Raw genomic sequence first — 54,985 nt, forward strand, 5'->3', positions numbered from 1 at the left:
CCAGCCGGCGATCTGTGCGTCGCTGTGCAGCCCGGGGGTGCTGGGGTAGCCCTGTCCGACGGCGGAGGGCTGGACGCCCTCGGTGATGACGAGCCCGGCCGAGGCGCGCTGGGCGTAGTACTCGGCGGTCAGCTCCGTCGGTATGCCGCCCTCGCCCGCCCGGCTGCGGGTCATCGGGGCCAGGGCGATGCGGTTGGCGAGCCGCGTGCCGGCCAGGTCGAGCGGGTCGAATGCGGTGGTCATGGAGAGCCCCCAAGATTTATGTGGTCGGCCAAGCATCTGCGACGCGTGCCACTGTAACGCATTACTTGGCCGACCAAGGTAATGTTGCCGGGAAGTCTCCGGCACTCGCGGCGCGACCGCCCCGGGGCCCGCCGCGCACCACCCCGAGGAGTCCCGATGACGTCCGATCCCGCCTGTACCGAGCTGCCGAGCGCCGCCCGGGGCGGCCCGGTCAGCCATGCCGTCTCGCGGCTCGCGCGGCTCCACCGGATCGCGGCGGGGAAGCTGCTCAAGAGCGCGGGCCTCTACCCCGGCCAGGAGTTCCTGATGATGTACCTCTGGGACTCGGGTGCGGTGCGCCAGTCGGAGGTGATCAAGGCCGTCGACCTCGATCCGTCCACGGTCACCAAGATGCTTCAGCGCCTGGAGCAGTCCGGACACGTCCGCCGCAGCCCCGACCCGGCCGACCGCAGGGCCGTCCTGGTCGAGGCCACCGACAACAGCTGCGCCCTGCTCTCCGACGTGGAGCGGGCCTGGACGAATCTGGAGGAGCACACCCTCGCGGGCCTGGACAGGGGCGAGCGCGAGGAGCTGGCCCGGCTGCTGGCCCGGGTCGAGGAGAACCTCTGCCGGGAGACGGCGGACTGCCCGGAGAACCGCTGACCGCGCCCGCCCGCGCCGGGGGTCAGCCGGACAGCACGTCCAGCGCGCGGTCCACGTCGGCCTCGGTGTTGTACAGGTGGAAGGACGCCCGCAGATTTCCGGCCCGGTCGGAGACCATCACCCCGGCGCGCTCCAGGTCCGCCGCCCGGTCGCCGAGTCCGGGCGCCGCGACGACGGCCGTCGTCCCCGGCACCGGCTTGTGCCCCAGCCCGGTCAGCCCCGCCCGGAACCGGGCCGCGAGCCCGGTGGCGTGGTCATGGAGGGCGTCGACGCCGATCTCGTTCAGCAGCGCGAGGGAGTGCTCGGCGCCGTGGTACGGAAGGAACGCGGGCGCTTCGTCGTAGCGGCGGGCGCCGGGGGCGAGGGTCCGGACCGGTTCGTAGAGGCTGTTCCACGAGTCCGCCGCCGCGACCCAGCCGGGGAAGACCGGCGCCAGCGACCGCTGCGCCTCCTCGGTGACGGTGAGGAACGACGTGCCCCGGGGGCAGAGCAGGAATTTGAAACCGCCGGTGACCGTGTAGTCGTACGTCCCCGCGTCCAGGGGCAGCCAGCCCGCGGACTGGGTGGCGTCCAGCAGCGTACGGGCGCCGTGGGCGGCCGCAGCGGCCCGCACGGCGTCCAGGTCGGCGAGCCGGCCGTCGGCGGACTGCACCGAGGAGAAGGCGACGAGAGCGGTCTCCGCGCGCACCGCGTCGGCGAGGTCCGCCAGTGGGACGTACCGCGTCCTGAGGTCGCCGCGGACCGCGAACGGACTGGTGACCGAGCTGAACTCCCCCTCGGGCGCGAGCACTTCGGACCCGGCCGGCAGGGAGCAGGCGATCAGCCCCACATGGACGGCGACGGAGCTGCCGACCGCGACCCTTCCGGGGCCGACACCGGCGATCCGGGCGAATCCGTCCCTGGCCCGCTCCACCGCCTCCGCGTCACCCGCGCCGGCCCTGCGTCCGGTGGCGTTCTCCTCGGCGAGGGCCTTCACCGCGTCGACGGTCCGGCGGGGCAGCAGCCCGCAGCTGGAGGTGTTGAGGTAGGCGGTCTCCGGCGCGAACTCGGCGTCGACCGCACGGCTGAGCGAAGAGATCATCATGCGCCCAGCCTGAAGCCCCCTTGACTCATAGTCAATCACCAAGAGTTAAGGGGTGACCCCAAGCGATGCTTATGTATGCGGGTGACCGGAGGTCAGCCGTTGCCGCCGGCAGCCGGAACCTCGCACGCGCCGTCGGCGTCGCACGCCGCCGCGTCCCCGCCGATCGCGGTCAGCGGGCGGTCCTGCCACGCCTGTTCCAGCGCCTGTGCGAAGACCTCGGCGGGCTGGCCGCCGGAGATCCCGTACCGCCGGTCCAGCACGAAGAACGGCACCCCGTTGGCACCCAGTTCGGACGCCTCCCGCTCGTCGGCCCGCACCTCGGCCGCGTACGCCTGCGGGTCGGCGAGCACCGCACGCGCCTCGTCGGCGTCCAGACCGGCCTCGACGGCGAGCTCGATCAGCACGTCGCCGTCGAACACGGACCGCTCCTCGGCGAAGTTCGCCCGGTAGGCGAGGTCCAGCAGCTCGTCCTGCCGGCCGCGGGCCTTGGCCAGGTGCAGCAGCCGGTGGATGTCGAAGGTGCTGCCGTGGTCACGCCCCTCGGTGCGGTAGCCGAGCCCTTCGGCGTGCGCGTTGGCCGCGACGTTCGCCTCCATGGACCGGGCTTCCTCGGGGGTACGGCCGTACTTCTGCGCCAGCATGTCGATGACCTGCGCGGTGTCGCCCTTGGCGCGCCCGGGGTCGAGCTCGAAGGAGCGGTGCACCACCTCGACCTCGTCGCGGTGGGCGAACCCTGCCAGGCCCTTCTCGAAACGGGCCTTGCCGATGTAGCACCACGGGCAGGCGATGTCGCTCCAGATCTCGACGCGCATGACTCTTCTTCTCTCCAGGCTCTCGGGCGGCCGCTCACGCGGCACGGAGGGACCCTCCGCTCTCTCTGAACGCGTGTCCGGGCCCCGGTCATTCCCCGGGCTCGCCTCCGGCGCCCGGCACCGTCAGGCGCAGCACCAGATGGGTGCCCGCGCGGGGGTGCGCCGGGTCGGGGGTCCAGCCGTGGGCCACGTAGAACGACTGGGCGCGGCTGTTGTGGACGAAGACCTCCAGGCGGGCCTCCGCCACGCCGTCCCGCTGCCAGGCCGCCACACACGCGTCGTGCAGTTCCGTCCCGATGCCCCGGCGCCAGTGGGCCGGGGCGACATGGAGCTGGGTGAGGTGCATGACGCCGTCGCGCACGGCGTGGGCCGCGATGCCCGCGAGGACACCGTCCCGTTCGGCGCAGAGCACGGTGGACTCGGCCCGGCCGATGGCGCGCGCCCAGCCCTCCCGGCTGCGGCCGACCTCCTCGGAGCCCTGGTACTCCTCCTCCGGGAGGTGGCCCCGGTAGTAGGTGGCGCGTGCCTCGGTGTGCAGGTGGACTATCGCGTCGAGATCGGCGGGGGCCGCGGTTCTGATCATGGTGAAGGGGACGCGTCCGGCCGTCCGGAGGTTGCGGTCGTGTCCGCCCCTGACGAACGGGACGGCCGAGGCGGCGGAGGGTGTCCCGGCGGGGCGGGGCACCCTCCGCCGCTGATCGTCTAGATCTTGCCGGCGCCGGCCCCGCCGGTCACCGAGGAGACGACGGACGAGGCCGGTTCCGCGGTGTACGAGTACGGCACCTGGGTCAACGTGCCGACCTGCGAGATCTCGGTGGCCGCTCCGCCGAGGTCGTTGCCGCGCTCCACGACGTAGCCGTCCTTGTCGCTGTCACGGATGGTGGTGATGGCGACGCCGGTGCCGCGGAAGACGTTGTTCTCCACCAGCATCTGCGCGCCCATCCGGGAGTGCACGGCTGTCGAGGCGCCCACGACGTAGTTGTCGTAGAAGTGCCCGGTGCCGAAACGGAGGCTGGGGATACGGGAGTTGACGTTGTTGAAGTAGTTGTGGTGGTAGGTCACACGGAGGTGGCCGGTGTCCTCGCTCGCGTTGCTGTCGCTGTGGCCGACCAGGCTGCCCTTGTAGTGGTCCTTGAAGGTGTTCCAGGAGACGGTGACCTGGTCGGAGGCGTGGGTGATGTCGAGCAGGCCGTCGTAGTAGTCCTTGTCGTGGTCACGGTCGGCGGAGAAGGTGTTGTGGTCGATCCACACCTTGGTGGACTTCTGCACGGTGATCCCGTCGGCGGGGGCCACCGGCTTGCTGATGTTGAGATTGCGGATCACGATGTTCGTCGAGTTCTTCAGCCGCAGCCCGCCGCCGGTGAACCCGGAGGCCGAACCGACGCCGAGCACCGTGGTGTTGGACCCGACGTCGACCTGGCCGCTCAGCGAGATGATGCCGCTGACCTTGACCGTCTTGGCGGCGGTGCCGGTCACGGCCGTCTTGAACGCGGCGAGGCCGGTAACGGTCACGGCGGCGGAGCTGCCGCCGCCGGTCGTGCCGGCGCCGTAGCCCACGGGGGAGGATTCGGCGGCGCCGGCGGCGCCCGGAAGCAGGGCGACGGAGACGACGGCGACTGTCGCGGCGGCGAGGGCCGTGAGACTGCGGCTACGGGTGCGGAGGTGGGTGCGCATGATGTCCCTTCGGTACGACGACGTGCGGGAGGGTGCGGTGCTGGGCGGCTCGCGAGCGGTGCGGTGTCTGCGCTCGCGAGCCGCTGTCTCCCTGTTGTCGTCGCCGGGGAGCCGGGGGTTGCCGGGTCGGGGACGCAATTTCGCGGAGGGGCCGGCGGACGGGTCAGCGGAAGGCGTCGGCGTTCTCCGAGGCCCACTGCCGGAACGGGCGGGCCGGCGTTCCGGTGACCTGGGCGACCGTGTCGCGCACCCTGAGCAGCTCGTCGTTCACGTCTCCGCCGGTGACGTCCAGTACCGCGTCCGCGGCTTCGGCCCCGAACACGGCGGCCATCCGCGCGTGGGCCTCCTCGCGGCTGATCTCGGCGAAGGGCACCTCCCGGCCCAGTACGGCCGCGATGGCCTCGGCCTGCCCGCGGGCGCTCACCGGCTCCGGACCGGTCAGGGCGTACGCGCGGCCGCGGTGACCGGGCTCGGTCAGCGCCACCCGTGCCACCGACGCGATGTCCGCGGGGTGGATGGTCGGCAGCGCGGTCTGCGCGTACGGCGCGCGGACGGTCTCGTGGCCGCGGATGGAGGCGGCCCACATGAGGGCGTTGGAGGCGAACTGCGTCGGCCGCAGGATCGTCCAGGCCATGCCGCTCGCTCCGAGCAGTTCCTCCACCGCCAGGTTCTCACCGGCGGGACCGAGGCGGGGGTGGGTCAGGACGGTGATCGACGACACCAGCACGACGTGCTCCACACCCGCCCGCCGGGCGGCTTCGAGGATGTCGGCGTCCGGGCCGAGGCGCGACACGAGGAACATCGAGCGCACCCCTTCCAGCGCGGGCTTCAGGGACGCCGGCTCCGCGAAGTCGCCCTCCACGGCCTGGACCCCGTCGGGGAAGGTCACCCGTGAGGCGTCACGGGTGAGCCCCCTGAGCGGACCGGCGCCGGTTGCGTGCAGTTCCTTCAACAGCGCGGTGCCGATGTTTCCGGTGGCTCCGGTCACGAGGATCATGAGCGTGTCTCCCGTCGTCAGGTGATGAACCGGACCACACGCTAGAACCCCAAGCGGACTTCAGGTCAAGGCGCCGTTCGCGCCCGCCCCGTCGGCCCCACGCGTACGCGCCGTGACGACGGGCGTCACGGCGCGTACGCGCGGCGGGGCTTCGGTCAGCTGCCGTCGCGGAGGTCGGCGAGGCCCGTCGGGCGGAACACGATCCGGTCGAAGGAGGCCTCGCAGCCCTCCCCCGTGGGTGACTGGACCAGGAAGCCGACGGCCGCGGCCGCCGCCTGCTCCGGGGTGCCCAGGGCGAAGACGCGGACGAAGGTCCACTTCTCGCCGTCGGCGGAGGCGTGGCAGGCGAAGACGTTGCCGGTACGGCTCAGCCGCAGCCAGTGGCTGTCGCCGTCCACGACGGAGGAGTTGACGTCGTCGGAGTGGCCCCGGGTGACGACGGTGCAGATGGTGGGGTGGTCCGGGGAGAGTTCCAGGCAGAGCTTGGCCCACTCGCGGTCGCCGACGTGGAGGTAGAGGACCCCCGCGTCGAAGGCGGCGGCGAAACCGACCTTCACCCGGGCGATCAGCTGGAAGTCGCCCTCCGGGGCGGTGCCCAGCAGCCGGGGCGCGTCGCTCTCGGAGTCGAGGGCGGCGCCGCCCGGCGGGACGAAGCGGTCCTGCCGGGCGCCCGCGCGGGCGGTCAGGGTGCCGTCCTCGTAGTTCCACCCGGTGGCCGGGCCGAACGCTTCGAGGCCGAAGGGGAGTTCGGGGAGTCGCAGAGTCATGAGCGGCGTCCGTCCACCCGGCGGGGCAGGCCCTGCGGGTTGTCCTCGCGGAGCTCCGGCGGGAGCAGCGCATCGGGAGTGGTCTGGTAGCTGACCGGTCGCAGCCAGCGTTCGATCGCGGTGGCGCCGACCGAGGTGGAGGTGGAGGTGGTGGCGGGGTAGGGGCCGCCGTGGTGCTGGGCGGGGGCGACGGCGACGCCGGTCGGCCAGCCGTTGACCAGGACGCGTCCGGCCAGCGGGGTGAGCGCGGCGAGGAGGGCGGCGGCGCTGCCGTCGGCCTCCTCGGTGGCGATCTGGAGGGTGGCGGTGAGGTTGCCGGGCAGCCGGGAGAGGACCGCGGCGATCTCGTCCTCGGAGGTGTAACGGGCCACGACGGTGACCGGGCCGAAGCACTCCTCCAGGAGGGCGTCGTGCGGGCCCTCGGTGGTGAGGAGGCGGGCCGGTACGGTCAGGAAGCCGGCCGCGACGGTGTGTTCGCCGCCCGCGCCGGGGGTCACCGGGGCGTCCACGTCCGGGAGTTCGGCGCGCTCGCGCACTCCGGCGAGGAAGGCGTCGCGCATCCGGTGGTCGAGCAGGACGCCCGCCTCGGTGTCGCTGACCGCCTCGGTGAGCGCCTTCAGCAGCCGGTCGCCGGTCGGGCCTGCGGGGGCCAGGACGAACCCGGGCTTGGTGCAGAACTGGCCCGCGCCCATGGTCATCGAGCCCGCCAGTCCGGCACCGATCTGCTCGCCGCGCTCGGCGGCGGCCGCCTCGGTGACGACGACGGGGTTGAGGGAGCCGAGCTCGCCGTGGAACGGAATGGGAGCGGGCCGGGCCGCCGCCGCGTCGAAGAGGGCGCGGCCGCCGCGCACAGAGCCGGTGAAGCCGGCCGCGCTGACGAGCGGGTGGCGGACGAGCTCGACGCCCGCGTCGAAGCCGTGCACCAGGGTCAGGACGTCCTCGGGGAGTCCGACCTGGGCGGCGGCCCTGCGCAGCACGGAGGCGCAGAGTTCGGAGGTCGCCGGGTGGTCGGGGTGCGCCTTGACGACGACCGGGCAGCCGGCCGCGAGGGCGCTGGCGGTGTCGCCGCCGGGGACGGAGAACGCGAGCGGGAAGTTGCTGGCCGCGTAGACGGCGACGACGCCGAGCGGGATCTTGTAGCGCCGCAGGTCGGGCCACGGCGGGGTGCGGGTGGCGTCCTCGTGGTCGATGTGGATGTCGAGGAACGCACCCTCGTCCACGACCTCCGCGAAGGCCCTCAACTGGGCTGCGGTACGCGCGAGTTCGCCGGTGAGCCGGGCCGGGCCGAGTGCCGTCTCGGCGTCGGCGGCCTCGATGACGTGCTCACCGGCCTCGGCGAGCAGATCGGCCGCCGTGCGCAGGAACGCGGCGCGCACGGTGCGGTCGGCGAGCGAGGCGCGTACGGCGTGGGCGGCCCGCACCGCCCGGTCGACCTCCTCCGCTGTAGCCTCCACCGCAACCTGCTCACGCGGGTTCCCGGTGCGGGGGTCGACGCTCCAGACTGGTGCTGCTGCCACCGTGTTTCCTTCCGCTCCACTGCCACACATCAGAAGTTGTTCGGTATTCTGAACAGAGTTCCTGATCGTGAATATGAAGCGACTCTATTTCCGGGCGTTCGGTGTTGGCAAGAAGTCGCAGGTTTCGTAAGTGGGCTGGAAGGGGCGTAGGGCGATGTCGGTTGCCGAGTCTGGTGGGGCACAGGTCAAGTCCGCGGTACGGACGGTGGAACTGCTGGAGTACTTCGCCGGGCGGCCGGGCATGCACTCGCTCGCCGCGGTGCAGGAGGCTGTCGGATACCCCAAGTCCAGCCTCTACATGCTGTTGCGCACCCTGGTCGAGCTGGGCTGGGTGGAGACGGACGCGACGGGGACCCGGTACGGGATCGGCGTACGGGCGCTGCTGGTCGGCACCTCGTACATCGACGGCGACGAGGTGGTCGCGGCGTCCCGCCCCACCCTGGACCGGCTCTCGGACGACACCACGGAGACCATCCACCTGGCCCGTCTCGACGGGACGAACGTGGTGTACCTCGCCACCCGCCAGTCCCAGCACTATCTGCGCCCCTTCACCCGCGTCGGCCGCCGGCTGCCCGCGCACTCCACCTCGCTCGGCAAGGCGCTGCTGGCCACCCACAGCGACGAGCAGGTGCGCAAGATGCTGCCCGCGACGCTGCCCGCGCTGACCGAGCACACCCTGACCGACCGGGAGAAGCTCATCGAGGAGCTGCGCCTGATCCGCGAGCAGGGCTACGCGGTGGACCGCGAGGAGAACACCCTGGGACTGCGCTGCTTCGGTGTCGCGATCCCGTACCGCACCCCGGCCCGTGACGCCATCAGCTGCTCGGTGCCGGTCGCCCGGCTCACGCCCGCGCACGAACAGATGGTCAAGGACGCGCTGTTCGACGCGCGCGACCGGCTGACCCTCGCGACCCGGAGGCTCTGACCCGTGAATGTCTCGCTGCGACCGGTACAGGACGGCGACCTGCCGCTGTTCTTCGCGTGGATGGCCGACCCCGAGTCGGTCCGCGCGGCCGCCTTCACCGCCGAGGACCCCACCGACCGGCACGCGTTCGACGCCCACTGGACGCGCATCCTGGCCGACGGGTCGGTCGTGATGCGGACCGTGCTCGCCGACGGGGTGGCGGTCGGCAACGCCGGCGTCTACGGACCGCCGGACGACCGCGAGGTCACCTTCTGGATCGACCGCGCGCACTGGGGCCGCGGGCTGGCCACGGCTGCGCTGCGGGCGCTGCTCGGCTCCGTACCGGAGCGCCCGCTGTACGCGCGTGCCGCGACCGACAACGCGGGGTCCCGGCGGGTGCTGGAGAAGTGCGGGTTCACCGTGACGGGCAAGGACCACGGCTGGGCGCACGCCCGCGGCGAGGAGACGGACGAGCTGCTGTTCACCCTGCCCGGGTGAACCCGCGCGGCCGGCCGGTCATCCGTCCGGTGGTGTGCCTCCGCCGCGCGGCGGAGGCGGATCGTCGTCCGGCATGACGTGCGCGCGCGGGCCGCGCGGAAGCGTGGGCGGCATGACACCGACACCGCTCGCACCGGCCCCGGTCACCGGCCGCCTCCGCACCGGGCTCCGTACCCTCGCGATCCTCTCCTGCCTGCCCTACATCGCGATCAAGGCGGCCTGGATCTGCGGCAGTCGCCTCGGCATCCCCGCCGGCAGCTCGCTCCTCGACCACCGCACGACGATGATCGTCGCCAACAGCACATCGGTCCTGATGGACGGCGCGGTCGTGGTCATCGCCCTGCTGCTCACCCGGCCGCGGGGCCGGCGCCTGCCCGCCTGGCTGCTCGTGCCGCCGATCTGGGTGGCGACCGGTCTGCTGCTGCCGATCATGACCGGCTATCCCCTGCAACTGCTGGTCAGGGCCGGGGGCGGGAAGACCCTGGCCCACGACGCCGCCCGCCCCTTCCTCGACGCGTGGGTGTTCGGCGTCGTCTACACCGGATTCATCCTCCAGGGAGTGGCTCTGGGCACCCTGTTCGTCCTGTACGCCAAGGACCGCTGGGGCCACCTCTGGGCGGGCACGCTGCGCGGGCTGCCGGACACCCCCACCACGCCCGCCCTGCGCGCGGGCGCCGTCGCCGCCTCGCTCGCCGCCCTGGTGCCGGGCACCACGCACCTGCTCTGGGCCACGGGCTCGACCGCCGGGTTGAACGCGTCCCGGACCGCGGAACGGTCCAGCGACTTCTACGCCCTGGAGGCGGTCGATGTCCTCTTCGTCGTCCTCATGGTCGCGGGCGTCCTGCTCCTCGCCTTCCGCCGCGGCTCCGCGACTCCGCTGCGGGTGCCGCTCGCCCTGGCCTGGGCCGGCTCCGGCGCGACGGGCTGCTGGGGCGGCTGGCTGTGCCTCGCCTCGCTGGGCTCCGTCGCCGACATCGCCGATCGGCCCACCCCCGCCATGGTGCTGACCTACGCTGTGCAGATGCTGGCCGGGACACTGGTGGTGACCCTGGGCGCGTACTTCCTGGCGGAGCGCGCGGCCGGTGCGCGGCCGCCGTCCGGCCTCCGGGCGTGACGCCGCCGCTCGGGCGGCGGGCCCGGCTGCGCTGGCTGCATCTGATCCTCGGCGGCGCCCTGTTGATGCCGTACTTCCTGGTGGGCACGGTGATCGTCGGCTCCTACCGTACGGACACCACCGTCTTCGGCTCGCTCGTCAGCCAGTTGGCCGCCTTCGGCCTCGCCCTGCCGATGGCCGCCGTGACCGCGCTCTTCCCGCTCGCCCGGCCGCTGTCGGTGGCCGCCGCCCGCGCCCTGTGCGGCCTGCCGCCGGAGCGGCCCCTCGCGGACGGCCCGGCCAGGACCCGGCAGGCGCGGGTCCGCGCGGCGCTCTGGTACACCCTGCACGTGGCCCTCGGCGGCATCGTCAGCGGCATGACGCTGGCGCTGATCCCGTTCGCGGTGGGCGTGACGGTGCTGCCGTTCTTCGCGGACGCGCGCCACTCCCCGGTGATCGACGTGCCGGAGGCACTGGACCGGCCGTCGCTCCTGGCCCTCGCGCCGCTCGCCGGGATCGCGATGCTGGCGGCACTGGCCGGCTGCGCGGCGGCGGCCGGGGCGCTGCTGGCGGACCGGGCGCCGGTGCTGCTGGGGCCGACCCCCGACGACCGGCTCGCCGCCGCCGAACGCCGGGCGGCCGCTCTGGCGGTACGCAACCGGCTGGCCCGGGACCTGCACGACTCGGTCGGCCACGCGCTCAGCGCCGTCACCCTCCAGGCCGGCGCCGCCCGCAGGGTGCTGGACAGCGACCCGGAGTTCGTCCGCGAGGCGCTGGCCGCGATCGAGGAGACGACGCGGCGCACGGTCGGCGAGCTCGACTCGGTGCTCGGGCTGCTGCGGCGGGACGCCGAGGACGCAGCGGGCGGCGACGGCCCGGCGGGACCGGGGCTCGACGCGCTGGACGGACTGCTGGCCCACTGCGGGGTGCCCGTCGCCTACACCGCGGAGGGCGACCGGGGCACGGTGCCGGAGGCCGTGGCGCGCGAGGCGTACCGGATCGCGCAGGAGGGCCTGAGCAACGCGCTGCGGCACGGCGGGCGCGGTGCGCCGGTCCGGTTGCGGATCACCGTGCGCACGGAGGAACTGGAGATCGTCATGGACAGTCCGCTGCCCGAACGCCCGCCCGCGGTCCGCCCCGGTGGCGGCCACGGGCTGCGCGGCATCACCGAGCGCGCCGTACTCCTCGGCGGCCGTACCGGGGCCGGACCGCACGACGGAGGGTGGCGGCTGACCGCCTGCCTCCCCCTGCACACGCCCGGCGGGGCGCGGCCGTGAGCGCGACGGGTCGGATCGTCGTCGCGGACGACGAGCGCATGGTCCGTACCGCCCTGCGGGCCATCCTGGACGCCGAGACCGGGCTGGAGGTCGTCGGTGAGGCCTCGACCGGCGCGGAGGCCGTCTCCGTGGTGCGCGCGCTGCGCCCCGACGTGGTGCTGATGGATGTGCGGATGCCGGAGACCGACGGCATCCGGGCCACCGAGCGGATCCTGGCCGCCCTCGACCCGGCTCCGCGCGTCATCGTCGTCACCACCTTCGAGCACGACTCCTACGTGTACGAGGCGCTGCGCGCCGGGGCAGCCGGCTTCCTCCTCAAGCGGGCTGCGGCCGAGGACCTGGTGCAGGCGGTGCGGCTGGTGGCCCGGAGCGACTCGCTGCTCTTCCCCGCGGCGGTACGGGGCCTGGCGGCCGGGTACGGGAGGCGGCCGTCCGCCGCACCCGCCTGGGTGGCCCGGCTCACCGACCGGGAGGCGGACGTCCTGCGCCTGATGGCGGCCGGGCTCACCAACGCGGAGATCGCCGCCCGGCTGCGGGTGGGCGCGGCGACGGCGAAGACCCATGTGGCGGGCGTCCTCGCGAAGACCGGTTCCCGGGACCGCGCCCAGGCGGTCATCGCGGCCTACGAGTCGGGGTTCGTCACACCGGGCCGAGCCATGGGCACGGCGTGACGATGAGTAATGGGTGAGAAGCCGCACACCCGGGAACGACGCGCCGCGCCCCGCACGTCCCTTGTACGGGATGAACAAGACCATAAGGCGCGCCTCGGTCTTCTGCCTGCTGCTGGTCCTCGCCCTGCTGGGGCGGGCGACCTGGGTGCAGGCGTACCAGGCGAAGGCGCTCGCAGACAACGACCACAACCGGCGGAACACCATCGCGCAGTACGCGCGCCCGCTCGGGGACATCATCGTGGCCGGCTCGCCGGTCACCGGATCGAAGAGGACGGAGGGCAGCGATCTCGCGTACAAGCGCACCTACAAGCAGGGCGGCCTCTACACCGCCGTCACCGGATACAGCTCGCAGGCCTACGGCACCACCCAGCTCGAAGGGATCTACAGCCATGTGCTCGACGGCACCGACGACCGGCTGAAGAACCCCCTCGACGTGGTCACCGGCAAGAAGACCGCTCCCGGCAGTGTGCTCACCACGATCGACCCGGACGTGCAGAAGGCCGCGGCCGAGGCGCTCGGCGACGACAAGGGCGCGGCCGTGGCGATCGACCCGAAGAGCGGGCAGATCCTGGGGATGGTGTCCTCGCCGTCCTACGACCCGTCGGACACCAGCGGGACGGCGGACGGCGACACCTGGAAGAAGCTGCTCACCGACCCGGACAAGCCGCTGATCAACCGTGCGCTGCGGCAGCCGCTGGCGCCCGGTTCGACGTTCAAGCTGGTGGTGGCGTCCGCCGCGCTGGAGAACGGGCTGTACAGCTCGGTCGACGAGGCCACCAGGAGCCCGGTGCCGTACACCCTGCCCGGCACCAGCACCCCCCTGCCGAACGAGAGCGCCTCCGCCCCCTGCGAGAACGCGACGCTGCGGGTGGCGCTCCAGTACTCGTGCAACAACGTATTCGGCAAGGTCGCCGCCGACCTCGGCCAGGACAAGGTGCGGGCGATGGCCGAGAAGTTCGGCTTCAACACGAAGGACCTCGATGTGCCGGTCAGGGCCTACGAGAGCGTCTACCCGACCGGGATGGACAAGGCCCAGACGGCGCTGACGGGCATCGGCCAGTTCGAGGTCACCGCGACCCCGCTCCAGATGGCGATGGTCTCCGCGGCCCTCGCCAACGGCGGTGAACTGGCCGCACCGCACATGGTGTCCAAGGTGACGGACTCCGAGGGCGGCACGCTGGAGGACTTCGCGGACGGCGACATGAAGCGCGTCGTCTCCTCGTCCACGGCCAAGCAGCTGCGCAGCGCGATGGTGACCGTCGTGGAGCAGGGCACCGGCACCAACGCCAGGATCGGCGGGGCCGAGGTGGGCGGCAAGACGGGGACCGCCGAGAACGGTGTGGACAACAGCAACACCCCGTACGCCTGGTTCACCTCGTACGCGAAGGACAGCTCGAACGGCCGGGAGGTCGCGGTCGCCGTGATCGTGGAGGACTCGGGTTCGGCGGCGTCGGAGGTCAGCGGCAACGGCCTCGCGGCCCCGATCGCCCAGAAGATGATGAAGGCCGCGCTCCAGCGGTAACCGGAGGAACACGACGCCCCGGCACCCCGTTCCCGGGTGCCGGGGCGTTCGCCGTGTCCCGGCCCCTTCAGGTTTTCGCCGTGTTACGCCTTACTTGGTTACGCACCCGTGTCGAAGCGCTTCCGGGGTGCGCTGGTACGCTCTCGCCCCGCCCGCACACCGTGAGCGGGGTCCGGGAACGTACACAGCGGGGAACGTGCGCGGCCGGGGACCGGCACGCGCACCGGCCATCCGAGCGCAGGGACGAGGTAGCTGTGGGCACATCCACCGACGCCGACGATGCCGCCGCCGCGGAGTTCCACGCGTTCTTCGAGGCCCACTACGCCGAACTCGCCCGGCTCGCGCACCTGCTGACCGGTGAGGCCGATGCCGCCGACGATCTGGCCGCCGACGCCCTGCTGGCGCTCTGGCACCGCTGGGACCGGGTCAGGAACGCCGACCACCCGGTGGCGTACGCGCGCGGTGTGGTGGCCAACCTGGCCAGGACCCGGATCCGCAGCGCGGTGCGCGAGCGCCGCCGGATCGCCCTGTTCTGGGCGCCGCGCGGCGGCGGGGACGGGTACGCGGTCGACGATCCGGACGTGTCCGCGGTGGTCGACGTCCAGGGTGCGCTGCGCAGGCTGCCGTTCCGCAAGCGCGCCTGTGTGGTGCTGCGGCACGCCTTCGACCTCTCGGAGCGGGACACCTCGCTGGTGCTCGGGATCTCGGTGGGTACGGTGAAGAGCCAGACCTCGCGCGCCGTCGCGGAACTGCAACGGCTGCTCGGTCCCGATACGCCCGCCGCGCACGTACACGTGGCCGTCGCGGCGCAGCGCACCGGAGGAAGCCAGTGATGGACGAGGAGTTGCCCCGGCGGCTGCGGGACGCCGCCGGGGCGCACCGCCCCGACCGGGAGCGGATGCGGGCCCGGGTCGAGCGCGGGATGGCCGGGGGCCGCCCCTCGGCGCGGGCCGTGCGCCCGCCGCGCGCCGCGACGCCGTGGCTGCGGGTCGCGGGGGCGACGGCGGCGGTCTGCGGGGTGCTGGCGGTCGGCGCGTTCGCCGTCACCTCCGCGGGCGGCGACGAGCCGCGCGGGAAGCGGGTGGCGGCCCCGCCGTCCGCCACCGGGGCGCCGGCCGCGCCCGGCGGTGCGCCGCGCACCGAGGACGGCCCGCTGTGGACGGACGGCGCCGTCGACCCGCACAGCAACGCGTACTGGGCCCAGAGCAATGTGACGCTGCGGACGGCCGAGCCGCTCGCCTCGCTCACCGTCGAGCTGCGGATCGCGCTCACCGGCGGGGTGACCAGCACCGGTTCCTGGCGCTCGCTGCCCGAGCGGGACTTCACCGTGTCGGCGACCGAGGACGGCGGCTTCCTCGTCTACCGGTGGGTCCTGAGGCCGGGGCGCACCGTCCCGGCCGGCACGCACACGTTCGCCGGGCAGTACAACCACGCGGAGGGCGAACGGGACGCCTCGGGCGACTCCCTGACCGCGCACGCCGTCCGTTCCTCCGGTCAACGGGCAGCGGTGGGCGACTCCTTCGGCCGGGACCACTGACCGGCCCGGACGGGTCCGAAGGGCGAGAGCTCCTGGCCGCGGTGCCGGTCCTCACGCGTACGGGCACCAGTCCCCGAGGTAGGCGGCCGGGGTGTGCAGCCGCGCCTGGGCAGCGGTCAGCCGGGGGCGGTTGGCGGGCACGGTGGCCCGCGCTCCGGGTCCCGAGTTGCGGTACTCGGCGAAGCGCTGCTCCTGCCACGGGAAGCCCGCGGACATGGTCCCGTAGGGCTCGTCCGTGTCGATGCCCGCGCCGAGCCGGGTGTCGCGCACGGTCAGCATCGGGTGTGCGGTGAGGTCGGAGGAGGGCACCCAGGGGCGGGCCAGTTTGAAGTAGCCGTCCGGTGCGGTGCCGGTGACGCGGGAGCGCAGCACCAGATAGCCGTGCGGGTTGGCTCCGGCGGTGCTGGGCGCGAAGACGAAACCGTACGGGGCGGTGTCCAGGTCGGTGCGGGTCAGGGTGCGGAAGTGGCAGCGGTCCAGGACCGCTGTGGCGCGGCCGAAGACGAAGTCGACGTCTCCCTGAACGAAGCAGTCGCGGTAGTACTGGCGGGCGAAGTCGGTGAGAGCGGGGGAATCGGCGTACAGGGTGTCCTGGTGGCCCAGGAAGCGGCAGCCGTGGAACGCGGAACGGTCGCCCGTCACCTTGATGGCGACGGCCTGGGTGCCGGTGTACTCGGGGTGGTCGGCGCGCAGCCAGTCGTTGGCGAAGGTCAGCGCGTGCGCCGTGAGGCCGGCGGGCCGGGAGGTGACGGTGGCGGATCCGCTGGTGCCGTAGGTGCCCGAACCGTCGGGCAGGGGCGTGCCGTTGGCGTTGTCGTACACGATGGCGGTGTCGTGCGGGTCGCCGCTCGCCCCGATGAGGGTGAGGCCGGTCCGGGCGGCCGGGATGTCGACCGTCTCGCGGTAGGTGCCCGGGGCGATCACCAGGGTGCGGCCGGTGCCGGTCGCGGCGTCGACGGCGGCCTGGACGCCGGTGTGGTCGCCCCTTCCGTGCGCGTCGACGTACAGCGTCCCGCTGTCGAGGCGCCGGGACGGGGAGCCGTGGCGTCCGAAGGGGCGGTCGTGGGCGTGGGCCGCGGGGGCCGCGCCGAGGGCGAGGGCGGCGCCGCCCGCGAACAGGGTCAGGGCGCTGCGTCTGCTGGGCAGGGGTACGGGCATGGGCCGGCTTCCTTCTGCGGAGGGGCGCGGAGAGGGTGACGGGTCCGGGGGCTGCCCGGACCCGTCAGGCAGCGGTCAGTGTCAGGCGCCGGGAATCCGGCCGGCGCCCGCGCCGAGGCCGACGAGCAGCGGCACGAGCAGCGGGTGGTCGACCCTGCCGCGCAGGGCCGGGGTCCAGCCGGCGCCCGAGGTGAGCTGTTCCTCGGGAACGCCCGCGTTGTGGACGGCGATCAGGTCGGTCCGGCGGCCGTTGACGTAGTTGTCGGCGGCCGTCAGCGAGGACTCGGACCACTTCTTGAGGATCTTGGCCTTGTCGAACTCGCCGCTGAGGGTGAAGGCGTTGTGCTCGGCGACGAGGTGCGACTCGGCGCCGACCCCGTAGGAGTAGCCGTAGACGCTGCCCTTGGTGGCGACGAAGTGGTTGTTGTACGAGTCGACCTGGCCGAAGCGGACCCGGGGCGCGCGCTCGTTGACGTCCTTGAAGAGGTTGTGGTGCAGGGTGACGCGGAGCTTGCCGCGGTCGGTGGCCGCGGCGCCGTCGCTGTTGCCCAGGAGCATCGTCTTGTCGTGGTCCTTGAGGACGTTCCAGGACACGGTGACCAGGTCGGCGCCCTTGACGATGTCGAAGAGCCCGTCGTGCTGCTGGTACAGCTCGTCGAAGTAGCGGGGCTGGGCGGCGTCGGGGCGGTCCCCGTCGCTGAAGGTGTTGTGGTCGACCCAGACGTGGTCGGAGCCGTGGACGACGAGGTTGTCGTACTCGGAGTTCCAGTGGCCCGTCTCCCCGTCGGTGGGGTCCCACTGGGGGAAGCAGTCGTAGGTGTCCTCGAAGCCGATGTTGCGGACGATGACGTTGGAGACGCCCTGGATCTGGATGCTGGCGCCGATGACGGTGGCGTCCCTGCCGACGCCGATCAGTGTGGTGTTGGACGGGACGTAGACGTTCACCGCGGCCTTCTGGAGCTTCGCGGAGGCCAGCCGGGCGTCCTCCATGGGGCCGGACGGGACCTCGGTCCGGCCCCAGGTGGCCGGGTCGTAGGCGGCGAGGTAGCCGTCCAGGGTGTACCCGTCGGTCCGGTACGCGTCGCAGCCGATCGGGGTGCCCTCGGCGTCGGCGTTGCCGTGGACGGTGCCGTCGATCCTGACGATCTTCGGGGCGTCGCCCGCGTCCTCGAAGGCGGCGATGAGCTCGGCCCGGTCGCTCACGGTGTAGATGTGGTCGGGGGTGGCGGCGGCGCCCCCGGTGGTGGAGCCCTCCGCGGAGGCCCAGCCGTCGCCTGCGGGAAGCACCGAGCGCTCGGCTCCCTTCCCGCCGGGGTGCGTGGAGGCCTGGGCGGGGACGCCCAGGGCCAGGGCCAGCGAGGCGCAGCCCATCGCGACGGCGATGGCGCGGGTGCGGGATCTGCGTGCGGACATGACGAATCCTCAGCTCTCGTTCGGGTGTGCGGGATGCGGGGCGTGCGGCGGTGGGGCGGGCCGTGTCAGGCCTGCGGCCAGCTGATCCACGTCTCGGGGACGGGTTCGTCGGCGCGGCGGATGTCGCGCGCGGTGAGGACCCGGGTGTCCAGCAGGGCGCGGGCCGTCATGCGGGCGACCTCGATGGCGCCCCTGGGCCGGAAGTGGGTGTTGTCCTGCTGCCCGTCCGGGTAGTTCGGGAACTCCCCCGGCTCCAGCCGGTTGAAGTACGCCTCGGTCCCGTCGGGGCCGAGTTCCTGCCAGCGGGCGAGGGACAGTGCCTGTAGGTCGAGCAGCGGGACCCGTTCCCGGGCGGCCAGGGCGCGCATGGCGGCCGGGTAGTCGCCGTGGGTGGGCTTCGCGGTGCCGTCCTCGGCGAACCGGCGGCGTTCGACCGGGGTCATCAGCACGGGCCGGGCGCGGCGGGCCCGCGCCGCGGCGATGTACCGGCCCAGGCAGTCCTGGTAGGTGGTGTACGGATCGGTGCCGCGGGCCGGGTCTTCGGTCTTCTCGTCGTTGTGCCCGAACTGGATCAGCAGGAGGTCTCCGGCGCGGACGTCCTCCAGCAGGGCGTCGAGCAGGCCCTCGTCGATGAAGCTCTTCGAACTGCGGCCGTTCATCGCGTGGTTGGCGACGGCGAGGGGGTGGCTCAGGAAGAACGGCAGGGCCATGCCCCAGCCGGTCTCCGGGGCCGCGTCGGCGTACTTCCGGGCGGCCGTCGAATCGCCCGCGATGTGCACGGTGCGCGGGTGGCGGGCGGCGCCGCCGTGCGCGGCGGCGGGGGTGGTGGTCGCGAGGGCCAGTGGCAGCGCGGCGAGGGCGGCCGCGGTCTGCCTGCGGGTGAGTGACACGGTGGGACTTCCTCTCTCATGGATGCGTACGAGGCCGTACGGATGTGCGGGAGGAGAGGGGCCGGCGGCGGGACGCGGCACGTCCGCCGGCCCCCGGTCGCCGGGGCGTCGGCCTTGCGGGGGGCCGGATCAGCCGTTGCCGATCTCCTTCCACTCCGCCTGGGCCTTGTTCAGCTCTTCGGCGATCTTGTCCAGGAAGGCCTTGGCCGTGACCTTGCCGAGCAGCAGCTTCTGGAACTCCGGCTCGTTGTCGGCCTTGCTGATGTTGTTCCAGTCGGGCAGGTAGTACGGCAGCTGCACGATCTTGGTGGAGCCGTCGGTGAGGGCCTTCGCGGCGAGCTCGGTCGGCTCGGCCGCGCTGATCCACGGGTCCTTGGCGGCCTCGGTGTTGGCCGGGATGGCGCCCGCGGACTCGTTCCACTTGCTGTTCGACGCGTGCGAAGCGGCGAACTCGATGAACTTCCAGGCCGCGGTCTTGTTCTTGCTCGACCGGAACAGACCGAGGCCGTCGACCGGGTTGGAGACCTGGACCCGGGTGCCGCCGTCACCGATCGGGTTGGGGATACCGGCGAACTTCTCCTTGCCCAGCGCCTTCAGGTGGTCCTGGTAGGAGCCCAGGTTGTGGCTGAGCATTCCGATGGTGCCGGTGTCCCACTGGGCGACCATCTTGGTGAAGTCGTTGTTGACGTCGGCGGCGGGCGTCGACTTCTTGTAGAGCGCGGCGTACTTCTCCAGCGCGGCGACGTTCTTCGGGTCGTTGAGGGTCGTCCGGTCGCCGTTCCAGAACTCCGTGATGCCGGACTGGCCGTACGCCGCGTCCATGGCCTGGGCGATGGAGCCGGCGCCGCCGCGGATGGTGTAGCCGAACTTGTTCTTCTTGCTGTCGGTGAGCTTGTCGGCCGCCTTGTAGAAGTTGGCCCAGGTGGTGGGTGCTTCGAGGCCGGCGGACTTGAACAGGTCGGTGCGGTACCAGATCGCGCCGTTGTTCGCGGAGGTCGGCACGGCGAACATGTCGTCGCCCCGGCCGCCGGCGTCCTTGACGCTCTCGGCCATGCCCTCGACGAGCCTGCCCTTGAGGGCGGAGTCCTCGATCCGGTCGGTGAGCGGTTCGAGTGCCTCCTGCGAGACCATGTTGGCCAGGTAGGCCGTGCCCACGCCGCCCACGTCCGGCAGTCCGCCGCCCGCGATGGCCGTGTCGTACTTGGACTGCACGTCGGCGATCGGGATCGGCACGTACTTGACCTTGATGTCCGGGTTCGCCTTCTCGAAATCCTTGATGATCTCGGTCCAGACGGCGGTGCGCGGACCGCCGTTGTTGTCCCAGAAGGTGATGTCGCCCTTGCCGCTGCCCTCGGTGCCGCTCCCGCTGCCGTCGTCACCGCAGGCGGTGGCGGTCAGGGCGAGTACCGCCGCGACGGACACCGCTGCCGCGGCACGCCCCCGCTGCGTCTTCGAGATCTTCATGGTCGGCTCTTCTCTGTCGGTTGTCCGTGTGAAGGGGTGCTCTGCGTGGGGGGGGGCTTCGTGCGGTCAGGCGGTGGTGCGGAATCCGGTGAAGCAGGCCGTCCCGGCCGGCCCCGTCCCGGTGGGTGCGGTGGCGAACAGTCCGAGCAGGGCGCCGACCCAGCGCCACGGCTCCGCCGCGAAGACCTGGCCCGAGGGCCTGAACCCGGTCCCGTCCCCGGTGTCGGCGTGGAAGCGGCAGCGGGCCCCGGCCCCGACCTCGATCCGCAGCCGGGCCCGCCCCTCGGGGGCCGGTCTGCTGTGCTCGGCGTCCCGTTCGTGCTCGGCGACCGTCTCCGCGTACCGGTGCACGAGCCGTACGCCCCCGCCGTCCGACCGCTCCAGGCCGATCCAGCCGAACGCGTCCCCGAGCACGGCCAGCCCCGCCTTGGCGCCCGCCACCTCACTGCCGAGGCGGACCTCAACCTCGGCCGTGAACGTCTCGGCGGGCAGCCGCTGGACCAGCACATGGGGCAGGGCCCGCAGGTCGTGCGCGTAAGCGGTCCGTACGCAGCTGAGCCGCAGCCCGTCCCCGCCGTGCTCGACGGTCCAGCCGGGGCGGGGGTTGGCGGTCCACTGCCACTGCCGGCCGTACCGGCCGCCGGGGAAGCTGTCGCTGCTCGCCGGTGCCTCGGCGGGCTGGCGGGGCACGGCCGGCTTCGGGTGCACGGACACGGGTTCGCCCGCGTCACCGATGACCGGCCACCCGCCGTCGTCCCAGCGCATCGGCTGGAGGTGGACGACCCGCCCGTACGCGCCGCGCTCCTGGAAGTGCAGGAACCAGTCCTCGCCCGCCGCCGTGCGGACCCAGCCGCCCTGGTGCGGTCCGTTGACCCCGGTACGGCCCTGGGCGAGGACGACGCGTTCCTCGTACGGTCCGAAGAAGTCGCGGGAGCGGAAGGCGCCCTGCCAGCCCGTCGTCACCCCGCCGGCCGGGGCGAGGATCCAGAACTCGCCGTCGTGCCGGTAGAGCTTGGGGCCCTCCAGGGTGAACCAGCCGAGGATCGTGTCGGCGTCGACCAGGGTCCTGCCCTCGTCGAGCAGCTCCCGGCCGTCGGGGCTCATCCGGTGGCCGGTGAGCCGGTTCTTGATCCCGGAGCGGGACTTGGCCCAGGCGTGCACGAGATAGGCCTCGCCGGTCTCCTCGTCCCACAGCGGGCAGGCGTCGATCAGGCCCCTGCCCGCCTTCAGCAGATGGGGAGGGGTCCACGGGCCCCGGATGTCCACGGCGCTGATCTGCTGGATGCCGTGGTCGGGGTCGCCCCAGAAGATCCAGAACCGTCCGGCGTGGTGCCGCAGCGACGGCGCCCAGACCCCGCGGTCGTGGCGCGGCACCGCGAAGTCCGCGGCGGGTTCGAGGCGGTCCAGGGCGTGGCCGACGAGCGACCAGTTCACCAGGTCGCGCGAGTGCAGCAGCGGCAGTCCGGGGACCCGGCCGAAGCTGGAGGCGGTGAGGTAGAAGTCCTCGCCGACGCGCACCACGTCGGGGTCGGACCAGTCGGCGTTCAGCACCGGGTTGCGGTAGGTGCCGTCACCGAGGTCGGCGGTCCAGGGCCGTCCGCCGGAGGTGCTCACGCGGTCACCGCCCGGCGGACGTGGGCGGCGGCCGCCGCCCGGTCGAGCCGGCCGTCGGCGATGACGGTGACGACCCGGCGCACGACGGTGGCGCCCGCGGGGACGGGGAGCCGGTGGGCGGCGGCGAGGGACGAGCCGACGCCCGGGTACTCGGTGGTCCGCACGAACCACGGGTCCCGCCGGGTCTCCTCGGTCGCCCCCGCGAACACCAGCGTCCAGCCGTCGCCGCTCATCGCGATCCAGTCGGCGGGGCGTCCGTGTACCGCCTCCTCGCCGTCCCCGAGGCCGCTGAACACGGCGGGCGCGGAGGGCTCCTTGGGCGCCCGCCAGAAGAAGCCGCCGTATCCGGCGCCCGGCCGGCCGTTGGTGGCGGGGCTGCCGATGGAGAGGTCAGAGGCGCCGCGGTTGGTGAGGGAGAAGGAGAAGTCCAGCGCCCAGGCGGTGTCGGAGAGTGCGGCGGTGGCGACCGTGCGGTGTTCCCGCAGGAGTTCGGTGTCGCCGGCCTCCCAGCTCAGCTCCTCGACGAAGCCGTCCGGGTCGCGGAGCTTCCAGCCGAGGTGGCGCTGGACGCCGTGGTTGTCGAGCGCGGTGGGGCCCTGGTCGCGGACGAAGGTGCGGCCGCCCCAGAAGTTGTGCCCCGCCACGTCGGGCACGGCGACGGAGGTGCCGAGGTGGTGGAGGTGGTCGGCCGGGTGCTCCTCGGTGACCGGGGTGCCGCCGAGGGTGGTGACGGGGTGGAGGTAGGGGCGGCCGTCGGGGGCGGGGAGATAGGTGTAGCGGCCGACGGGGCGGCCGGCGCAGCTCAGGAGTGCGGTGGTCGTCACGGTGAACTCACCTCGGTGGGGAGCGCCCAGGGGACGCCGAGTTCGGAGAAGAGCGTGAGGGTGTCGGCGCCCGCCGCGACGGCCGCGTCGATGCCGCGCACCACCCGGCGGGTGCCGCCGCCGGTGAGGGCGGGGGCGGTGTGCCAGGCGCCGGGCGGCAGGGCGAGCGGTTCGGGGGCGGTCCGGACGGCTTCGACGACCTCCATGAACGCCCCGGTGCGGTGCGGCGGCACGAGCAGCGCCGTGCCGTGCGTCAGGTGGTCGACGAGGTTCTCCAGGAGGTCGGTCCGTCCGTGGACGGTCTCCTGCGGGCCGTGTCCGGCGCGCTGGACGAGGACCCGGTCCTGCTTGTACCAGAAGGTGATCCGGCCGCGGTCGCCGTGGACGATCACATAGGGTTCGCCGGCCTGTTCGGCGCAGAGGGTGACGGCGACGGTGACCGGCAGCCCGGACGTGGTGGTGACGCGTACGCAGGAGGTGTCGTCGGCCTCGATGTCGTGGGCGCGGAAGAGTTCGGTCTCGATCGATGCGATGTCCCGCGCCGTGGCACTGCCGGCGAGTTCGAGGGCGGTGGCGACGGCGTGCGCGAGCGGGTTGGTCAGCACCCCGTCGACCACGTCGGTGCCGCCGATCCGCCGCCGCCCGGCCCAGGACGCCCGCCGGTAGTAGGTGTCGTCGCGGACCCAGGCGCCCGCGGCCCCGTAGCCCCGCACGGTGCCGACGGCGCCGGTGCGGACGAGTTCCCGGACGGCGGGTACGGCGTGCGAGCCGAAGGACTGGAAGCCCACCTGGCAGGCGATGCCGGCGTCCCGTACCCCGGTCAGGATCCGCTCGAAGTCGGCCCGGGTCGCGGCGGGCGGCTTCTCCAGCAGGAGGTGGACGCCGCGTCCGGCGGCGGTGAGCGCCAGCTCCGTGTGGGTCTGGATGGGGGTGCAGATGATGGCGGCGCGGGCCCCGGTGGAGTCCAGGAGCGCCCCGAAGTCGGCTGACTGCTCGGGGAGTTCGGCGGCGAAGGCGGCGAGTTCGTCCGCGCGGAGCGGGTTGAGTTCGCAGACTCCGGCGAGCCGGACGAGGCCCTGGTCCTGGAGGCGGCGGATGTTGGCGAGGTGCCGGCGCCCGTGGCCGCGGGCGCCCGCGAGGACGATCGGCAGCGGGACGGGACGGGTGGGTGTGGGGCTCATGCGCGTCAGCCCTTCACGGCGCCGGCGCTGAAGCCGGTGATCAGCCACTTCTGGATGAAGGCGAAGACGATCACCACGGGGACCGCGGCGATCACACCGCCCGCGGCGAGCGCGCCCAGATCGACGCTGTCCGCGCCGATGAGGGTGTTCAGGCCGACCGGGATCGTCTGCTTGTCCTGCTCGCTGAGGAACATCAGGGCGAACAGGAAGTGGTTCCAGCTGTGCACGAAGGCGAACGAGCCGACCGCGATCAGCCCCGGCCGCAGCAGCGGCAGCACCACCGCGCAGAAGGCGCGGAAGCGCGAGCAGCCGTCCACCCAGGCGGCCTCCTCCAGCGAGACGGGCACGTTCTTGATGAATCCGCTGATCAGGATGATCGACAGCGGCAGCTGGAAGACGGTCTCCGCGATGACCACGCTCCCCAGGGAGTTGATCATCTGGAGGTTCTTGAAGATCTCGAAGAGCGGTACGAGCATCAGCGCGCCCGGGATGAACTGCGAGCAGAGCAGCGCCAGCATGAAGGCGTTCTTGATCTTGAAGTTGAACCGGGCGAGGGCGTAGCCGCCGGCCAGGGCGACGAGCGTGGTGGTGATCAGGGTGCAGACCCCGACGATCATGCTGTTCTGGAAGAAGACGGCGAAGCTGCGCTCGTTCCAGACCTTGTCGAAGTGCTCCCCGGTCATCGGCCACGGCACCAGCGAGGTGGACCCGGCGGGGCGCACCGCGAACAGGAACATCCAGTAGAACGGGATGAGGGTGAAGACCAGGTAGATGCCGAGCGGTACGTAGATCTGCCAGCGCGGCACCTCGTCGAAGGCGCGCTCGCGTCCGGGCTTGCGGCGCAGGTGCGCGGCGGCCGGCCGGCTGCTCGGGGCGGGCGGGTGTGCGGAGCCGGTGCCGTTCTTCTCGGCCAGTGCGGCAGTCACTTGTGGTCGCCTCCGAACTTGCTCAGGCGCAGATAGACGATCGAGCAGAAGAGGAGGATCACGAAGGCGACGGTGGTGAGCGCGGAGGCGTATCCGAAGTCGTGGCCCTCGATGCCGGTGTTGGCGACGTAGAGCGGGAGGGTGGTGGTCTCGCCCGCCGGTCCGCCCCCGGTGAGGGTGTAGAGCAGGTCGACGTTGTTGAACTCCCAGACGCCGCGCAGCAGGGTGGCGAGGATGATCGCGTCCCTCAGGTGCGGCAGCGTGATGTGGAAGAACTGGCGCATCCGCCCGGCCCCGTCGACGGACGCCGCCTCGTACAGCTCCTTGGAGACGGACTGGAGGTCGGCGAGGATGAGGATGGCGAAGAAGGGGACCCCGCGCCAGAGTTCGGCGACGGTCGCGGCCCAGAAGACGGTGCCGGTGTCGGAGAGCACGGAGGTGCCGTAGTCGCCGATGCCGGCGTCCGCGAGGTAACGGCTGAAGCCGGTCGAGGAGTTGTAGAGCAGGATCCAGATGGTGCTGGTCAGCACGCCGGAGACGGCCCAGGGCGAGAAGACCATGGCGCGGGAGATGCCGCGGCCGATGAAGGTCTGGTTGACGATCAGGGCGAGGGCGAGGCCCAGGGTGAGCTGGAGCGCGACCTGAGTGACCACCCACTGGGCGCTGAAGCCCAGGGTGGTCCAGAACTGGTCGTCCTCGGTGAAGATCCGGGTGAAGTTGTCGAGGCCCGCGAAGCCGTTCCGCCACGGCTTGGTGACGTTGTAGTTCTGCAGGCTGTAGTAGAAGACGCTGATCACCGGGTAGGCGATGAAGCCCAGCATCAGCAGCCCCGCGGGGGCGATCAGCAGGTACGGCAGTCGGCGGGGGCTCGCGGAGCGGCGCCTGGGCACCTTGGGCGGTGTGGCCACAGCGGCGGCTTGGGCCATGACACGTCTCCGTTCTCTGAGGTACTGGGGGTGCGGGCTGGTGCCGGGGCACTCGGCGGGGCCCGGTGATGCGTGTAGTGCGCAAGCGCTTCCCGCATGGTGTTCGGTGGGCCGGACATGCGGTGCGCGGAATTCCGGTGGGGCCGTTCAGCCGGCGTACGGGTCGGGCACTTCTCCCGGCCGGGCCAGGAAGGCGAAGTCGCAGCCGGTGTCGGCCTGGGTGATCTGGTCCTGGTAGAGCGCCCCGTAACCGCGCTCGTACCGGTTGGCCGGCGGCGTCCACTCGGCCGCGCGCCGCGTCAACTCCTCCTCGGTCACGTCGAGATGGAGCAGGCGCGCCTCGACGTCCAGGGTGATGAGGTCACCGCTGCGGACGAGGGCGAGGGGCCCGCCGACATAGGACTCGGGTGCGATGTGCAGCACGCAGGCCCCGTAGCTGGTGCCGCTCATCCGGGCGTCGGAGAGCCGCACCATGTCGCGTACGCCCTGCTTCAGCAGGTAGTCGGGGATCGGCAGCATGCCGTACTCGGGCATCCCGGGGCCGCCCTTGGGTCCGGCGTTGCGGAGCACCAGCACATGGTCCGGGGTGAGTGCCAGGGCCGGGTCGTTGATGGTGCGCTGCATCTCCCTGTAGTCGTCGAAGACGACCGCGGGACCGGTGTGGCGCAGCAGGTGCGGTTCTGCGGCGATGTGCTTGATGACGGCGCCGTCCGGGCAGAGGTTGCCGCGCAGCACCGCCACGCCGCCCTCGTCGGCGAGGGGGTTGTCGCGTTCCCGGATGACGTCGCTGTTGTGCACGAGCGCGCCGTCGAGCTGTGCGCGCAGGGTGTCGTGCGCGACGGTGGGCCGGTCCAGGTGGAGTACGTCGGTGAGCCGGGCCAGGAAGCCGGGGAGCCCGCCGGCGAAGTGGAAGTCCTCCATGAGGTACTTCCCGCCGGGGCGCAGATTGGCCAGGACCGGGACGGTGCGGGCGATGCGGTCGAAGTCGTCGAGGGTGAGCCTGATCCCGGAGCGGCCCGCCATCGCGATGAGGTGGATGACGGCGTTGGTGGAGCCGCCGAGCGCGAGGACCGTGGCGACGGCGTCCTCGTACGCGTCCGCCGTGAGGATGTCCGACAGTTTCCGCTGCTGCCAGACCAGTTCGACGATCGCGAGCCCGGACCGCGCGGCCATCCTGTCGTGGCCCGAGTCGACGGCCGGGATGGAGGAGGCGCCGGGGACGGTGACGCCGAGCGCCTCGGCCGCGGCCGTCAGGGTGGAGGCGGTGCCCATCGTCATGCAGTGGCCGGGCGAGCGGGCGAGCCCGTTCTCCAGTTCGGCCATCTCGCAGTCGCCGATGAGTCCGGCCCGCTTGTCGTCCCAGTACTTCCACATGTCGGTGCCGGAGCCGAGGACTTCGTCGCGCCAGTGCCCCGGCAGCATCGGCCCGGCCGGTACGAAGACGGCCGGCAGGTCGACGGAGGCGGCGCCCATCAGCAGCGCGGGCGTCGACTTGTCGCAGCCGCCGAGCAGCACCGCACCGTCGACGGGGTAGGAGCGCAGCAGCTCCTCCGTCTCCATCGCCAGCATGTTGCGGTAGAGCATCGGGGTCGGCTTCTGGAACGTCTCCGAGAGGGTGGAGACCGGGAACTCGAGCGGGAAGCCGCCGGCCTGCCAGACGCCCCGCTTGACCGCCTGGGCGCGGTCGCGCAGGTGGACGTGGCAGGGGTTGATGTCGGACCAGGTGTTGAGGATCGCGATGACGGGCTTGCCGAGGTGCTCCTCGGGGAGGTAGCCGAGCTGGCGGGTGCGGGCGCGGTGGCTGAAGGAGCGCAGCCCGTCCGTTCCGTACCACTGGTGGCTGCGCAGCTCCTCCGAGCTGATGCGGCCGGCCCCGGGGGTCATATGGACCACCTCGCGACCTGGTCGGCGACCTCGGCGCGCTGCGCCTCCGGCAGCACCCGGCTGGGCGGGCGGACGTCGCGGCCGCACAGGCCGAGCGAGGCCAGGGCCTCCTTGACGACCGTCACGTTGTTGGCGGACTGCCGGTCGGCGCGCAGTTCCTCGAAGCGGCGGATCTGCTCCCAGACCTTCATCGCGGCCGGGTGGTCGCCGGCCCGCAGCGCCTCCAGCATGGCGATCGAGACACCGGGGGCGACGTTGACGAGACCGGAGGTGAACCCGGTGGCGCCCGCGGAGAAGTAGGAGGGGGCGTACAGCTCGGCGAGGCCGGCGATCCAGACGAACCGGTCGAGACCCGCGTCCCGTGCGAACGCGGCGAAGCGGGCGGCGTCCGGGACGGCGTACTTGACGCCGATGACGTTGGGGCAGGCGTCCGCGAGCGCGGCCAGGGCATCGCCGTCCAGGTGCGGGTTGCGGATGTAGGGCACGACGCCGAGTCCGGGGACGGCCTCCGCGATGGCCCGGTGGTAGTCGATCCAGCCGTCCTGCGAGACGTACGGGTGGACGGGCTGGTGCACCATCACCATCTCGGCGCCGGTGTCCCCGGCGTGCTCGGCCGCGGCGACGGCGGTCGGCACGTCGTGCCCGACCCCGACCAGGATCGCGGCACGGCTGCCCGCCTCGTCGATGGTCAGCTCGGTGACGGCGCGCCGCTCCTCGGGGGTGAGCGCGTAGAACTCGCCGGTGTTGCCGTTCGGGGTGAGGATGCGTACGCCGCCGTCGAGGAGCCTGCGCAGCAGGGCGCGGTGCGCCGCCGTGTCGATGGTGCCGTCCGCGGCGAACGGGGTCACCGGGATCGCCACGACGTCTGCGAGGGCCGCCTTCAGCGGTGTGAGGTCCATACGGACAGGCCTTTCTTCGGTGTGCCGGTGGTTCACGCCGCACCGCCCCCGTCTTCGTCGTCGGGGAACGCGCGGCGGACGAACGACGCGATGTGGTCGTGCAGGGCCCCGGCCGCGGCGTCCGCGTCGTCGGCGAGCGCGAGCCGCAGGATCTCGCGGTGCTCGGCCGCCTCCCGCTCCCAGGACGGGATCGTCGCCCAGGCGACGGTCGAGACGAGGGCCGCCTGGTCGCGCACCTCGTCGAGCATCCGGGCCAGCAGCGGGTTGCCGCAGGGCAGGTAGAGCGCCCGGTGGAAGTCCCGGTTGGCGAGCGACCTGTCCGCCTTGTCGCCGGCCGAGTCGGCCCGCTCCAGGGCCTCCTGGGCCTCGTCGAGCGAGGCCTTGCGGGTGATGGAGCGGCGCAGCGCCTCCGGTTCGAGGAGCAGCCGCACGTCGTACACCTCCCGGGCCATCGTCGCGTCGACCAGGCGCACGATCGCGCCCTTGTACTGGCTCATGACGACGAGTCCGGTACCGGCGAGGGTCTTGAGCGCCTCGCGGACGGGGGTCTTGGAGACCCCGAACTGTGCGGCGAGCTCGGTCTCGACGAGCGCCTGCCCTGGTCTCAGCTGCGCCGTGAGGATCGCGTGCTTGATCGCCTCCAGCACGTACTGGGTGCGGGACGGAATCGGGGTGGGCGCAAAGGTCATGGGTGAAGGGCTCTCGCATCTCGCGTATCGCGTCTCATATATGACGTACGAAGTACGACGCGATGAAGCTAGAGGCGCCAGGAATGTTTCGTCAACGCTTCTGACAGAAGAACTTCACCGGACTACGACGTGTGCCGTACACGGACCGTGGCACCGGACCGTCCCGCCGAACGGCGTACGGCATCTTCCCGATGCCCCGCGAGGGCCTTAGCGGACAGCCTGGCCGCACAACACAGGCGCAGGTCAGGGAGGTTCGGTGGGCACGATGGCGGGGTCTGCGGCGGGGCGGGTACTGAGGGACCGGACGGCGGGGCAATTCCTGGCGGCGGTCGTCGTCTCCGGGTTCGGCAGCTCGGCGATGTCGCTGGCGGCCGGGATCTGGGTCAAGTCGCTGACGGGCTCGGACAGTCTGGCGGCGCTCGCCCTGTTCAGCGTCTGGATGCCGGTGCTCTTCGGTCCGGCCCTCGGGGCGGTGGCCGACCGGTTGCCCAGGAAGCCGCTGCTGGTCTGGTCGAACATCGTGACGGCCCTGCTGCTGACCACCCTGACCGCGGTGGATTCCGCGGGACGGATCTGGATCCTGTTCGCGGTGCTCCTGCTGTACGGGACGAGCTCCGTGCTGATGGACTCGGCGGAGTCGGCGCTGGTCGGGCGGGCGGTGGACGCACGGCTGCTGGGGGACTTCAACGGGCTGCGGATGACGGCGAACGAGGGCATGAAGCTGGTGGCGCCGCTCACCGGCGCGGCACTGTACGCGCGCTTCGGCGGCGTCTCCGTGGCCCTGCTGGACGCGGCCTCCTTCGCGCTGGCCGCCGGGCTCTACGGACTGCTGCGGGTACGGCGGCCCGCCCCGGCGGCGACCGGGGACACCGGGGACGGGGCGGGCGGCTGGACCGTGGGAATGCGGCAGGTGTGGGGGTCCCCGGTGCTGCGTCCGCTGGTGCTCGCCGGATCGGTCACGATGCTGTGCGCCGGGCTCAACGGGGCGACGCGGTACGCCGTCGTGGACAGGACACTGGGTCACTCCCCGGCGTACGCGGGAGTGCTCTCCGCGGTGCAGGGCGTCGGGTCCGTCGCCATCGGGCTGCTGGCCGGGCCGCTGCTGCGGCGGCTGCCGGAGCGGGTGTTCACGGCGGTGGGCATCGCCGTGTTCGGGCTGGCGGTGGGGCTGCGCGCGGTGCCGAACGACGCGGTGGCGCTGGTGGCGTGCGGGCTGATCGGGGCCGGGCTGCCGTGCGTGCTGATCGCCGCGATGACGGCGGTGCAGCGGGAGACGCCGGACGCGCTGCTGGGCCGGACGGCGGCGACCGCCAACACGCTGATGTTCGCGCCGAACGCGGTGGCGCTGGCGCTGGGCGCGGGGCTGGTGGCGGTGGTGGACGTCCAGGTGCTGCTGCCGTTGGTGGGCGCGGCGGCGCTGGCGGCCGCGCTGGTCCCGGTCACGGGCCGGCGGGGGCGGCTGACGGGCGCCCCCACCGGCCCGCTTCCGTCATCGACCGAGGCGTGAGAGCGCTCCGGCGACGGCTTCGAGGTCCGGGCCGGAGGCCAGCCCCGCGTGGTAGAGCCGCAGTTGGCCGGCGCCGAGCGAGGCCGCGTGCCGGGCGTCGCGCTCCAGGGTGTCCGGGCTTCCGCCCATCCCCCGCACCACGGTGAGGTTGGCCGCGAGCACGCCCTCGCGGCCGGCGAACGGGCCGAGCACGGCCTCGCGCGCCGCATCGGTGCCGGTGCACGGCAGCACCACCCCGTCCGCCACGGACAGGATGTGCTCCGGGTCGACGCCCACGTTCGCACCGGAGCGGTACGGCGCGGGGTCGGCGTGCAGCAGCACCTGGAAGTCCGGCGCCGCGGCCGCCCGCACCGCGGCGACCACCGACTCCTGGAGCCCGCGGGACACTTGGGCGCGCCACTGGAGGGTGGCGGCGGCGAGGCCCGCGCCGAGGAGCTTCCCGACGCCGGTCCAGCCGGTCTCCGGGGAGCCGGCACCGGCCCAGGCCGGCTCCAGCGCCCGGCGCACCGCTCGGCCCAGCTCGTCGGCGTCCAGCCCCTGGCCCGCGTACCCGGTCCGGCAGTCGGGGCAGAAGCAGAGCGACATCAGGTACTGCGCCGCGTCGCCGAGGCCGACGCCCGCGATCTTGTCGTGGGCGTGCAGATGTGCGAAGCCGTACCAGCCGCAGGACTCCAGCTCGGTGCCGTGCGTACCGCCGCGCACCGCCGCCTCCGCCGCCAGGTCCACCAGATGGGCGCGGACGCCGGGCTGCGCGATGCAGGGGGCCCACGGGTAGCGGTCGCCGTAGGCGTTGACCACGGCGATGTCCGGGTGCTCGGCGCCCAGCCGGGAGTTGTGCGCGAGGACCACCCAGCTGTGCACCTGGAGACCCGCGCCCGTCAGGGCCTCCGCGGCCTCCGCGTAGGGGTCGTCCGAGGCCACCCAGGACTGCGCGCGGGGCCGCAGCCCGTGCTCCGCCCACCGCACGGGGTCCGGCGGGTAGAGCACCGCGGCGTGCTCGGCCGTGACGATGCGGTGGCCGGGGTGGCGCGGGGTCAGTGCCCGGGTGGAGTGGTAGGCGGAGGCGAGCGTCACCTGCTGGACGCCGAGGTCCGCGACACGGGCGGCCGCGTCCGGGTCGCCGACGATGTCCCAGGGGTACAGGAAGGCGGAGGTCCTCACCCGCGCTCCCCGGTGTCGCCGCCGGCGCTCCGCTCCAGCAGCGCGCGGCCGCTGTCGATGATCGCGGTCAGCTCCTCGATGTGCGCGGCCGGCGGCTCGGTGAGCGGGCTGCGCACCTCGCCGACCTCCAGGCCCTGGAGCCGGACGGCCGCCTTGACCAGCGAGACCGCGTAGCCGCGGCCCTTGGCCCGCAGTTCGACCAGCGGCCGGTAGAAGTGGTCGAGCAGCGCGTTGACGAGGGCGTCGTCGCCCGCTTCGAGGGCCCGGTAGAAAGCCAGCGCGATATCGGGCGCGAAGGCGAAGACGGCGGAGGAGTAGAGCGTGACGCCGATCCCCCGGTAGGCGAGGCCGGTGAGCTCGGCGGTGGGCAGCCCGTTGAAGTACAGGAAGTCCCGGCCGGGCAGCCCGGTGCGGACGGCGCTGACGATGCGCTGCATCAGGTCGAGGTCGCCGTAGCCGTCCTTGAGGCCGATGATGCCCGGCGTCTGCGCCAGGGCGACCACGGTCTGCGGGGTGAAGACGGCGTTGTCGCGCTGGTAGACGATCGTCTCCAGGCCGGTGGCCGCGGCGAGTGCCGTGTAGTGGGCCAGCAGCCCCTCCTGGTCGGCCACGACCAGGTACGGCGGCATGGCGAGGAGCCCGTCCGCGCCCGCCTCCTCCGCGAGCTTCGCAAACTGGACGGCGAGGGCGGTGCCGTATCCGGCGCCCGCCACGACGGGCACCCGGCCGGCGGTCTCCTCGACGGCCGCGGCGACGACGAGACGGAACTCCTCGGGTGTCAGGGCGTGGAACTCGCCCGTCCCGCAGCAGGCGAAGACGGCCGCCGCACCGGCGTCGATGCCCTTGCGCACATGCGCGCGGAAGACATCGAGGTCGACGGAGCCGTCGGGTCCGTAGGCGGTGACGGGGAAGAAGAGCGGCCCGGCGACAGCGGTGAGTCGGGCGGCGAGTGGGGCTGAGGTCACGGGCGCTCCCTGAGCGGATTCAGGCGTGCACAATTCTGATCGACGTCCATACTTATGAACGGTGCTTACGCTAAGGCAGTGGCTCGGCGCGGGTCAAGGCGGGTTCGCACCCCGGTCCTGGGCGAGGGGTTCCGTCCTCAATCGCCGGACGGGCTTGAGAAGTGCGGGTGCCCCGCGGGGGCGCTCTGCCCGGTGGGTGGGGGTCCAGGGCCCCTCCGGGGCGTCTCCTCGAACGACGAACGTTCGGCGGGTACGCGAACGGACCCGGGTATCCGTTCGCCGTCCTGCGGGGACTCCCCTGCACGGCCCCGAACCCGGCCGCCCCACGTCTGCGGCAGTCGCAAAGCCGGCGTGCAGACGCGCACGATGCAGGGGTGGGGACGTGCAGGGGAGTCCCCGCAGGAAATGGCGTACGACCCGGGTCCCCCACGTACCCGGGTGAACACGCCATTTCTGAGGAGACGCCCCGGAGGGCCCCCCACCCACCGGACATGGCGCACCCTGCGGGGGCACCCGCACAATCAAGCCCGTCCGGCGATTGAGGACAAAGACCCGCACCCCGGAACCCCTCTTGACGCAACCCCACACCGCTCCATAACTTGTCCACGGATGTGAACCCCACCCAAGGACCCGGCGAGCGCAGCCGCCCCCGTACCGAGGAGATCCCGCGTATGCCCGCCCCCCGTACCGTCCTGCTCACCGGCGCCGCCGGCGGCCTCGGCACCCTGATGCGCGGACTGCTGCCCGCCCACGGCTACGAGCTCCGCCTCCTCGACATGGTCCCCGTCGAGGGCGAGCCGGACGCGATCACCGCCGACCTCGGCGACAAGGAGGCGCTGCGCGAGGCCGTACGGGGTGTCGACGCGATCATCCACCTCGCGGGGATCTCCCTGGAAGCCTCTTTCGACAAGATTCTCCGGGCGAACATCGAGGGCACGTACAACCTCTACGAGGCCGCGCTCGCGGAGGGCGTGCGGCGGATCGTCTTCGCCTCCTCCAACCATGCCGTCGGGTTCACCCCTCGCCCGCTCCCCGGCGACCCGCTGATTCCGATCGGGACCCCGCGCCGCCCTGACACGTTCTACGGTCTCTCCAAGTGCTTCGGTGAGGATCTCGCGCAGCTCTACTGGGACCGGCACGGGCTGGAGACCGTCTCCGTGCGCATCGGCTCCTGCTTCCCGGAGCCGACGTCCGTACGGATGCTCTCGGTCTGGATGAGCCCCGGCGACGGAGCCCGGCTCTTCGACGCCGCGCTCACCGCCGAGAACGTGGGGCACACCGTCGTCCACGGCTCCTCCGACAACACCCGGCTGTGGTGGGACCTCACGTCCGCGCGGGCCCTCGGCTACGAGCCGAGGGACGACTCGGAGCCGTACGCGGCGAAGCTCATCGCCGAGCAGGGCGAACTCGACCCGGCCAACCCGGACCACGCCCACCTCGGCGGCCACTTCTGTACCAACCCGCCCATCTGGCCGCACTGAGCAGGGAAAACACCCGCACTCGCACCGGCCGAGGTCGGGCGGGAGCGGGGGCGGACGGCCCTGCCGCCGTACGGGCGAAGCCGCCCAAAGGTAAGGGAACGGCAAAGCCGGGTCATTCGTTACCCCGTGCATGACCGCTATGACACCCGGCTCGAACATCCCTCTCTCCGCCCTCCGCGTGGCGGTGGACGTCGCCGCTCCGGTGCGGCTCGACGTGTCGGGCCTGCTGCTCACCGCCGACGGCAAGGTGCGCTCCGACGACGACTTCATCTTCTACAACCAGCCCACGGGCCCCGGTGTGACCTACCGCTCCGGCGGCGGCACCGCACCCGACGCGATCGTGGTCGACACCGCGGCCGTGCCGCCCGGCATCGAGAAGATCGTCGTCACCGCGAGCCCGGACGGAGCGGGTCAGACCTTCCAGGGCGTCGAGCCCACCGCCACCGTGCGCAACGCGGACGACGGCAGTGCGCTCGCCACCTTCACCCCGCCCCAGCTGGGCGCCGAGACCGCGCTCGTGGTCATCGAGGTCTACCGGCGGGGCGGCGCCTGGAAGGCCCGCGCGGTCGGCCAGGGCTATGCCGACGGGCTGGCGGGCATCGCCACCGACTTCGGCGTCTCGGTCGAGGACGAGCCCGCCGCCGCGCCGGCGCCGGTGGCGCCCCCGGTGACCGCCGCCGCCCCGGTGACCCCTCCCGCGCCCGCTGCTCCGCCGGCCCCGCCCGTCGCCCCTCCGACCGCCCAGGCCCCCGGCCGGATCAACCTGGACAAGGGCCGGGTCAGCCTGCGGAAGAACCAGACGGTGTCGCTGGTCAAGGGCGGCCGGCCGCTGCTCTCCCAGGTCAAGATGGGCCTCGGCTGGGAGCCCGCGTTCCGCGGCAAGGACATCGACCTGGACGCGTCGGTGATCGCCTACGGCCCGAACCGCAACCACCTGGACAGCTGCTACTTCGGCAAGCTCTCCATCCTGAACGGCGCCATCAAGCACTCGGGCGACAACCTCACGGGCGAGGGCGCCGGGGACGACGAGGTGATCGTCGTCGATCTGGGCCGGATTCCGGCGGAGGCGACCGGCCTGGTCTTCACGGTCAACTCGTTCACCGGCCAGAAGTTCACCGAGGTGGCGAAGGCCTACTGCCGGCTGATCGACGCGGCCACCGGCGACGAGCTGGTCCGTTTCGACCTGACGGGCGCCGAGCCGCAGACGGGCGTGATCATGGCCAAGCTGATCAAGCAGTTCTCCGGCGAGTGGGAGATGACCGCGGTGGGCGACTTCGTGAAGTCACGCACGGTCCGGGGCATGGTCAAGCCCGCCGCCCAGTCGCTGTAGGCCGTGTCCCCGGCCCGGGTCGCCCCGGACGCCGGTGAACGGCTTCAGGGGCACCCGGCTGGTGGCGGGTGCCCCTGAAGGCCGTCTGCGAGAGGAACAAGGCGGACACGTCGGACGCGGCGCGTGCTCGTCGCTTCTCTCAGAGCTTGGTCAGCTTGGAGTACGGGCTCAGAATCCTCCCCTGTCGCCCAGAGAAGTCGATGAGCACTGCGTCGTTGTCGCCCTCGACAGCAAGGACTCGCCCGAGTCCGAACTGGTCGTGCGACACCCTGTCGCCCACATCGAACAATTCGACCGGTGGGGCCGCCTGGGCCGGGCGGTTGAAGGGACTGGAAGGCAGGTGACGCCGGGATCCGGCTGACTGTTTCATTACCTTGAGTATGCGCCCTGGAAACGCCCGACGCCATGCCCGACCGCTCCTGGGGCCCCACTGATGCCGGATTCGTAATCAGCGATTCCGCCGCCGGCCGGCCTCCCGGCCCGCTTCCGACAAGGGCACCGCCCCGAAGCGCGGCGCCCGGCGGACCCCCGAGGTGTGGCGGTTATCGCTTTCCGACGGGGCGTGCCCGCCGCGTCGGCACGGGCCCGTGCCGACGCGGCGCGCCGGGCCGTCCCCCGGTCCGGCGTCCCCGGCCCGGCCGCACCATCACGCCCCCCTTTCGGGTGACATGCGTGCGACCGACCCGAACCACTCGTACGAGTTACTGACCCCGTCGCGGCTGACGCTTCCACGGGCCGGTGATGGCCACCATGATTCCCGGCGTCTGGATGTTGGCGAACAGCGTCTTCCCGTCGGGCGAGAAGGTGACTCCGGTGAACTCGCTGTACTCCGGCTCCTCCTCGGTCCCGGCGTTCAGCTCGTTGCGCGCGATGGGGTAGGTGCGGCCGCTCTCGGTGGCCCCGAACAGGTGCTGGACGCCCTCGCCGTCCTCGGCGATCACGAGGCCGCCGTACGGCGAGACGGTGATGTTGTCCGGGCCGTCGAAGGCACCGTCCACGGAGGGGTCGGCGTTGACGCCGAGAAGCACCTTCAGCGTCAGTGTGCGGCGCTTCGGGTCGTAGAACCAGACCTGGCCGTCGTGGTGGACCGGGCTCTCGTCACGGGCGAACGAGGAGACGATGTAGGCGCCGCCGTCTCCCCACCACATGCCTTCGAGCTTGCGGGCCCGGGTGACGGCCTTGTCGCCGAACTGCTTGCGCACCGAGACGGTCCTGGCGTCGCGGTCGGGGACGTCGACCCAGTCCACGCCGTAGACCGTGCCGATCTCCGTGGCGCGCGAGAGGTCGTCGACGAACGTGCCGCTGTGGTCGAAGCACTTGGTGGCCTGGAGGACACCGGCGTCGGCGGCGAGCGTGCGCAGCTTGCCCCGGCCGTGCCGGAAGCCGTGCGGCGGGACCCAGCGGTAGAGCAGCCCGTTGGGGCCGGACGCGTCCTCGGTGAGGTAGGCGTGGCCCTGCTTGGGGTCGATGACGACGGCCTCGTGGGCGTACCGGCCGAACGCCTTGACCGGGCGCGGGTCGCGGTTGGCGCGCTTGTCGTACGGGTCGACCTCGAAGACGTAGCCGTGGTCCTTGAGCAGCCCGTTCTTGCCGGCCTTGTCCTCGGTCTCCTCGCAGGTGAGCCAGGTGCCCCACGGGGTGGCTCCACCGGCGCAGTTGGTGGACGTGCCGGCGATGCCGACCCATTCGGCGGTGCGGCCGTCGCGGCGGGTCTCCACGACGGTGCAGCCGCCGCCCGCGACCGCGTCGTAGACGAGGCCCTCGGTGAGCGGGACCGGGTGCTCCCAGTCGGTGCGGACGCCGGCCAGCTCGTGGTTGTTCACCAGTAGGGTGACGCCGCGGGCGCCCTCGAAGGCGGCCGTGCCGTCGTGGTTGGAGGGGGTGTACTCGCCGCTCTCCAGCTTGGTGACACCACTGTGGGTGATGACCTTGTACGAGAATCCGGCGGGCAGCGCGAGTATGCCCTTCGGGTCGGGGAGCAGCGCGCCGTAGCCGGGCTCGTGGCTGTGCCCGTGGCCGTGTCCGTCGTGACCGTGGTCGTCGTGGCCGTGCTTCGGGTCACCGGCGGCGAGGGCGCCGGGCGCGGTGGCCAGCGCGGCTACGGTTCCGGTGAGGGCGATGCCTGCACCGGTGAGGGCGGACTGCCTGCTGAATTCCCTGCGCGTGAAGGCCATCACGTACTCCTGATGCGGCTGGGTCGGTTGTTGGCGGGATCACCGTCCCGCGCCGACGCCAACACCAGTTGAACTGAGGGCGACTTCCGGGGAATGCGTTCCGTGAACTTCCCCGGCGGCGGGGGCGGCCCGCCCCCGCCGCACCGCCCCCGCCCGGCTCAGCCGGCCGAGCCGCTCCGGGACCGGGCCTTGAACGCCGCCTTGCGGGCGTCCTTCGCCAGCTTCTTGTCGCTGTGCAGCCGGCCCATCGCCTCAAGGACGTCCGCCGTGGCCGGGTGGTCCACCCGCCACACCTCGTCGAAGAAGCCGCTGTGCTGGCCGGACAGCCCCTCGACCAGACCCTGGAGCTCGTCCAGGTCGCCGTCCGCCTCCAGTTGCGCCGCGATCGTGTCGACGGCGAGCCAGAAGATCATCGACTCCGGCGGTGCGGGCACACCGGCGGCGCCCAGCTCCGCGAGCCAGACCCGGGCGAGGCCGCCCAGCTCCGCGTCGTCGAGCACCGCGCGCACGGCGGGCTCCGCCTCCGCGCCGACCAGGGCGAGCGCCTGCTGGCAGTGCAGCCGGCGCAACGGTGCCTGCGGGTCCTCGCCGCGGGCCGCGTCCAGGAGCTCGGCGGCCGCTCCGCCCTCGCCGCGCCGGGCGAGCCACAGCTCGACCTCGCTGCGGGCCGCGTCCTCGGGGTAGTAGGCGATGCCGCCGAGGAGCGCGTCGGCGCCCTTGTCGAGGAGGTCCCCGATGGCGGGGGCCTCCACGCCCGCGTCCAGCATCCTGGCGCGGATGCCGTACAGGCCGAGCGGGGTCAGCTTCACCATCCCGTACCGGGTGACGTCGTCGTCGTCGGCGGGCGGGGTGGCGTCCTCGCCCTCCTCGGCGAGCAGCGCCTCGTCCACCGGCTGGTACTCGACGATGCCGATGGGCTCCAGGACCCGGAACTGGTCGTCGAGGCGCATCATCGCGTCCGACACCTGCTCCAGGATGTCGTCGGTGGGCTCGCCCATGTCGTCGGGCACGATCATCGACGCGGCGAGCGCGGGCAGCGGTACGGGTGCGTCGCCCGCGGCGCTGTCGGAGACGGTGAGCAGGTAGAGGTTGCCGAGCACGCCGTCGAGGAATTCGGCCTCGGTCTCCGGGTCCCAGTCCAGGGCGTCGAAGTCGATCGACCCGTCCTCGTTGACGAGGTCGGCGAAGTCGTCGAAAAAGGGGGCGGTGGCATCGGCGTGGGCGGCCTCCAGACCGTCGAGCCAGATCGCCAGGACGTCCTGCGGTGAGCCGCCGGTCAGCAGGGCCAGGTTCTCGCCCGCGGTGACGGTGCCCTCCGGCTCCTCACCGAAGCCGTCCTCCTCCCCAGGCTCCGTTCCAGGCTCCGCCTCTCCGTCCGCCGGGTCCTCGACCTCGACGAGCCCGGTGTCGACCGCGAGCCGCCAGGCCTCGCTGGCCTCCGCCGCGCCGTCCTCGTCCGCGGTGAGGCCGAGGTGCTCGGCCGCCGCGGGCAGTTGCGCTTCGACGAGCTCGCCGCCGGCGCCCACCCTGGTGCCGGGTCCGGCCCAGCGGGCGAGCCGGACGGCGCGGGCGAGCAGCGGCGCGGCAAGCGCGTCCCGTGCCAGCTCGGCCTCGGTGTGCAGCCGTACCGGCGGCAGGGTGGGGCGCTCTGCGGACATCAGGGGGGTCTCCTAGGAACGTACGGGGCGCACGCGTCGCCGGGGCCGTGGCTCCGGGCGCGTACGGGGACAGGCGGCCCAAGCGTAGACGCATTTCGCCGCACGCCGCCCGGGACCCGGGCAGGTCCACCGCCGCCCGCCCGCCGGGCCCCGGCGACGGGCGGCCGCACCCGCGCGATCACCGCCCGTGAACCACCGGTCGCAGGCTGAGCGCGGGGGTGTAGCGGCGCACACCGCCGCCGGTCACCCCGGGGTAGTCCTGCACCCGTTCCCACTGCGGTGTCCGCGACCCGACCCCGTTGCCGGGAGCGGCCAGCGCGTCGATGTGGGCCCGGGCGCTCACCCATTCCGCGTAATTGAGCACCCGGGTTCCGTCGGTGCTCACATGGAAGTGCCCGCCGATACCGCCCGGTGCGGGCGCCGGGTCCGTCCCCAGTGCCTCGAACACACCGTCCACCCAGTCGCGTTGGCGGGCCTTGTCCGCCCCCTCGAACTCCACGTCGACGATGACGACGCACCCCGGCTCCCGCCCGTCCGGACCGCCGAGCGACGCGGAGCGGTAGAGCTCGTACGTGTGCGGCGCGATCCGCTCGATCCCCGGCACGGCCGCGTCGATCTCGGCGTTGCGGGTGTCCCGGCCGGCCCGGACGAAGGCCCGGTAGCTCTCCTCGTCCGGCCACTGCGAGTAGTGGAAGAGCGTCCTGCCGTCCTCCCCCGCGTGGACGGTGTACGAGAGCGGGCCCGGCCGCGGCCACTCCCGGGCGGCCCAGGCGTCTCGGATGGCCTCGACGGCGAGCCGCTGCCGCTCCGGTGTGCCGACGTCCCAGGTACTGGCCTTGACGATGCCCGCGTCCGCTCGGGTGAAATCGGGCCTGGACACGAATTCGACGCTCATGGCTGCTCTCCTCACCGGCGCTCCCCTGCGGTGCGCCCGTGACAGCCACCCTGTGACGTCAAGCGCGCTTGAGGTCAACTGCGGCCCGAGCTGTCGTCGTTAGGCTGACGAATCGGACAACGAACGGAGTACCGGATGTCGCTGCGGGTCGAGGCCATCACGCGCGAACAGCACCTGGCGTTTGTCGCGGAGCGGGGCTCCGCGAGTCATATGCAGGTCCCCTCGTGGGGCGAGGTGAAGCCGGACTGGCGCGCGGAGAGCATCGGCTGGTCGCGGGACGGGCGGATCGTGGGCGCCGCGCTGGTGCTGTACCGGCCGATCCCCCGGGTGAAGCGGTATCTGGCCTATCTGCCGGAGGGGCCGGTCATCCCGTGGCACGAGGGCGATCTACGCCCCTGGCTGGATCCGCTGGTGGCCCATGTCAAGGCGCGGGGCGCGTTCACGGTACGGATGGGCCCGCCGGTGATCGCCCGCCGCTGGGAGGCGCAGACCGTCAAGGACGCCATCCCCGATCCGGCCGCGCGCAGGCTCCGCGACGTCGAGCCGGACGTGAGCGAACCGGGGGCCGCCGAACTGGTGGCCCAGCTGCGCCGGCTGGGCTGGCAGCAGGGCGAGGACCGCGGCACGGACGGCTTCAGCGCCGGACAGCCCCGGTACGTCTTCCAGGTGCCGTTCGCCGGACTGTCGCTGGAGGAGATCCGCGGCGGGCTGAACCAGCAGTGGCGGCGCAACATCAAGAAGGCGGAGAAGGCGGGCGTCAAGGTGGTCGAGGGCGACCACGACGACCTGCCGGCCTTCTACGAGCTGTACCGCGAAACGGCCGAGCGCGACCGTTTCATCCCCCGCCCGCTCGACTACTTCCAGCGCATGTGGACCGCGCTGCGCGCCGAGGATCCCGACCGGATGCGGCTGTACCTCGCGCACCACGACGGGGAGGTCCTCTCCGCGGCGACGATGCTGACGGTCGGTACGCACGTCTGGTACTCCTACGGCGCCTCCACCAGCCGCCGGCGCGAGGTGCAGCCCAACAACGCGATCCAGTGGCGGATGATGAGCGACGCGCACGAGCGGGGCGCGGCCGTCTACGACCTGCGCGGCATCACCGACACCCTCGACGAGGGCAACCACCTGATGGGCCTGCTGCGCTTCAAGGCGGGCACCGGCGGCCGGGCCGCCGAGTACGTCGGCGAGTGGGACTATCCGGTCAACAGGCTGCTGCACAAGGCGTTCGGCCTGTACATGGCCAGGCGTTAGGCCGGGTCCCACCGCGGGTGCGCGCGGGCGCCTGCGACCGTGTGACGGGCCTCCGGGCGGACGGCGACGCGCTGGGCCGCGGTGGTTGCCGCGCACCCCGGAGTGGTACGCGTGCCGGCCGGTCATGTCCACCGCCCGGTCACCGCCGCCTTCGCGGGCCGGCGGGTGCCGGCCACGCGCCCAGCACCCGCAGGCAGAGCGGCCCGGCATTGCGTGACGCCGTCCCCGGCCGTCTGCCCGAGCCGATGCCGTTCCTGCCGCATCTGCTCGCCGGCGGTGCGTGGGTGACCCACACCGTGCCGGTCGGCCATGGGGCCGGGGTGCTGTCCGGATACTGACGCTCCCGGCCACCGTGCCAGAATCCGGGGTGTGAACCTGCGTACCGCCACCCGCCAGGACCTGCCCGCCGTACTCGCCCTGCTCGCCGACGAGGACATGGTCGTCGACCCGGCCTCTGTCGTCGTGGACGAGGCCTACGAGAAGGCGTTCACCGACATAACGGACGATCCACGCAACGAGATCCTGGTGCTGGTGGACGGCGGCACGGTGATCGGCTGCCTCCAGGCGACCTATGTCCCGGGGCTCGGCAAGCACGGTGCCGAGCGGGCGCTGATCGAGGCCGTGCGGATCAGGCCGGACCGGCGGGGCGGTGGGCTCGGGCGGGAACTGATGGAGCGGGCCGTCGAGCGGGCCGAGCGGCGGGGTTGCGCGCTGGTCCAGCTGACCAGCGGCAAGAACCGGACGGATGCGCACCGGTTCTACGCCTCGCTGGGCTTCGCCGCCAGCCACGAGGGCTTCAAGCTCGCCCTCTGAACGGGCCCGTCCGCGAAGGTCACTCGGCCGTCGAGGTCCGCCAGCCCGTCATGTTGAACTCGTCGAGCAGCCGTACGTCGCTGCCCTCCAGCGGGAAGGTGCGCGCCTCCAGGCCGGGCGCCGGGGCGATCTCCAGCGCGTCGCCCTCGATCAGGTCGCCGCCGGTCGGGGTGGAGACCCAGGCAAGGAGCGACCGCATGGTCTTCCCCGGGGCCAGCATGACCTCTTCCGGGCCCTTGTCCTGGCCCATGTACGACGAGCCCGGGTTCACCTTCACCGGCAGCGCGTCACCGTTCTCGTCGAGGGCCTGGACCGAGGGGTAGCCGTCGACCCGGACGGGCTTGCCGCCGCAGTTGGTCAGGGTGAGCCCGACGGCACGGTGGCCGAGGGCCGCCTCCACCGGACCCATGTCCACGACGAGGCCCGAGTCCGGGCAGCCGGTGGCGGAGGGCGCCGGGGTCGGGCGGACGGGCGCGCCCGGACGCACGGCGGGCGGGGAGGCGATGTCCAGGGGGGACGGTGTGGTCACGTGCACCCCCGCGGAGGCGGTGTGCGACGGGCTCGGGCCCGCCTCCCCCTCCCCCGCAGGCACGAGGAATCCCGCGCACCCGGTCAGCGCGAGCGTTCCCGCCACGGTCAGCGCCGCCGGGACGGCTCTCCGCGTCCCCGTCCCCCACAGTGCCCGCACGCCCATGCGTCCGCCCCCCACGTCAGCCCGCCCCGATGTGCGGCCGATCATGCCAGAGCACCGGATTGTTGAGCCCTCCTTCAGCTTCACCCGAAGAAGAACTAAGTAGACCTTCACGGTCCGGTGGGCGGACACTCCGGACATGACGCCTCCCGCAGCACCCCGCCCGCGCCCCTTCGGCCGCGCCCTCTGCGCCATGATCACCCCGTTCACCGCCGAGGGAGCCCTCGATCCGGACGCGGCCGCCGGGCACGCCGCGGCACTGGTCGCGGCCGGCTGCGACGGCCTGGTGCTCAGCGGCACCACCGGCGAGTCCCCGACCACCTCCGACGCAGAGAAGACCGAGCTGCTGCGCGCGGTGCGGGAAGCGGTGGGCGCGCGGGTGCCGGTGGTCGCGGGTGTCGGCAGCGCCGACACCCGGCACACCGTGGAGCTGGCCCGGCAGGCGGAACGGGCGGGCGCAGACGGTCTGCTGGTGGTGACCCCGTACTACAGCCGGCCGCCGCAGGCCGCCGTCGAGGCGCACTTCCTGCGGGTCGCCGGGTCCACCGGCCTCCCGCTGATGCTGTACGACATCCCCGGCCGCACCGGCACCCGCATCGAACCGGACACGGTGCTGCGGCTGGCGGAGCACCCGCGCGTCGTGGCGGTGAAGGACTGCTCGCAGGACCTGCTGGGCGCGACGAGGGTGATCGCCGCCACCTCGCTCGCGTACTACTCGGGCTGCGAGGAGCTGAACCTGCCGCTGTACGCGGTGGGCGGCGCGGGCTACGTCAGTACCGTCGCCAACGTGGCGCCCCGCCGGCTGCGGGCCGTGCTGGACGCGTTCGACGCCGGGGACACCGCCGGGGCGGCGCGGCTGAACGGGCTCCTGGCGCCGCTCGTCGAGCTGATGATGGCGTCCGGGCTGCCCGGCACGGTGACGGCGAAGGCGCTGCTGGACGCGGGCCCGGTCCGGGAACCGCTGCAGCCCGCCGGGCGCGAGGCGGCCGACGGGCTGCGAGAGGCGTACGAGGAACTGCTCGTTGCCGGACGTTCTTAGTCGTTGCTGTGCAGGACGTCGTTGAGGCCGTCCCAGACCGCGTTGTTCGGGCGGGCCTCGACGGTGCCGGTCACCGAGTTGCGGCGGAAGAGGATGTTCGAGGCTCCGGAGAGCTCGCGCGCCTTGACGACCTGGCCGTCCGGCAGGGTGATCCGGGTACCGGCGGTGACGTACAGACCGGCCTCGACGACGCACTCGTCGCCGAGCGCGATCCCGACACCGGCCTCCGCGCCGACCAGGCAGCGCTCGCCGATCACGATGCGCTCCTTGCCGCCGCCGGAGAGGGTGCCCATCGTGGAGGCGCCGCCGCCGATGTCGGAGCCGTTGCCGACGACGACCCCCGCGGAGATGCGGCCCTCGACCATGGAGGTGCCGAGGGTGCCGGCGTTGAAGTTGACGAAGCCCTCGTGCATCACGGTGGTGCCGGAGGCGAGGTGCGCGCCGAGCCGCACCCGGTCGGCGTCGGCGATCCGGACGCCCTTCGGTGCGACGTAGTCCGTCATGCGCGGGAACTTGTCGACCGAGGTCACCTGGAGGTGCAGGCCCTCGGCGCGGGCGTTCAGCCGCACCTTCTCCAAGTCGTCGACGGCGACCGGCCCGAGCGAGGTCCAGGCCACGTTGGTGAGGAGACCGAAGAGGCCGTCCAGGTTCTGGCCGTGCGGCCGGACGAGGCGGTGCGAGAGCAGGTGCAGCCGCAGGTACGCGTCGTGCGCGTCGAGCGGCTTGTCGTCGAGCGAGCCGATGACCGTGCGCACGGCGACCACCTCGACCCCGCGGCGGGCGTCCACGCCGATGGCCTTGGCGGCGCCCTCGCCGAGCAGGTTGACGGCACGGTCGGGGGTGAGCCGCTCGGTTCCGGCCGGGCCGGGCTCCGCGGTGAGCTCGGGCGCGGGGAACCAGGTGTCGAGAACGGAACCGTCGCCGGCGATGGTGGCGAGGCCGGCGGCGACGGCGCCGGTGGTACGGGTGGAAGTCGTGTCGGTCATGACCAGAACCTAACCGGCCGGGGGCCGCCCCGGCGAACCGGTCTCGGCCTCCGGGCGTCGCGGCGTCCGGACTCCGGCACGGGAGCGGCGGCCGGGGCGCCGGCGGTCACGGCGTGACGATGGCGAAGTCGGGGTCGGGGGTGTCGAGCAGGCCCACCAGGGTGGCGAGGACCCGCGGGTCGCCCTGGACGCCCACGCCGTCCAGTCCCTGGCCGGCCAGGACTCCGAGCAGTTGCGGCTTGGTCAGGGTCAGGGCCAGATCGGCGGCCGGGTCAGGCCCGCCCGTGCCCTGGGCGGTACCGGTGCTGCGGTGGGTGAGTGCTCCGTTGGACAGCAGCAGGTGCCAGGTGCGGCCCTCGTCGGTGACGTTCCAGGTCATGGTCAGCTTCTCGTCCCATGCGCGGGGGCCGTCGACGCGGACGGCGAGCGAGTCGATGAGCATGTCGACGGTCAGGGCCATCGCCATCTCGGGGTTGGTCGTCTCCAGCGCGGTGTGCGCGATCGTGCCGCGCAGTTCCTGGGCGCCCATCAGGTAGAAGTTGCGCCAGGTACCGTTCTCCGCGCCGTGGCCGAGCTTCTCGTACACGGCGGCCAGCGCGTGCCTGGCGGCCGGGTCGTCGGGGGCGGCGAAGACCGCGTGCCCGAGCAGCGTCGCGGCGAAGCGCAGGTCACCGGAGGCGGCGTACTCCTCGCCCTTGGCGACCAGTGCGGGCACGCCGCCGTAGTCGGCGGCGAACCGCGCGGCCTGCTCGGCCGGCGGGTGCTCCCACAGGTGGGCGGGGTTGCCGTCGAACCAGCCCATGTAGCGCTGGTAGACGGCCTTCACGTTGTGGCTGACCGAGCCGTAGTAGCCGCGGTTGGCCCACCGGTTCGCGACCGCCGGCGGCAGTTCGAACCGCTCGGCGATCTCGGCCCCGGTCAGTCCCTGGTTGGTCATGCGCAGGGTCTGGTCGTGGAGGTACGCCCACATGTCCCGCTGGCCCGCCAGGTGTTCGACGATGCGTTCCCGGCCCCAGGTGGGCCAGTGGTGGGAGGCGAACGCGATCTCGGCCCGGTCGCCGAACAGTGTGATCGTCTCGCCCAGGTAGTGCGCCCAGACGCGGGTGTCGCGGACCACCGCACCGCGCAGGGTCAGGATGTTGTGCATGGTGTGCGTCGCGTTCTCCGCCATGCACAGGGCGCGCCGGTCGGGGAAGTAGAAATTCATCTCCGAGGGGGCCTCGGTGTCCGGTGTCATCTGGAAGACGATCCGTACCCCGTCGACGGTCTCCTCCTGGCCGGTGCGGGTGATGTCGACCGTCGGCGGCACGAGGGTGATCGTGCCCTTGGACGTCGTCATGCCCAGGCCCGCGCTGATCTGCCCGGCGGGTCCCTTCTCCAGTTCCGCGCCGTACATGTAGACGGCGCGGCGGGTCATCGCGCCGCCCGCGTACACGTTCTCCGCCACCGCGTGCTCCAGGAACCCGGCCGGGGCGAGCACCGGTACGGGTGCGTGGCCGTGCGGCAGAACCCCGCGGGAGCCGCCGAAGTGGTCGCCGTGCGAGTGGGTGTAGATCAGCCCGGTGACGGGGCGGTCGCCGCGGTGTTCGCGGTACAGGGCGAGCGCGGCGGCCGCCGTCTCCGCGGAGATCAGCGGGTCGATGACGACGACGCCGGTGGCGCCCTCGACCAGGGTCATGTTCGACAGGTCCAGGTTCCGGACCTGGTAGATCCCCTCGGTCACCTCGAACAGGCCCTGCTTGTTGCACAGTTGACTCTGCCGCCAGAGGCTGGGGTGCGCGGTGCGGGGGCAGTCCCCGTCGAGGAACGCGTACGCCTCCCCGTCCCAGATCACCCGGTCGTCGTCGGTACGGATGACCGCGGGCGAGAGGGCGGCGACGAAGCCCCGCTCGGCGTCCTCGAAGTCTGACCGGTCGGTGTAATCGAGATCACTCATAAGAAACAAATAGCCTAAAAGTGTTCAATTACCCATAACCGCATCGCGGATCGAGCGAGTTCTCTTTGGGAACGGACTGTGGCAGCATGTTCTCCGCAGGTCGATCCAGTTGAATGACCGTCCTACGTGACGGAGGAACCCCATGCCCCAGCGCACCAGCCTGGCCGACGCCGACTGCGCGATCGCCCAGGCGCTCGATGTGGTCGGCGACTGGTGGACCCTGCTGATCGTGCGGGACGCGGCGCGCGGGGTGCACCGTTTCGACGCCCTCCAGCATGAACTGGGCGTGTCCCGCAAGGTCCTGACCGAGCGGCTGCGGCTGCTGGTTGAGGCGGACGTGCTGTCCAGGGAGCCCTACCAGGACCGGCCCGCCCGGTACGAGTACCGGCTGACCCCGCGCGGCCGCGCCCTGCTGCCGGTACTGATCGCGCTCCAGGACTGGGGCGACGCCTGGGTGACGGGAGACGGAGCGACCATGGCGACCGCACAGGAGTCCTCGCGGGAGGCCGCACGGGTGCACGCACTGGTGGGCACCCGGCTGCCGGAGCTGAGCCTGCCGTTCCACACCGGCGGCGAGCACGACCCGGTCGCCGCGGCCACCCCGTACACCGTCCTGTACTTCTTCCCCGGCGCCTACGCCCGCCCGGAGTCGTATCCGCCGGACTGGTCCGGGATTCCCGGCGCCCGGGGCTGCACCCTCGAATCGTGCACCTACCGCGACCAGCTGGCCGAGTTCACGGCGGCGGGCGCGACGGTGCACGGCGTCTCCACCCAGCGCCCGGACGAGCAGCGGGCGTTCGCGGAGGCGGAGCGGCTGCGCTTCCCGCTCCTGTCGGACGCCGGGCTGGAGCTGACGGCGGCGCTGCGGCTGCCGACGTTCCGGGCCGCCGGGATCAGCCGGCTGAAACGGCTGACGCTGGTGGTGGACCGGGACCGCACGGTCCGCGAGGCGCTGTACCCGATCACCGACATCGAACAGAGCGTGCGGGCGGCGCTGGCGGCGGTCCGGGCCGCGGGATAGACGCTGATCCAGCAGTCCCGTCGGCCCGATCCCGCGCCGCACCGCCCCGGCCGCGTCCGCTCAGCCGGTGATGCGGCCCAGCATCTCCCGTGCGTACGCCTCGTCGTAGACCCCGCCGGTGAGCAGGACCTGGAGGCAGATCCCGTCCATCAGCGCGACCAGGGCCCGCGCGGTGGCCGGATCGGTACGTGCCGCGAGGAGTGCGGCCGTGTCGTCGGTCCACTCGGCGGCGACCGGCCGCAGCGCGGGCCTGCGCAGGGCGGCGAGGTAGAGCTCGTACTCCAGCTCCGCCCGGCCCCGCCCGCCGCCGAAGAACTCGCCCAGCAGACGGGCGAGTTCGGCCGCGAGGTCGGCGGCCGGGTCGGCGAGGGCGCGGCTCTCCCGCATGAGCCCGGCGAAGTTCTCGTTCGACCTGCGGAGCGCGGCGGTCAACAGCTCGTCCAGCGAGGCGAAGTGGTACGTCGTCGAGCCGAGCGGCACATCGGCCTCGGCCGCGACGGAGCGGTGACTGAGCCCGGCGATGCCCTTGGCGCCGACCACCCGGATCGCCGCGTCGATGATCCGGGTGCGCCGCTCGGGGTCGTACCGCCGTGCCATCAGTGCGCACCGCCCAGGTTGAGCACCACGACACCGGCGATGACCAGCGCGATGCCCGCGACCTTGACCAGGTTGCCGGACTCCCCCATGAACAGCATCCCGATGACGGCGACGGCGGCGGTGCCGATGCCGGCCCAGATCGCGTAGGCGGTGCCCATCGACATGGTCTTGAGGGTCTGGGCGAGCAGCGAGAAGGCGAGCAGATAGCCGACGACGGTGATCAGTGAGGGCCAGAGCCGGGTGAAACCCTCGCTGTACTTCATGGCGGTCGTCCCGGCCACCTCCGCCGCGATGGCCGCGGCCAGCAGTCCATATCCCATGTGTACGAGTGTACGCATCGGCCGGTGCGGAAAGCCCGGGGCCGTCCGGGCACCGGGGGCGATACGGTGGTCCGTCCATGTACATGACCGACTGACGGGCGGAGCAGCAGTGGCGCAGGACGCAGGGTGGGGCGGCGGGCCGTACGGAGGCGCGCCGTACGGGGGACCTCCCGGAGGGCCGCCCGGTTGGGGCGGCTGGGGCGGTGGCTGGCTGCCGCCCAAGCCCGGGGTGATACCCCTGGGGCCGCTGAGGCTCGGGGACATATTCAACGGCGCGTTCTCCACCGTGGGCCGTCACGGCAAGCAACTGTTCGGCGTCGGCGCGGCCGTGTACGGCGGGGCGTTGGCCGTGGTCGTGGCAGCGGTCGCGATCGCCTACTCGGCGACCTCCGACCACCTGCACCGGATGTTCTCGCTCAGCTACGACGAGAACCCCAGGCCCGATGACTGGGCACCGGTGGTGATCGCCCTCTGCGCGGTCGCGCTGGTGTGCCTGATCGCGGCCGTGCTCTCCACGGCCCTGATGTACGCGGCCGTACCCGCGGTCCTCCAGGAAGCGGTCCTGGGCCGGCCGACCACCTTCTCCGCCGTCTGGCGGCGGGCCTGGGCACGGGTGCCCGCGTTGATCGGGACGGTGTTCCTGAGCTGGGTGATCGCGATGATCCCCCTCATGCTGGCCTGGTCCGGCGTCGTCGCCCTCATCATCGGCCTGGCGAGCGCGGGCGGCGACGACGGTGTCTCGGTCACCCTGGTCGTCGTCGGCATGCTCGGCGCCCTGGCGACAGCGCCGCTGGCGGTCTGGCTCTGGGTGAAGTTCAGCCTGGCGCCCTCGGCCGTGGTCTTCGAGAACCAGGGCCCCATCGCGGCGCTGCGCCGCTCGTCCGTGCTGGTGCGCGGCGACTGGTGGCGGATCTTCGGCATCAGCCTGCTGGCGGGCGCCATCGCGGGGGTCGCGAGCTATCTGATCCAGCTGCCGTTCACGTTCCTCGGCATGTTCTCGGGGATGCTCGGCTCGGCGAACCTGGGCGACGACCCGAACCCGGCCTCGATCGTGGTCGCGATGAGCGGTTATCTGATCGCCGTCATGATCGGACAGCTCGTCAGCCAGCTGATCGTGGCCACCTTCCCGCCGCTGGTGACCGGACTGCTGTACGTGGACCGCCGCATCCGCGCCGAGAACCTGGGCCCGGTCCTCGCCGAGGCCGCCGCGGTACCGCCGCAGTACGCGGGCTGAGTCCGCCCGGTCCCCGCTCGGCGCCTCGCTCGCGGTGCCCGGCAGCCCCGCCGGAGCGACATCGGCCTTCCCAACCGACGGGCGGCGAGCGACAATGCGTGTCAGCGGCGGGACCGCAGCACGGTTCCGTCGGACATTACGGGGGGACACATGATCGTTGTCATCGCCATGGTGGCCGTGCTCGCGGCGGCCGTCTGCGGGTGCCTGGTCGTACTCCGGCGCAGAGGCGGTTCGGGGGAACGCGGCGCGCTGGAGCGCGGGGCGGCGCAGCAGGGGCTCGCGCAGGGTCTGGGGACAGGGAACGCCCAGAGGCAGAACACGGGCCCGTTCTGAACTCACGCACGTTCTGCACTCACGCCCGTTCTGGAACCCGTCCGGCGGATCGGGCCGGTGGATCGGGCCGGTGGATCGGGCCGGTTACCGGGTTACCGGGTCACTGCACCCCGCGCGGCCGGAACTGGACGCTGATGCGCCCTCCGGCGGACCGGGCCGACTTGGGGATGGCGTGCTCCCAGGTCCGCTGGCACGAGCCGCCCATCACGATCAGGTCGCCGTGCCCCAGCGGGCGGCGGACGGTAGCGCCGCCGTCGCGCGGGCGGAGCAGCAGGTCGCGGGGGGTGCCGACGGAGAGGATGGCGACCATCGTGTCCTCGCGGGCGCCCCGGCCGATGCGGTCGCCGTGCCAGGCCACGCTGTCGCGCCCGTCGCGGTAGTGACACAGCCCGGCCGTCGTGAACTCCTCGCCGAGTTCGGCGGCATAGTGCGCGGACAGGGCCCGGCGCGCCTCGTCGAGAACAGGGTGCGGCAGCGGTTCGCCGGCCCGGTAGAAGGCGAGCAGCCGGGGCACGTCCACGACCCGCTCGTACATCTCCCGGCGTTCCGCCTTCCACGGGACGTCCGCGGCCAGCCGCTCGAACAGCACCCCGGCGCCGCTGAGCCAGCCCGGCAGCAGGTCGATCCAGGCCCCGTCACCGAGGACGGTCCGCTGAATCCCGTCCAGCGGGCCCAGGCGCACGTCGTCGCTCTGGTCGAAGAGCGATCCCTGGAGCTGGTGCGTTGCCATGGGACCAGCCTACGCACGAATCGAACAGATGCACGAATCCGGCTCGCGCGGCTCCGCCCGGACGCAAGCGGACCGGTGCGGCGCAGAGGGCCTCACCCCTTCGCTCTCAGGGGTGAGGCCCTCCGTGTGCCGAGCGTGCGGCACTACCGCCGGTCGGTTCAGCCGGTGATGCCCTGACGCCTGCGGCGCATCCACCACATCAGGGCCGCGCCCGCGACGACGACCGCCGCGGCGACACCCGAGATCAGCCCGACCGGAGTGTCGGAGCCGGTGTCGGCGAGGCCGCCGTCCGGGTCCGGCCTGTTCGCCGGCGGCTGGGTGTTCCCGCCGGCGTGGGTCGGGGCCGGGGCCGAGGTCGACGGGTGGTCACCCGGCGTGCTCGGGTCGGGGCCGGGCTTCGTGGGTGTGGGGGTAGGAGTGGGCGTGGGCTCGGGGTTCTCGCCGTCGCCCTCCGTCGGCTTCCCGCCACCCAGGTAGAGGGTGTCGGTCTCCTGGTACGAGACGTCATCGGACTGGAGCGACGTCTTGGTGGTGGTGTCCAGGGTGCGGTGTTCGACGTTGAACCGGGTGCGGGAGATGTTCTGCTTGGGCTGCTTGGAGAAGTCCACGCCGCCGACCCCCAGGTTGTGGACCTGGCCGCCGTACTCCAGCTCGAACCACTCGATGCCCTCCTTGAGGGAGTCCATGTAGCGCTTGTGGACGCCTTCGCGGGTCCAGTTCTCGTTGGGCGCGCGCAGCGGCCACGCGGAGGCGTCGTTCGAGTCGATGATCTTGTGGAAGTCGGTCGGTGACTTCGCGTCCTGCTGGCGGACGTACTCGGCGGCGACGCGGGCGGTGTAGACGGCGCGCAGGTCGGCGTAGTCGGCGTCGGTGTTGACCCGCTCCTCCACCAACGGCAACACGTTCGCGCGGACGTTCGCCTCGATGGCGTGCTTCTGCGTGTCGGTCAGGTCCTTGCACTCGGCGGAGCCGGGTGCCTGCCACTCGACGTCCAGCCACTGGGTGGACACCTTCAGGGGCGCGTCGAGGATGTAGATCCCGCCGTCCTGCTCACGGACCTGGGCAGGCTTGGGCTCGATCCAGAAGCGCACGCCGGGGAAGCAGGGCATGCCGTTCTGTCGGGGCGCGGTGTCCCAGTACCGCTTGGCGCCGGCGTGCTTGTCCGGGTTGAGGGCCTCCGCGAAGTCGTGCTTCATCTCCAGGTCGGATTCGAGCAGGACCCGGCCCGCGTCGGTCTTGCCGAACGTGGCGTCCATGACCCGGTCGGGCTCGTCCGGGTTGAGGTTGACCCAGAACTTCTCCGGCGTGAGCGCGAGCCAGGTGAACAGCGCGTCGGAGGAGAGCTGCATCCGCGCCTCACCGCCGAACCCGGGGTTCTCGTCGGGGTCGGGCATCTGGTCGGCACGCATGGAGTACTGCATACCCTTGCCCTTGCCCAGGCCGCCGACGTAGCGCAGTTCCAGGGTGGTGAAGTCGACGCCGCCCGGACCGCCGCGCGGGAGGGTGCCCCGGGTGTCGAGCCGGCGGGCGTCGGCCTGGATCTTCTTGGCCTCCTCCAGGGTCTTCCCGGAGCCGTTGATGCGGTCGTTCAGCGGGCCGCGGGTACCGCAGTTGGAGGCGGCGGCGAGCCGTGTCCCGCCCTGGCCGCCCTGACAGCCGGGGGCGAACCACCTCTGGTGGTCGGAGTAGTCCTTGATGGGCTTGGTCCGCGGGACGGGGTTGTAGGTCCGCTGGTTGCCGCGGACCTGGTTCGTCAGGCCGGGCCGCAGCCGGTTGACGTACCGGTTCAGGTTGTCGATCTTCTTGCGCTGGGTCGCGGTGAACGCCTTGGCACCGGTGACACGGAACTTGTGGTCCGGCATGAGCCGGGCGACCTGCCGGTCCTTCGCGAGCTGCTTGTTCGTCAGCTCCGAGTTCGACTTGAACTCGTTGAACTCCTTGGTGCGCTTGTTGTAGGCGTCGTACCTGCGGGTGTCGACGACGTTGCCCTGGGCGTCGATGAGTTCGACGGTGACCTCGCACAGCCAGTCCGGCCCGACCAGGCGGAAGTCGCGGACGAGCTGGCGCTCGAACGACGATCCCTTGTGGTTGTTGATCTGGTTGCGGATGAACCGTTGCTCGAACCAGTGGTCGAAGGTCAGGCCCTCCTTGTTGTGGAAGTACCGGGCGTAGATCTCGAACCTGCGGTCCTCCGGGTCACCGGACCTGTCCGCGATCTTCTGCCACGCCTTGTAGTTCTTCTCGGTGTCGTTCGGCACCTTCGACATCGCCTCGGCCTTGTTGGCGGCCGTCGGCGGCTTCACCCCGTCGTACGCCCTGCCCGGCAGTTCGTAGTTGAAGTTCTTGGGCTTGCCCTGCCAGGCGGAGAAGTTCGAGCCGGTGGGGTCGTCGGGAAACCCCGAGTTCTTCGGCGTGCTCTGTTCCGCGCGCCCCAGGTTCTTCGTATCGCAGCGCTGGGCACCGGGCTTGATCCTGGCCGAGACGGCGCGCGGCGCGGCGGTGGCGGTGCCGGCCTCCATGCCGGGCAGCCCGGACATGGTGATCGCCGAGGCGATCCCGAACGCGGCCAGCACACGGCCGGCCAGACGCCGGCGCTCGGGTATCCGTAATGCGGTGTTCAAGGGTGACCTTCCCTCACGTGTGGGGCCTTGAGGGCATAGGGGCGACGCGTAAGGCCCCCGTGACGTGTACGCGTCGCCTATGCACCCTAGACCGAACCACCGGCAGGCAAAGAACGGTTAAAGGGCGTGTCGCCAAGCCAACTCACGCACTCATCACGGTCATTGACGATCACTCAGATACTGAAGTACAGGCTTTCCATGTGGCTGGTCGCGTGCTCGCTGTGCCGCACGCGCAGCGAGGAGGCGTCCAGATCGGCCCTGCCCCACGGGTCCGCGCCCCCGAGACATGCCGTGGCGAGGGCGCCCCAGTCGTTCTGGTTCGGCTCGTCGTCCGGGTCGAAGTACACATCGAGGTCTTCGAGGGCTTCCACGGTGATCCCGAGAGCGGACATCACCCCTTGCGGGTCGCCGGTCACGACGAACGGTTCGTCACCGGGCCAGCCGCAGGCATGGAACATGGTCCCGGCCGGCAGCCACACGAGATCCTCCGTGTGCTCGGCACCGCAGTGCACCTCCACCCGGCCCACGATCCGCGCGTCGGGGAACCGCTCACGCAGCCGGGTGGCCTCCGCGAGCAGCGGCATGTCGTTGCCGTCGTCCGCGAACGCCGGATCGGAGACCGACATGACACTCCCCCACACCCCCACCCGGACAACATCCAGATCGGCCCTCGTGGCGACCGTGACCGGGTCGCTCTGCCTACGGGGTCCGAGATCCTCGATCACGTCGTCGATCGTTCCCAGGGAGCGGGCGAACTCAGCTGCTCGGTCTGCGGAGTTGGCGGGCAGCTCACCGGCATCGACGGTGAACGGCGGCTGGAGGACGGTCAGTTCGTAGCGGCTGCCGCTGCCCTGGGTCATGCGCTCGGGAGGCAGGGTCCAGAAGTCGGTGTCAGACATGCCCGTCACCGTAACGGGTGGCTTCGGCGGGGAGCCCCTTCTCAGCTGCCGAGGCAATCGGATCGATCGTGAGGTGTTTGGGCCCACCTCCCCCCTCGGCACCCACCGGATCGACCTTCCGCACAGCGATGCGGAACCCGCTTGAGGACATCCACCGCCGGATCGCGGTCGCCCTGGCTCCACGCCCTTGAATCGGGCTGAAACCGCCAGGTCGAATTACTCACTCGAATGAGT

General features: G+C 72.3%; 53 protein-coding genes (1 of these 53 only partly in view). 19 read left to right on the top strand and 34 right to left on the bottom strand.

The genetic code is table 11. The features are described 5' to 3' along the window. Window positions 1–243 carry the 5' end (the start) of an alkene reductase gene (locus tag ACIO3R_RS03965; protein ID WP_402103067.1) on the bottom strand. Its footprint begins 828 nt before the window's first position, so 243 of the gene's 1,071 nt are visible here — the first part of the coding sequence; it begins with the start codon at window positions 241–243; its stop codon lies off the left edge, out of view. A 156-nt stretch (window positions 244–399) separates the two neighbouring features. Here ACIO3R_RS03965 and ACIO3R_RS03970 point away from each other — a divergent pair, with 156 nt between their 5' ends. Further along, on the top strand, window positions 400–885 hold the full coding sequence (locus ACIO3R_RS03970; RefSeq protein ID WP_385352737.1) for a MarR family winged helix-turn-helix transcriptional regulator: 486 nt from the start codon (window positions 400–402) through the stop codon (window positions 883–885). A 22-nt stretch (window positions 886–907) separates the two neighbouring features. Here ACIO3R_RS03970 and ACIO3R_RS03975 read toward each other — a convergent pair whose 3' ends face one another. The 7 genes from ACIO3R_RS03975 to ACIO3R_RS04005 form a co-directional block, all read right to left on the bottom strand. Continuing rightward, the gene (locus ACIO3R_RS03975; protein ID WP_402103070.1) at window positions 908–1,969 is read right to left on the bottom strand and encodes an aminotransferase class V-fold PLP-dependent enzyme; all 1,062 of its coding nucleotides are present in this window, start codon (window positions 1,967–1,969) and stop codon (window positions 908–910) included. A 92-nt stretch (window positions 1,970–2,061) separates the two neighbouring features. Then, window positions 2,062–2,781, bottom strand: a complete 720-nt coding sequence (locus ACIO3R_RS03980; RefSeq protein ID WP_385035327.1) for a DsbA family oxidoreductase — start codon at window positions 2,779–2,781, stop codon at window positions 2,062–2,064. An 88-nt stretch (window positions 2,782–2,869) separates the two neighbouring features. Then, complete coding sequence (locus tag ACIO3R_RS03985) at window positions 2,870–3,364, bottom strand: GNAT family N-acetyltransferase (protein WP_385035329.1); 495 nt, start codon at window positions 3,362–3,364, stop codon at window positions 2,870–2,872. Between the two features lie 119 nt (window positions 3,365–3,483). Beyond that, window positions 3,484–4,455 (bottom strand): polysaccharide lyase family 1 protein, encoded by a 972-nt coding sequence (locus ACIO3R_RS03990; RefSeq protein ID WP_402103075.1) that lies wholly within the window; start codon window positions 4,453–4,455, stop codon window positions 3,484–3,486. A gap of 163 nt (window positions 4,456–4,618) precedes the next feature. Further along, complete coding sequence (locus ACIO3R_RS03995; RefSeq protein WP_402103078.1) at window positions 4,619–5,452, bottom strand: NAD(P)H-binding protein; 834 nt, start codon at window positions 5,450–5,452, stop codon at window positions 4,619–4,621. Window positions 5,453–5,607: 155 nt separating this feature from the next. Then, window positions 5,608–6,219: a DUF1349 domain-containing protein gene (locus tag ACIO3R_RS04000; protein WP_402103081.1), complete on the bottom strand. Its 612-nt coding sequence runs from the start codon at window positions 6,217–6,219 to the stop codon at window positions 5,608–5,610. After that, window positions 6,216–7,736, bottom strand: coding sequence for an aldehyde dehydrogenase (NADP(+)) (locus ACIO3R_RS04005; protein WP_402103084.1), 1,521 nt, complete (start codon window positions 7,734–7,736; stop codon window positions 6,216–6,218). Before ACIO3R_RS04005 ends, ACIO3R_RS04000 begins: the two co-directional genes overlap by 4 nt. Window positions 7,737–7,890: 154 nt before the next feature. Here ACIO3R_RS04005 and ACIO3R_RS04010 point away from each other — a divergent pair, with 154 nt between their 5' ends. The 8 genes from ACIO3R_RS04010 (at window position 7,891) to ACIO3R_RS04045 (ending at window position 15,238) form a co-directional block, all read left to right on the top strand. Continuing rightward, window positions 7,891–8,661 carry an IclR family transcriptional regulator gene (locus tag ACIO3R_RS04010; RefSeq protein ID WP_385035339.1) on the top strand — a complete coding sequence of 257 codons (771 nt, stop codon included), beginning with the start codon at window positions 7,891–7,893 and terminating at the stop codon, window positions 8,659–8,661. 3 nt (window positions 8,662–8,664) lie between these two features. Further along, window positions 8,665–9,138: a GNAT family N-acetyltransferase gene (locus ACIO3R_RS04015; protein WP_402103088.1), complete on the top strand. Its 474-nt coding sequence runs from the start codon at window positions 8,665–8,667 to the stop codon at window positions 9,136–9,138. A gap of 112 nt (window positions 9,139–9,250) precedes the next feature. Then, a complete protein-coding gene (locus tag ACIO3R_RS04020; protein ID WP_402103091.1) occupies window positions 9,251–10,252 on the top strand; it encodes a hypothetical protein in 1,002 nt (333 codons plus the stop codon). Further along, window positions 10,249–11,508 (top strand): sensor histidine kinase, encoded by a 1,260-nt coding sequence (locus ACIO3R_RS04025; protein WP_402103094.1) that lies wholly within the window; start codon window positions 10,249–10,251, stop codon window positions 11,506–11,508. Before ACIO3R_RS04020 ends, ACIO3R_RS04025 begins: the two co-directional genes overlap by 4 nt. Further along, window positions 11,505–12,179 (top strand): response regulator, encoded by a 675-nt coding sequence (locus tag ACIO3R_RS04030; protein ID WP_402103096.1) that lies wholly within the window; start codon window positions 11,505–11,507, stop codon window positions 12,177–12,179. The genes ACIO3R_RS04025 and ACIO3R_RS04030 overlap by 4 nt, the downstream gene beginning before the upstream one ends. Before the next feature lie 70 nt (window positions 12,180–12,249). Next, on the top strand, window positions 12,250–13,701 hold the full coding sequence (locus tag ACIO3R_RS04035; RefSeq protein WP_402103099.1) for a peptidoglycan D,D-transpeptidase FtsI family protein: 1,452 nt from the start codon (window positions 12,250–12,252) through the stop codon (window positions 13,699–13,701). Between the two features lie 254 nt (window positions 13,702–13,955). After that, a complete protein-coding gene (locus tag ACIO3R_RS04040; protein WP_385035349.1) occupies window positions 13,956–14,534 on the top strand; it encodes a SigE family RNA polymerase sigma factor in 579 nt (192 codons plus the stop codon). Then, window positions 14,534–15,238: a hypothetical protein gene (locus ACIO3R_RS04045; protein ID WP_402103101.1), complete on the top strand. Its 705-nt coding sequence runs from the start codon at window positions 14,534–14,536 to the stop codon at window positions 15,236–15,238. The genes ACIO3R_RS04040 and ACIO3R_RS04045 overlap by 1 nt, the downstream gene beginning before the upstream one ends. Window positions 15,239–15,289: 51 nt before the next feature. On the opposite strand, the gene ACIO3R_RS04050 is transcribed toward ACIO3R_RS04045, so the two are convergent. The 12 genes from ACIO3R_RS04050 to ACIO3R_RS04105 all read right to left on the bottom strand — a co-directional run bounded on the left by ACIO3R_RS04050 (window position 15,290) and on the right by ACIO3R_RS04105 (window position 29,106). Further along, window positions 15,290–16,384, bottom strand: a complete 1,095-nt coding sequence (locus ACIO3R_RS04050) for a pectinesterase family protein (RefSeq protein ID WP_402104194.1) — start codon at window positions 16,382–16,384, stop codon at window positions 15,290–15,292. Between the two features lie 93 nt (window positions 16,385–16,477). Then, window positions 16,478–17,809, bottom strand: a complete 1,332-nt coding sequence (locus ACIO3R_RS04055; protein WP_385038214.1) for a polysaccharide lyase family 1 protein — start codon at window positions 17,807–17,809, stop codon at window positions 16,478–16,480. Between the two features lie 65 nt (window positions 17,810–17,874). Beyond that, window positions 17,875–18,699, bottom strand: a complete 825-nt coding sequence (locus ACIO3R_RS04060; RefSeq protein ID WP_402103104.1) for a rhamnogalacturonan acetylesterase — start codon at window positions 18,697–18,699, stop codon at window positions 17,875–17,877. A gap of 129 nt (window positions 18,700–18,828) precedes the next feature. Continuing rightward, window positions 18,829–20,163: an ABC transporter substrate-binding protein gene (locus tag ACIO3R_RS04065; RefSeq protein ID WP_385038220.1), complete on the bottom strand. Its 1,335-nt coding sequence runs from the start codon at window positions 20,161–20,163 to the stop codon at window positions 18,829–18,831. A 66-nt stretch (window positions 20,164–20,229) separates the two neighbouring features. Continuing rightward, complete coding sequence (locus ACIO3R_RS04070; RefSeq protein WP_402103109.1) at window positions 20,230–21,777, bottom strand: family 43 glycosylhydrolase; 1,548 nt, start codon at window positions 21,775–21,777, stop codon at window positions 20,230–20,232. Then, window positions 21,774–22,601, bottom strand: coding sequence for a PmoA family protein (locus tag ACIO3R_RS04075; protein WP_402103112.1), 828 nt, complete (start codon window positions 22,599–22,601; stop codon window positions 21,774–21,776). Before ACIO3R_RS04075 ends, ACIO3R_RS04070 begins: the two co-directional genes overlap by 4 nt. Continuing rightward, entirely contained in the window at window positions 22,598–23,782 is a 1,185-nt protein-coding gene (locus tag ACIO3R_RS04080) for a Gfo/Idh/MocA family protein (protein WP_402103114.1), read from the bottom strand. The genes ACIO3R_RS04075 and ACIO3R_RS04080 overlap by 4 nt, the downstream gene beginning before the upstream one ends. A 5-nt stretch (window positions 23,783–23,787) precedes the next feature. Beyond that, window positions 23,788–24,708 carry a carbohydrate ABC transporter permease gene (locus ACIO3R_RS04085; protein ID WP_385038232.1) on the bottom strand — a complete coding sequence of 307 codons (921 nt, stop codon included), beginning with the start codon at window positions 24,706–24,708 and terminating at the stop codon, window positions 23,788–23,790. Further along, complete coding sequence (locus tag ACIO3R_RS04090; RefSeq protein ID WP_363028451.1) at window positions 24,705–25,634, bottom strand: sugar ABC transporter permease; 930 nt, start codon at window positions 25,632–25,634, stop codon at window positions 24,705–24,707. The genes ACIO3R_RS04085 and ACIO3R_RS04090 overlap by 4 nt, the downstream gene beginning before the upstream one ends. Window positions 25,635–25,781: 147 nt before the next feature. Continuing rightward, window positions 25,782–27,518 carry an L-arabinonate dehydratase gene (gene araD / locus ACIO3R_RS04095; RefSeq protein ID WP_385038236.1) on the bottom strand — a complete coding sequence of 579 codons (1,737 nt, stop codon included), beginning with the start codon at window positions 27,516–27,518 and terminating at the stop codon, window positions 25,782–25,784. Beyond that, a complete protein-coding gene (locus ACIO3R_RS04100; protein WP_402103117.1) occupies window positions 27,515–28,417 on the bottom strand; it encodes a dihydrodipicolinate synthase family protein in 903 nt (300 codons plus the stop codon). The genes araD and ACIO3R_RS04100 overlap by 4 nt, the downstream gene beginning before the upstream one ends. Before the next feature lie 32 nt (window positions 28,418–28,449). After that, window positions 28,450–29,106, bottom strand: a complete 657-nt coding sequence (locus ACIO3R_RS04105) for a GntR family transcriptional regulator (protein ID WP_362961775.1) — start codon at window positions 29,104–29,106, stop codon at window positions 28,450–28,452. Window positions 29,107–29,371: 265 nt separating this feature from the next. On the opposite strand from ACIO3R_RS04105, the gene ACIO3R_RS04110 reads away from it, so the two are divergent. Next, window positions 29,372–30,613 carry an MFS transporter gene (locus tag ACIO3R_RS04110; protein ID WP_402103120.1) on the top strand — a complete coding sequence of 414 codons (1,242 nt, stop codon included), beginning with the start codon at window positions 29,372–29,374 and terminating at the stop codon, window positions 30,611–30,613. Here the strand turns inward: ACIO3R_RS04110 and ACIO3R_RS04115 are convergent. Then, window positions 30,596–31,774, bottom strand: a complete 1,179-nt coding sequence (locus ACIO3R_RS04115; protein WP_402103123.1) for a hypothetical protein — start codon at window positions 31,772–31,774, stop codon at window positions 30,596–30,598. The two genes, ACIO3R_RS04110 and ACIO3R_RS04115, sit on opposite strands and share 18 nt — an antisense overlap. After that, window positions 31,771–32,739 carry a 5-dehydro-4-deoxyglucarate dehydratase gene (locus tag ACIO3R_RS04120; RefSeq protein WP_385038251.1) on the bottom strand — a complete coding sequence of 323 codons (969 nt, stop codon included), beginning with the start codon at window positions 32,737–32,739 and terminating at the stop codon, window positions 31,771–31,773. The genes ACIO3R_RS04115 and ACIO3R_RS04120 overlap by 4 nt, the downstream gene beginning before the upstream one ends. A 671-nt stretch (window positions 32,740–33,410) precedes the next feature. Between ACIO3R_RS04120 and ACIO3R_RS04125 the strand changes: the two genes are divergently transcribed. Both ACIO3R_RS04125 and ACIO3R_RS04130 read left to right on the top strand, forming a co-directional pair. Then, window positions 33,411–34,220, top strand: a complete 810-nt coding sequence (locus ACIO3R_RS04125; RefSeq protein ID WP_363031538.1) for an NAD(P)-dependent oxidoreductase — start codon at window positions 33,411–33,413, stop codon at window positions 34,218–34,220. Window positions 34,221–34,359: 139 nt separating this feature from the next. Next, the gene (locus tag ACIO3R_RS04130) at window positions 34,360–35,550 is read left to right on the top strand and encodes a TerD family protein (protein WP_402104197.1); all 1,191 of its coding nucleotides are present in this window, start codon (window positions 34,360–34,362) and stop codon (window positions 35,548–35,550) included. Between the two features lie 139 nt (window positions 35,551–35,689). On the opposite strand, the gene ACIO3R_RS04135 is transcribed toward ACIO3R_RS04130, so the two are convergent. The 4 genes from ACIO3R_RS04135 to ACIO3R_RS04150 all read right to left on the bottom strand — a co-directional run bounded on the left by ACIO3R_RS04135 (window position 35,690) and on the right by ACIO3R_RS04150 (window position 40,277). Continuing rightward, complete coding sequence (locus tag ACIO3R_RS04135) at window positions 35,690–35,920, bottom strand: hypothetical protein (protein ID WP_037711258.1); 231 nt, start codon at window positions 35,918–35,920, stop codon at window positions 35,690–35,692. Between the two features lie 331 nt (window positions 35,921–36,251). Continuing rightward, window positions 36,252–37,724: an alkaline phosphatase PhoX gene (locus tag ACIO3R_RS04140; RefSeq protein WP_402103126.1), complete on the bottom strand. Its 1,473-nt coding sequence runs from the start codon at window positions 37,722–37,724 to the stop codon at window positions 36,252–36,254. Window positions 37,725–37,882: 158 nt separating this feature from the next. Continuing rightward, window positions 37,883–39,382: a hypothetical protein gene (locus ACIO3R_RS04145; RefSeq protein WP_402103129.1), complete on the bottom strand. Its 1,500-nt coding sequence runs from the start codon at window positions 39,380–39,382 to the stop codon at window positions 37,883–37,885. A 178-nt stretch (window positions 39,383–39,560) separates the two neighbouring features. Next, a complete protein-coding gene (locus ACIO3R_RS04150) occupies window positions 39,561–40,277 on the bottom strand; it encodes an antibiotic biosynthesis monooxygenase (RefSeq protein ID WP_402103131.1) in 717 nt (238 codons plus the stop codon). 135 nt (window positions 40,278–40,412) lie between these two features. On the opposite strand from ACIO3R_RS04150, the gene ACIO3R_RS04155 reads away from it, so the two are divergent. The 3 genes from ACIO3R_RS04155 (at window position 40,413) to ACIO3R_RS04165 (ending at window position 42,344) form a co-directional block, all read left to right on the top strand. After that, complete coding sequence (locus tag ACIO3R_RS04155) at window positions 40,413–41,531, top strand: lipid II:glycine glycyltransferase FemX (protein ID WP_402103134.1); 1,119 nt, start codon at window positions 40,413–40,415, stop codon at window positions 41,529–41,531. Between the two features lie 209 nt (window positions 41,532–41,740). Further along, window positions 41,741–41,869: a hypothetical protein gene (locus tag ACIO3R_RS04160; RefSeq protein ID WP_402103137.1), complete on the top strand. Its 129-nt coding sequence runs from the start codon at window positions 41,741–41,743 to the stop codon at window positions 41,867–41,869. Between the two features lie 31 nt (window positions 41,870–41,900). Further along, on the top strand, window positions 41,901–42,344 hold the full coding sequence (locus tag ACIO3R_RS04165; protein ID WP_385036284.1) for a GNAT family N-acetyltransferase: 444 nt from the start codon (window positions 41,901–41,903) through the stop codon (window positions 42,342–42,344). Between the two features lie 19 nt (window positions 42,345–42,363). Here ACIO3R_RS04165 and ACIO3R_RS04170 read toward each other — a convergent pair whose 3' ends face one another. Continuing rightward, complete coding sequence (locus tag ACIO3R_RS04170) at window positions 42,364–43,038, bottom strand: DUF4232 domain-containing protein (RefSeq protein ID WP_402103140.1); 675 nt, start codon at window positions 43,036–43,038, stop codon at window positions 42,364–42,366. A gap of 136 nt (window positions 43,039–43,174) precedes the next feature. Here ACIO3R_RS04170 and dapA point away from each other — a divergent pair, with 136 nt between their 5' ends. Then, window positions 43,175–44,074, top strand: a complete 900-nt coding sequence (gene dapA, locus ACIO3R_RS04175; protein ID WP_385352680.1) for a 4-hydroxy-tetrahydrodipicolinate synthase — start codon at window positions 43,175–43,177, stop codon at window positions 44,072–44,074. On the opposite strand, the gene dapD is transcribed toward dapA, so the two are convergent. Together dapD and ACIO3R_RS04185 are read right to left on the bottom strand one after the other, a co-directional pair. After that, window positions 44,071–45,060, bottom strand: coding sequence for a 2,3,4,5-tetrahydropyridine-2,6-dicarboxylate N-succinyltransferase (dapD, locus tag ACIO3R_RS04180; protein ID WP_385036286.1), 990 nt, complete (start codon window positions 45,058–45,060; stop codon window positions 44,071–44,073). The genes dapA and dapD overlap by 4 nt on opposite strands. A gap of 106 nt (window positions 45,061–45,166) precedes the next feature. Next, window positions 45,167–46,996 (bottom strand): alkyl/aryl-sulfatase, encoded by a 1,830-nt coding sequence (locus ACIO3R_RS04185; RefSeq protein WP_402103144.1) that lies wholly within the window; start codon window positions 46,994–46,996, stop codon window positions 45,167–45,169. Between the two features lie 142 nt (window positions 46,997–47,138). Here ACIO3R_RS04185 and ACIO3R_RS04190 point away from each other — a divergent pair, with 142 nt between their 5' ends. Further along, window positions 47,139–48,017 carry a winged helix-turn-helix transcriptional regulator gene (locus ACIO3R_RS04190; RefSeq protein WP_402103147.1) on the top strand — a complete coding sequence of 293 codons (879 nt, stop codon included), beginning with the start codon at window positions 47,139–47,141 and terminating at the stop codon, window positions 48,015–48,017. A gap of 60 nt (window positions 48,018–48,077) precedes the next feature. Here the strand turns inward: ACIO3R_RS04190 and ACIO3R_RS04195 are convergent, their stop codons facing one another. Continuing rightward, a complete protein-coding gene (locus ACIO3R_RS04195) occupies window positions 48,078–48,614 on the bottom strand; it encodes a TetR/AcrR family transcriptional regulator (RefSeq protein WP_385036289.1) in 537 nt (178 codons plus the stop codon). Then, the gene (locus ACIO3R_RS04200) at window positions 48,614–48,934 is read right to left on the bottom strand and encodes a multidrug efflux SMR transporter (protein WP_244318124.1); all 321 of its coding nucleotides are present in this window, start codon (window positions 48,932–48,934) and stop codon (window positions 48,614–48,616) included. The genes ACIO3R_RS04195 and ACIO3R_RS04200 overlap by 1 nt, the downstream gene beginning before the upstream one ends. Before the next feature lie 109 nt (window positions 48,935–49,043). Here ACIO3R_RS04200 and ACIO3R_RS04205 point away from each other — a divergent pair, with 109 nt between their 5' ends. Together ACIO3R_RS04205 and ACIO3R_RS04210 are read left to right on the top strand one after the other, a co-directional pair. Further along, window positions 49,044–50,168: a hypothetical protein gene (locus ACIO3R_RS04205; RefSeq protein ID WP_402103150.1), complete on the top strand. Its 1,125-nt coding sequence runs from the start codon at window positions 49,044–49,046 to the stop codon at window positions 50,166–50,168. 150 nt (window positions 50,169–50,318) lie between these two features. Then, complete coding sequence (locus tag ACIO3R_RS04210; protein WP_363021553.1) at window positions 50,319–50,501, top strand: hypothetical protein; 183 nt, start codon at window positions 50,319–50,321, stop codon at window positions 50,499–50,501. Between the two features lie 100 nt (window positions 50,502–50,601). Here ACIO3R_RS04210 and ACIO3R_RS04215 read toward each other — a convergent pair whose 3' ends face one another. The 3 genes from ACIO3R_RS04215 to ACIO3R_RS04225 form a co-directional block, all read right to left on the bottom strand. Further along, entirely contained in the window at window positions 50,602–51,231 is a 630-nt protein-coding gene (locus ACIO3R_RS04215; RefSeq protein ID WP_402103153.1) for an alpha-ketoglutarate-dependent dioxygenase AlkB, read from the bottom strand. Window positions 51,232–51,389: 158 nt separating this feature from the next. After that, window positions 51,390–53,852, bottom strand: coding sequence for a hypothetical protein (locus tag ACIO3R_RS04220; protein WP_402103155.1), 2,463 nt, complete (start codon window positions 53,850–53,852; stop codon window positions 51,390–51,392). A 173-nt stretch (window positions 53,853–54,025) separates the two neighbouring features. After that, window positions 54,026–54,751 (bottom strand): DUF6333 family protein, encoded by a 726-nt coding sequence (locus ACIO3R_RS04225; protein ID WP_402103158.1) that lies wholly within the window; start codon window positions 54,749–54,751, stop codon window positions 54,026–54,028. Between the last annotated feature and the right edge of the window lie 234 nt (window positions 54,752–54,985).

Origin of the sequence: Streptomyces sp. NPDC087428 (genome assembly GCF_044744085.1) — a bacterium.
Taxonomy (GTDB): domain Bacteria; phylum Actinomycetota; class Actinomycetes; order Streptomycetales; family Streptomycetaceae; genus Streptomyces.

What these genes read in the sequence shown, in the direction of transcription:
- ACIO3R_RS03970 (WP_385352737.1), top strand. Translation starts at nt 400, where the DNA reads ATGACGTCCGATCCCGCCTGTACCGAGCTGCCGAGCGCCGCCCGGGGC.
- ACIO3R_RS03975 (WP_402103070.1), bottom strand. Translation starts at nt 1,969, where the DNA reads ATGATGATCTCTTCGCTCAGCCGTGCGGTCGACGCCGAGTTCGCGCCG.
- ACIO3R_RS03980 (WP_385035327.1), bottom strand. Translation starts at nt 2,781, where the DNA reads ATGCGCGTCGAGATCTGGAGCGACATCGCCTGCCCGTGGTGCTACATC.
- ACIO3R_RS03985 (WP_385035329.1), bottom strand. Translation starts at nt 3,364, where the DNA reads ATGATCAGAACCGCGGCCCCCGCCGATCTCGACGCGATAGTCCACCTG.
- ACIO3R_RS03990 (WP_402103075.1), bottom strand. Translation starts at nt 4,455, where the DNA reads ATGCGCACCCACCTCCGCACCCGTAGCCGCAGTCTCACGGCCCTCGCC.
- ACIO3R_RS03995 (WP_402103078.1), bottom strand. Translation starts at nt 5,452, where the DNA reads ATGATCCTCGTGACCGGAGCCACCGGAAACATCGGCACCGCGCTGTTG.
- ACIO3R_RS04000 (WP_402103081.1), bottom strand. Translation starts at nt 6,219, where the DNA reads ATGACTCTGCGACTCCCCGAACTCCCCTTCGGCCTCGAAGCGTTCGGC.
- ACIO3R_RS04010 (WP_385035339.1), top strand. Translation starts at nt 7,891, where the DNA reads ATGTCGGTTGCCGAGTCTGGTGGGGCACAGGTCAAGTCCGCGGTACGG.
- ACIO3R_RS04020 (WP_402103091.1), top strand. Translation starts at nt 9,251, where the DNA reads ATGACACCGACACCGCTCGCACCGGCCCCGGTCACCGGCCGCCTCCGC.
- ACIO3R_RS04035 (WP_402103099.1), top strand. Translation starts at nt 12,250, where the DNA reads ATGAACAAGACCATAAGGCGCGCCTCGGTCTTCTGCCTGCTGCTGGTC.
- ACIO3R_RS04045 (WP_402103101.1), top strand. Translation starts at nt 14,534, where the DNA reads ATGGACGAGGAGTTGCCCCGGCGGCTGCGGGACGCCGCCGGGGCGCAC.
- ACIO3R_RS04055 (WP_385038214.1), bottom strand. Translation starts at nt 17,809, where the DNA reads ATGTCCGCACGCAGATCCCGCACCCGCGCCATCGCCGTCGCGATGGGC.
- ACIO3R_RS04065 (WP_385038220.1), bottom strand. Translation starts at nt 20,163, where the DNA reads ATGAAGATCTCGAAGACGCAGCGGGGGCGTGCCGCGGCAGCGGTGTCC.
- ACIO3R_RS04080 (WP_402103114.1), bottom strand. Translation starts at nt 23,782, where the DNA reads ATGAGCCCCACACCCACCCGTCCCGTCCCGCTGCCGATCGTCCTCGCG.
- ACIO3R_RS04090 (WP_363028451.1), bottom strand. Translation starts at nt 25,634, where the DNA reads ATGGCCCAAGCCGCCGCTGTGGCCACACCGCCCAAGGTGCCCAGGCGC.
- araD (WP_385038236.1), bottom strand. Translation starts at nt 27,518, where the DNA reads ATGACCCCCGGGGCCGGCCGCATCAGCTCGGAGGAGCTGCGCAGCCAC.
- ACIO3R_RS04100 (WP_402103117.1), bottom strand. Translation starts at nt 28,417, where the DNA reads ATGGACCTCACACCGCTGAAGGCGGCCCTCGCAGACGTCGTGGCGATC.
- ACIO3R_RS04105 (WP_362961775.1), bottom strand. Translation starts at nt 29,106, where the DNA reads ATGACCTTTGCGCCCACCCCGATTCCGTCCCGCACCCAGTACGTGCTG.
- ACIO3R_RS04110 (WP_402103120.1), top strand. Translation starts at nt 29,372, where the DNA reads ATGGCGGGGTCTGCGGCGGGGCGGGTACTGAGGGACCGGACGGCGGGG.
- ACIO3R_RS04125 (WP_363031538.1), top strand. Translation starts at nt 33,411, where the DNA reads ATGCCCGCCCCCCGTACCGTCCTGCTCACCGGCGCCGCCGGCGGCCTC.
- ACIO3R_RS04130 (WP_402104197.1), top strand. Translation starts at nt 34,360, where the DNA reads ATGACACCCGGCTCGAACATCCCTCTCTCCGCCCTCCGCGTGGCGGTG.
- ACIO3R_RS04135 (WP_037711258.1), bottom strand. Translation starts at nt 35,920, where the DNA reads ATGAAACAGTCAGCCGGATCCCGGCGTCACCTGCCTTCCAGTCCCTTC.
- ACIO3R_RS04140 (WP_402103126.1), bottom strand. Translation starts at nt 37,724, where the DNA reads ATGGCCTTCACGCGCAGGGAATTCAGCAGGCAGTCCGCCCTCACCGGT.
- ACIO3R_RS04145 (WP_402103129.1), bottom strand. Translation starts at nt 39,382, where the DNA reads ATGTCCGCAGAGCGCCCCACCCTGCCGCCGGTACGGCTGCACACCGAG.
- ACIO3R_RS04150 (WP_402103131.1), bottom strand. Translation starts at nt 40,277, where the DNA reads ATGAGCGTCGAATTCGTGTCCAGGCCCGATTTCACCCGAGCGGACGCG.
- ACIO3R_RS04155 (WP_402103134.1), top strand. Translation starts at nt 40,413, where the DNA reads ATGTCGCTGCGGGTCGAGGCCATCACGCGCGAACAGCACCTGGCGTTT.
- ACIO3R_RS04170 (WP_402103140.1), bottom strand. Translation starts at nt 43,038, where the DNA reads ATGGGCGTGCGGGCACTGTGGGGGACGGGGACGCGGAGAGCCGTCCCG.
- dapA (WP_385352680.1), top strand. Translation starts at nt 43,175, where the DNA reads ATGACGCCTCCCGCAGCACCCCGCCCGCGCCCCTTCGGCCGCGCCCTC.
- dapD (WP_385036286.1), bottom strand. Translation starts at nt 45,060, where the DNA reads ATGACCGACACGACTTCCACCCGTACCACCGGCGCCGTCGCCGCCGGC.
- ACIO3R_RS04185 (WP_402103144.1), bottom strand. Translation starts at nt 46,996, where the DNA reads ATGAGTGATCTCGATTACACCGACCGGTCAGACTTCGAGGACGCCGAG.
- ACIO3R_RS04190 (WP_402103147.1), top strand. Translation starts at nt 47,139, where the DNA reads ATGCCCCAGCGCACCAGCCTGGCCGACGCCGACTGCGCGATCGCCCAG.
- ACIO3R_RS04195 (WP_385036289.1), bottom strand. Translation starts at nt 48,614, where the DNA reads ATGGCACGGCGGTACGACCCCGAGCGGCGCACCCGGATCATCGACGCG.
- ACIO3R_RS04200 (WP_244318124.1), bottom strand. Translation starts at nt 48,934, where the DNA reads ATGGGATATGGACTGCTGGCCGCGGCCATCGCGGCGGAGGTGGCCGGG.
- ACIO3R_RS04210 (WP_363021553.1), top strand. Translation starts at nt 50,319, where the DNA reads ATGATCGTTGTCATCGCCATGGTGGCCGTGCTCGCGGCGGCCGTCTGC.
- ACIO3R_RS04215 (WP_402103153.1), bottom strand. Translation starts at nt 51,231, where the DNA reads ATGGCAACGCACCAGCTCCAGGGATCGCTCTTCGACCAGAGCGACGAC.
- ACIO3R_RS04225 (WP_402103158.1), bottom strand. Translation starts at nt 54,751, where the DNA reads ATGTCTGACACCGACTTCTGGACCCTGCCTCCCGAGCGCATGACCCAG.